A 57671-nucleotide genomic window follows, 5' to 3' on the forward strand; every position below is an offset into this window, starting at 1 on the left:
GGGCGTAATTGATGAAGCTCTTTGTAAAAAGGTTTTACCGAACCTTGTAATCCCTCGATCATCATGGCTCCGATGATATCAGAATGGGATAAACAATTGTGTAATTTGGCCACTAATTGTACAGCATGCGCAGCTATAAATTGTGTGCCATTGATCAAGGCTAATCCTTCTTTGGGGCCTAAAGCAATAGGATCCAGACTTAGACTGTCAAATAATTCTTGAGTGGCAATTACGTCACCCTTATAGTGTACTTTCCCTAATCCAAGTAAGGGTAAAAATAGGTGGGATAAAGGAGCTAAATCTCCAGAAGCACCTACAGAACCTTGACTAGGAACAACAGGAATAGCATCGTTGTCGATATGCCAAAGAATACGATCCAAAGTTTTTTCTGCGATTCCAGAATATCCTTTTGACAAAGATTGTGCTTTAAGAATGAGCATTAGCTTCGCAATTTCGGTATCAATAGGATCCCCAACACCAACACTGTGGCTTTGTAAAATATTGCTTTGTAATATATTGGTTTCTTCTTTTGATATTTTGGTAGTACAAAGTGGGCCAAATCCTGTGTTAATTCCATAAACGGGATCGCCTTTTTCTACTATGTTTTGAACGGTACGCTCGCTTTGTCGGATTTTCTCTCTGGCAGTATCCGAAATCGATGCTTTTCTTTCACCTCTAGCGATTTGCAAAGCAATCCCCGCGGTTAAAAAGTCTTCTCCAAATAAAAAATGGTGCGCTGTTGTTGACATTTATTGTTGTATGATTTGTTAGTACTAAATTAATGGTTACATTTAATAATTAGAAATACCATTTATATCAATTATTAATAACTATGAGTTATCAGTTAGAACTTAGACATTTTAGTTATTTTCTTGCCGTAGCCGAAGAATTACATTTTAGGAAAGCTGCCGATAGACTGTTTATTTCTCAACCTGGATTGAGCAGACAAATCAAGCAGATGGAAGAGATCATTGGAGCTAAATTATTTGTTAGAGATAAAAGAAATGTAGCGCTTACCGCAGCAGGAATATTTCTAAAAAAAGAATTGGAGTATATTTTTAATCATATTGATTTTACCGTAAAGCAAGCTCGATTAGTTGATCAAGGGAGTACAGGAGAGGTAAGGATAGGATTTTTGGGATCCGCCATTCAAACGGTGATACCAGATATCCTGGTACAGGCTAATCGGGAATACCCTAATATTCAATTTAGCTTGGAGGAAATGTCTAATTATATGCAGGTAGAAGCTATACAGAAAGATCAGTTGGATCTTGGTTTCGTTAGATTATCCAGGGTTCCTGATGGGCTAAAAATGAAGACTGTGCATACAGATTCGTTTTCATTGGTGTTGCCCAAAGAACATCATTTAAGTTTGAAAACGTTTAAAAATATTGCTCAGGTGGCAGAGGAAAATTTCATTCTGTTTTCTTCTGATTATAGCTCGTTGTACTATAATAAAATTATGAGTATCTGTGAGGATAAAGGATTTACTCCCAAAGTGACTCATAAATCTGTACATGCTCAAACTATTTTCAAATTGGTAGAAAGTGGTCTAGGAGTGGCCATCGTACCTACGTCATTACAGTATGGCTTTAATTTGGCAGTGAAGTTTCTTGAGATCCCAAAAATTCCTCAAAAAGCAGAGCTTTCGGTGATTTATAAAAAAGACAATCGTAACCCAGCTCTGTCAAAGATAAAAGCTATTATCGATGTTTGATTGTTTTATACAAGTATAATTATTTTTTTTATTTCTGGATCGGGTTGTTTACTTTTGAAAACGTAATTAAATTGTAGTTTCTTCGTTTATTACTGAGAATGAAGAAATTCTAACAACCAAATAATAATTGCTCCAAATTAGATTACTATGAATAAACGAATATTTTTCCTTGTTCTACTTGCTGGTTTTTTATCCCAAAAAATGACTAGCCAAGTTGAATCTTTTCAAATGGGATTAAAAGTTGGATTGAATGTGGCAGATGTAGTTGGTGACGGGACCGATGATCTTGATGTACGAACAAGTGTACACCTTGGATTGGTTGCTGAAATACCTATCATAGAGATCCTAGCTATACAACCAGAATTGTATTATTCTTTCCAGGGATATAAAGCAGATAGCCCAGAACCAAATTTTGAGGATGAAACCTTAAAGTTGGATTATATTTATCTTACTCCGACGATCAAGTATTATCCATTCTACACCGCTCCAGGTTTTAGTATTGAAGTAGGGCCTCAGGTAGGATATTTAACTTCTGCAATTCTTGAACGTAAAAATACTGCTAATGGAGGTACAGAAACTTCTGATGTAGATTTGAAAGAGTCTTTTTCCGAAATCGACTTTGGTGTGAATCTGGGATTAGGGTATCAATTTGAGTTCGGAACCTTTTTTCAAGCCAGATATAACTTCGGAATTGCTGATATCGATGATATTGAAGGATTGGAAGACGAAGCTTCAATTAGAAATGGAGTATTTCAAGTTTCTTTTGGATACAAGTTTTAGGAGACAATAACATACAGATATAAGAACTAAAAGCCTGATGATTATCAGGCTTTTTTAATTTTTAAGGAACACCTTGTGCTATTGTGGAGGCATAGTGTAGAAAAACTGTTCTTCGGTAATTTTACCATCGTTAACTTCGTAAACACAAAGCTCTTCTATTTGCATACGACCTTGCCCTTTAAAAGTACAATCCATTTTCATGGTAAGACTAAAATGATTATCGGCTACAAGAGGGTCAGAGATTTGGCCTCCGTGATACTCTTCTACGGTAGCATACCAGTCCTCACTTTTTTTGATCACGGCTTCTTTACCCGCGGTCACAGAGTTAGGGTATCCTGGCATTTCTTTGCTTACAACCTTGGTGTCATAAAGTTCGCTTATTGCCTGCATGTTTTCTCCCATACGACAAAGTTCTACTAAACGGTTGGCAACTTGTTCTGTAGTCATTAGAATTTGGATTTATTGATTATGCATATTGTTTTAAGTACTTCAAAATACGAAAAACATCAATCCCAAATATTAAATAAAATGTTATATTTTAATTAGTTAATCCAGTGCTTCCTTGTAGGTTTTTAAACAGCGTTCTCTCGCCATCTTGTGCTCTACCATAGGATGAGGGTAAGTGAGTTCATTAAGGTCTTGTACCCAAGTTTTAATGTACTCAAGATTTTTATCAAATTTGGTAATCTGCGTTGTGGGGTTAAATATTCTAAAATAAGGCGCTGCATCCACACCAGAACCCGACGCCCATTGCCAATTGCCTACATTGGCAGAAAGATCGTAATCCAATAGTTTTTCCGCAAAGTACGCTTCCCCCCATCTCCAGTCGATCAGTAAGTGTTTACAAAGAAAACTAGCTACAACCATGCGTACACGATTGTGCATGTAACCAGTTTGATTTAATTCCCGCATTCCTGCATCTACCAAAGGGTATCCAGTTTCTCCATTTTTCCACTTTTCAAAATCTGCTTCATCGTTTCGCCATTCTATGCGATCGTATTTAGGTTTGAATGCATGATCCTTGGTTTTGGGATAATGCCATAGAATTTGCATAAAAAACTCTCTCCAAATCAGCTCAGACCAAAAGACTTCATTGTTTTGTGAAATTGCTTTTTTTACAATTTTTCTAATACTTACTATTCCAAAGCGCAAATAAGGACCTAGTTTTGATGTTCCTTGTTCTTTGGCCGGGAAGTTCCTGGTATCTTCATAATTGTCAATTAAGGTAGGGGAGACGTCAAATACAGGAACTTTGATGCTTGAGGGTTCAAACCCCATTTCGGCTAAGGTAATTTCAGGAAAATGAATATCCTTTACCGTATTACCAAGATATTGTTCTGTAGCTACCGATTGTATCAGATCAATATGGAACAGTTCTTTCCATTTATTTTTGTATGGTGTATAGACTACATAAGGATTTCCATCCTTTTTTAGAATATCACCTTTTTCAAAAATGACTTGATCTTTGTATGTCTGAAATCGAATATTTTTTTGGGTAAGAAATTCCGCTATTTTTTGATCTCTTTCTCGGGCATAGGGTTCATAGTCATGATTCGTATATACCTCTTTAACATCAAAATTAGTAGTTAATTGATTGAGCACTTCTTCGGGAGTACCATAAAACTTGACCAAAGAGGATTTGTGTTTTTGATGCAGTTCTTGATTTATTCCTTCTAAGGTATTATAAATAAAGGAAACCCGTGCATCATTTTTTGGTAGGTGATCCAAAATCTTTTTATCAAAGATAAAGATAGGGAGGACAGGATATTCCGATTGTAGTGCGTTAAATAAACCAATATTATCATCTAGTCGTAGATCTCGTCTAAACCAGAATACAGAAATAGCTTTACCCATTATTAATTTACGTTTAGGGTCGACATTCCTCCGTCAACACCGATAACTTGTCCTGTAATCCAACTACTGTCGTCACTGAGTAGGAATCGTGCAATATTGGCAATATCTTCTGCTTGTCCTACTCGTTTCATTGGGTGTCGATTATTCATCAATTCTTTCTTTTTTTCGTTTCCTAATAGACGTTTAGCTAGTGGCGTTTCGGTTAAGGAAGGTGCAATAACATTAACCCTAAATTGCGGAGCATATTCTGCTGCCAGTGCTTTTGCAAAACCTTCTATTGCTCCTTTTGCGGCCGCGATACTGGTATGAAATGGCATTCCTACTTTTACGGCTACGGTACTGAAAAAGATTAAACTTGCTTGCTCAGAATTTTTCAGATTTGGTAAGATCGTATGAATAATTTTTACCAAAAACATGAAGTTGATTTGCATATCTTCCTCGAAAGCTTTGGGATCCAGCATTTTGAAAGGTTTCAGGTTAATACTCCCAGGACAATAAACAAAGCCATCAATTCTTTCTGGTAGGGCAGAAGGATCTATTTCATCCTTGGAAGCGTCATAAGGAATATGGGTTACTTCTAGATTTCCCAAATTTTCAGAGGTTCTGGACGCGATATATATATTGTGTTCGCTATATAGTTTTAAAGCAATTTCGAAACCAATACCATGGCTTCCTCCGATCAATAAAATATTTTTTCTTTTCATATTCCCAAGGGATTAAGTAAATAGGATTTGGTAGTTGTTATTAGACTCTAAGGTACCAAATAGTTCTTCTAATTTATGTTTTCTATAATTAAAAATCTCTGTTAGTTTGGGTTTAACCAATATAGGATGAACCATTTGTCCTAATAGTCCAAAAGGAACTTTATAATCAATGATATCTTCCATCTCTACACCGCCAGGGATTTCTTTAATAAAGTGTTTATGATGCCAAAGGGCGTATGGACCAAACCTTTGTTCGTCCACGAAGTATAATTTGTCCTGAACATGAGTAATTTCGGTAACCCATTTGTTTTTGATTCCCGCAATTGGAGTCACAATGTATTGAATGATTTGACCAGAATACATTTCTCGGTCTGCACCAGAGACGATTTCGAACCCCATATAATCAGGAGTAATCGTTTTTAAGTTTTTTGGGTCTGAAAGAAATTCCCAGGCTTGATCTACAGAAATAGGTAGGTTTTGTTTTGCTCTTAGGGTATAGATTTTCATACTTCAATAATTTGAAGTAAAAATACAATCATTTTGTTTAACTAAAAAGGTTAAATTGTTAAACAAAAATAAATTTTAACATTAGAAGTAAGCTTCTGCCCACGAGATTGCTTCGTCAACACAGCTAAAAAACACGAAAGATTTACCATATAACTCTTGTTCCATAATGGCTTTGTTTCTTACTTCATCATCTTTAGAAACTATAGCAAGGCCCTTCATGTTAGATAATTGGCCTTGTTTATAAATGTCGGTACTTACGTTGTGTTTAAATTTTCTATAACTGATCATTAAAAAATCCTGAGATTTATAATGCTCACGTAGCTTGTCTCTTATAATAGATGCTCTATCAAGGGTAAGATCTACATTTTCGTTTATAGTGAGGATAACAAATTGATCATGTAACTCCATCTGGCAAAATTCGTTCGAAAAATGCTTCATAAGGGGGAAATAGGTTAATTGTATGATAAATATATGTTAAAAATAAGGAGTTATGCAAATTACAGGGGCTAGAAAAAGCTAATAAATCTTAACAATCGTCACAGCAATTATCTGGTTTCACAATTCTGCAGGTTAAAACAGCCAGTAAAGCTCCAATTACCGGAGCGATAAAATATAGCCATTGATACTCCCAGTGCCCAGATAATAGTGCAGGTCCAAGGGATCTTACGGGGTTCATTGATGCTTTGGTTACTGGACCGGCAAACATAGCTTCTAACAGCACAACACCTCCAATAGCAATACCGGCCATTGTTCCTGTTTCTTTAGACCCTGTAGATACATTGATGATAACCACCATTAGAAAATAGGTGAGTAGTGTTTCGAGAACAAAAGCTTTATAAGGATCTATTGAAGGTATGGTGCCTCCGAGAAATTCACTCTCCGGAAATAGAAAAAGCAATACCGAACTTGCTAGGATAGCACCAATGCATTGTGCTAAAATATATTTGGGCACCTCTTTCCACTCAAACTTTTTTGCGTAAGCAAAAGCTATGGTAACCGCAGGGTTAAAATGAGCACCAGATATTTCACCAAAAGCATAGATCATGGCCATAACAATAAGTCCCCAGGTAATGGCTATTCCTACATGAGATACATCGCCTCCTGTAACTTCATTAATAGTCATGGCTCCAGTACCACAAAATATCAAACTAAAGGTTCCAATGGTTTCTGAAATGTATGTTCGCATAATTTTTATTAAAACGAGACAAATATACTATTCCTTATTTTAAGTTTTTGTTAACTCATTATGTATGTGTAATCCTTATTTTCGTTACCGTTATTATTGAAACAAATCACAAACTAAATTAACACACAATGAAAAAAATTGTCTTATTTCTTTCTGCTGCGCTCTTGTCATTTGGCATAGAAGCACAAGTAAAAACTCCTCAACCTAGTCCTTCTTCTAAGATTGAGCAGGTTATTGGATTGACTGATGTTGCTGTAGAATATTCTCGACCTAGTATGAAAGGAAGAACTATTTTTGGAAACCTAGTTCCTTATGATAAATTATGGAGAACAGGTGCAAACAAAAATACGCAAATCACATTTGGTGATGATGTAAAAGTAGAAGGTAAAGAGCTTAAAAAAGGTACTTACGCGATTTTTACTAAACCAGGAAAAGAGAACTGGGAAGTAATTTTTTATAGCGATGCAAATAACTGGGGTACTCCAAGAAAATGGGATGATTCTAAAGTGGCTGCTACTGCGACTGTAAAAGCAAATACATTACCTATGAATGTGGAAACTTTTACGATCATGTTCAGTGATTTTACCATGAGTGGTGCAACAATGAACATTATTTGGGCAAATACTGAGGCAGCGGTAAAAATTGAAGTGCCAAGTAAGAAAAAGGCATTGGCTAGTATCGAGCAAGTTATGGCTGGACCATCTGCAGGAGATCATTATCAAGCTGCAGTTTTCTATAAAGAAATCGAAAATTTTGATAAAGCTGCGGAACATATTGACAAAGCAATATCGATGAGAAAAGAACCTGCGTTCTGGTTTCACAGACAACAATCTTTGATCTATGCAAAAAAAGGAGACAAGGATGGGGCAATAAAAGCTGCTAAAACGTCGTTAGAATTAGCAGAGAAGGCAGGAAATGCCGATTACGTAAAATTGAATAAAGATTCCCTTGCAGAGTGGGGGGCTAAATAATCACTCTTTTTCACACACACAAATCAAAAAAGCGTTCCAAACCAACTGGAACGCTTTTTTCTTTCGTATTTTTTAATACTGAAGACCTACTTCATTTCTTACAGTATCCAATAATTTGATTAACTGTAGACTTTTTTCAAAAGTCATGATGTTGCTCTCAGTCCGCTTTTGAAGTAACATTTGGTGTACATGTTCGGCTTCAAAATTGTATCCATTAGTACTTACCGGAAATTCAAATAGTTCTGTTTTACCATCTTTTTCAATAGTTACCGAAGAAGGTTCATGAAAACGACTATTGATCATAATCGTACCGTATTGCAATTCGATCTTTGCTGTTGTTTCAGTTTGTTGTGTGATTGCACTAAATAAATTAGCCTCCACGTCATTTTGATATTTCAGTATCATTCTGCACTTATGATCAACACCAGTATCTCCAATTTCTGCTTCTGCTTTGATACTTTCTGGGTACCCTATAAGACTTAATGCAGCAAAAAGTGGATAAATACCTACATCCAATATGCTTCCTCCACCAAGGCTTTTGTTGAAAATTCTTCCGTTGGGATCAAATGGAGCAGAAAATCCAAAATCTGCTTCAAGATTTTTAATTTTACCAAGTTTCTTAGAGTGGATCAATTCCAATACATATCGATAGTGGGGTAGGAAATATGTCCAGAGTGCCTCCATCAGAAATACGTTATTAGATTTGGCAACTTCAATCATCTCGGTAACTTGCTTCAGATTCATTGCAAATGGCTTCTCGCACAATACTGCTTTTTTGTGATTGAGGCAAAGTATGGTGTTTTCATAATGAAACACATGAGGTGTTGCAATATAAATTACTTCAACATCAGGATCTTTAACCAATGCTTCGTAACTACCATAACTCATTGTACTTTTGAATTCATCTCCAAAGCGTTTTGCCTTTTCTTGATCTCTACTAGCTACTGCATAGAGTGAAGCATTTGGAACCGATTGTAAATCTTCTGCAAATTTTTGAGCGATTTTACCGCAACCAATAATTCCCCATTGTATAGATTGATTTGAAGACATAGAAGATATTTCGTTAATAGTGTTATCAAAAATAGTTAAAAAGGGCTTGTTTTCTTCTCATAAAAACAGGTAAATAGCTGTTCTTTTTTGTTTTTGTTATCGAATTGATACTACGAGTTTATTTTGTTGAAATATTCGTAATTATCAGATTTAAAACTACTTAAGTTTTGTGAGTTTATGTTAAATTCCTTATATTTAGGTAATTCTCACCTTAAAACCTTATTACCATGAATAAATCAGCCACTCTAGAAAACAAGTCCATTAGGCAACCTCATTTTATGAGATTGAATTTGATGAATCGAGAACTAACCAGAATGTTGGCTCGATTACATTCTTACCAATGTGAGCCTTGTACTTCTGAGATGTATGATAAGTTTTTAAGGTTAAATCATGATGGTCATAGTCTGCAGGATACCATAGAAAAAATAAGTAAAGTATTAGATAGTACTACAAAGTTTCCTAAAGCTATACTGGATGAAATAGATGCGGTAATGCAGCGATATCACGGGTATCAAAAATCACTTACTTCTTACCTTTCTGAAGCGATTATTCATCATTAATACCAATTAACTCACATTTTGTAATTCTTTCAAAGGATCATTATTTGATCCCATTATGGATTGTATCATAATGGCGATACCCATAACGAGGACACACCCAAATAGGTTTAACCATAAATAGGGCATCCAGTCATTGTACCATCCTATGATCACAATTACTTGAGTGATAATAGCTGCGATGAAGGTGGCATTGCTTTTTACATACTTTATAAAGAAAGCAAGTAGGAAGATACCGAGTACGTTTCCATAAAAAATAGAACCTATGATATTGACAAGCTGAATCAGGTTGTCGAATAAATTAGCAAAACAAGCCACCAAAATAGCGAGAATACCCCATAAAAGGGTAAAAAGCTTTGACGCATTAACAAAATGCTTATCGGTCTTATTGGTTTTGACATTACGTTTGTATAGATCGATTGCCGTAGTAGACGCCAGCGCGTTTAATTCTGAAGCGGTAGATGACATCGCAGCAGACAAAATTACCGCCAAAAGCAAACCAATTAATCCTCTTGGTAAGTTGTTTAATATAAAATGTATAAATACATAATCTTTGTCATTGGTCTCTACATTAGCATCGGCTTTTTCGATTAGAGTTTTGGCTGCTTCACGATTAGCAATATCTTCAGAATTCAATGTTTTAATTTGATTTTGCAAAGCTGTTGTACGTTCTATATTGTCAGTATCCCCTTCGTTTAGATGTTGTACATATTCACTTTGTACTTTCTTTTTTTCGGTATATACCTGCTGATTTTCTGCTTCTAAACTTTGATACGCCGATTGGTATTCCGAGCTTTCAATGACTTCTTTGGCCTTTGGGTTAAAATTAAGTGGAGAAGGGTTGAATTGATAAAAAACAAAAACCATAACTCCAACCAATAGAATAAAGAATTGCATGGGTACTTTTAGAAGTGCATTAAATAGCAAACCTAATTGACTCTCTTTAATCGATTTTCCCGACAAATAACGCTGCACCTGACTTTGGTCTGTTCCAAAGTAGGAGAGGGCCAGGAAACTTCCTCCTATAATTCCACTCCAAAACGTATAACGATTGTCCATATCAAAGGAAAAATCCAAAATATCCATCTTACCACTGGCACCCGCTATTTCCAATGCTTTGCCAAATGTCACTCCTTCTGGCAGATAACTTATGATTAAGAAAAAAGCAATGAACATCCCCGAAAAGATAATGGCCATTTGTTGTTTTTGAGTCACACTTACTGCTTTGGTACCTCCAGTAACTGTATAGATAATTACCAAAACTCCAATAATAATATTGAGCGTAGTGAGATTCCAACCCAGAACAGCAGATAAAATAATAGCAGGAGCAAAAATGGTAATCCCTGCAGATAATCCTCGTTGTACCAAAAATAGGATAGCCGTCAAACTTCTGGTTTTGAGATCAAACCTGCTTTCCAGATATTCGTAAGCTGTATATACATTAAGTTTATGGTATAAAGGAATGAATATCATACAGATCACCACCATGGCGATAGGAAGTCCAAAATAAAACTGAACGAATCCCATTCCGCTATGAAATGCTTGTCCTGGAGTAGATAAAAAGGTTATCGCACTGGCTTGAGTCGCCATTACAGATAAACCTACTGTCCACCATTTTGCTTCGTTGCCACCGCGGATATACTCTTGAACATTTTTACTTCCTTTGGTTTTCCAGGCTCCATAAAGCACAATAAACAATAAAGTGATGATGAGAACTATCCAGTCTATACTTTGCATAGTGTTTGATTAGGTGGGTTGAAAAATTTTAAACTAAAGCTATTTATGAAAACTTTGCAGTGATGAGATAGAACAAAAGAATATACACTGCATTTGCAATGAGTATCATCGAATACCATTTTTTCCAAACAAATTTCTCTTCGTTCTTCATGCTTTTAGATCTTTTATTTTCCTAAAGATAACATATTAGCAAATAAGCGGTAAGCACCGGATACTCCAGCAGGGAATTCTCTAAAGAAACTTAATCCAGTATACACGTAATATCCTTTACCATACTGAGCTACTAACAAAGGTCCTTTTTTTAGAGATTCTCCTTTATCATTTGCGGCCAAAATAGGTGTATATTCGCTAGACCATTCTTTGGGGAAATATAAACCTCTTTCTTGCACCCAACCTTGAAAATCCTGAGAGGAGATTTTATTAGGAGTATTGAGCACCTGATGGTCTGGGGCCAAAAATGTAATTTCTGCATTTTCGTCGGTAACGCGATCTCTAGAGAGCTGAATAGGGAAGGGACCTAAGTTGTCTTTTACCTTTAGTCGATGACTTGTATTGTATTGTATCACAAGATTCCCTCCATTTTTTACATAATCCAATAAGATTTGCTGTTTGAATTTGAGTTCTTCTACAGTATTATAAGCTCTAATACCCACAACAATGGCATCGTATGCAGATAAGGTTTCTGGTGAAATAGATTCGGGATGTACAGTCGTTACTTTGTATCCTATTTGCTCTAGACTTTCGGGAACGACATCTCCAGCACCTTCTATATATCCAATATTTTGTCCTTTTTTCTTGATGTCTAGACGAACCACTTTAGTTTGAGATGGCAATGTTACCGTTTGAAACGGAATATGATCATAATCTATAGTGATTAATTCTTTCGAATACGTTTTTCCATTCACCGTTATTTTAGGAGAAATATACCCCTCACTCTGTTGCTGTGGAGCAGTGAGTTTAAAAACAACCGTTTTTTCTTCTCCTTTTTGGGATAACTGAAAATCTATGTTTGATGGTTCAATACTCCAGCCTTGAGGATGGTCTAAAGTAATAGATCCTTTCAAATTAGCCTTACCAGACTTAATGGTAACTGGTACTTGTTTTGAAGGCCCATTAGCGTAAATAATTACTTTGTCTTTTATTCCTGCAGATACAACAGGGATGATTTCAAAGGGTTTGTAAACTTCACCTTTTACGGGATCATTAGTTTTATAAACCACATCTTTAGTAAAGGAAACAGGAGTTCCTTCGATATCAAGATTAAAAACAGCTTTTATTTTATGATCAGTTTCCGGTTTACCAATGAGGTTGCGATCGTCTACCTTGTACATCCCTAAGGTTCCTTTTTCATTTAACCAATAAGGATTTGTTGCTTCAAACGATGCTGGTATTTTTCCTTTTAGATCAATAGTCTGCTTTTCATTATTAGCTAATACTTTTTCAACATTTTGAGTACTTCCAATAGCATCAAGTGTGATTGATTTCAAAGTAATTGTACTTGCGCTTCGGTTGATGGCTTCAATCTTAATGCTTACATCATTACCTAAAGAGGAATTGGATTCTGATGAAACCGCTTCTAGATATAAACCTGAAACGGCAGCAATAATATCTTTAATTTCTTTGGACTTTACAGTTTTCCAATGCTCATCTTCTAATTGCTGAATTAAAGCGTATGCTTTGACCAATTGAGGTACACAAGCTGATGGGTTTCTGAAATCAAAATCCTTTTCGACTTGATATAAGATATCACCAATAGCTTTTCCTCCTTTAACTCTATTCCACGAAGTGTCAATACCATCAAAGACATTAGTTTTATCTTGTGGAAGATCTCCTTTTATAATTTCGACATATTCTTTTTGTTTTCCTCTAGAACCAGTACTCCCAAATCCTTGAGATTTATGTTGACTTCGACTAAGCGAAGCAATTTCGGTGTTGGATAAGCCTATCTCAGGGTAAAAAACACCTGTGTCAAAAGACATTAGCTTTGATTTGTCTGCTTTTTCGAAATTTTCTCTACTCCCGTAGAACCACCAAGAAGTATTAAAAAACAATCGCTTGGGTTGCCAGGTAGATACATATTTTAATTGATCTGGATAGACCGAGGCATCTGCGGTCAGATCAAAAGCTTCTTCGCTCAACATCGCCGAAGTGGTATGATGACCATGGGTGGTACCTGGAGTTCTATGGTCAAAACGATTGATAATTACATCTGGTTTAAATTTTCTGATTGCCCAAACGACATCACTCATTACTTGGTCTTTGTCCCAAATAGATAAGGTCTCATTCGGATGTTTTGAGAAACCAAAATCGTTTGCTCTTGTAAACATTTGTTCACCACCGTCGGTTCTTCTTGCTGCTAATAGTTCCTGTGTTCGAATCACACCAAGAAGTTCTCGAATTTCTGGTCCAATCAAATTTTGTCCACCATCACCTCTAGTTAGAGAAAGATATGCCGTTCTTGCTTTTACCTTATTGGCCATGTAGGAAATAAGTCTAGTATTCTCATCATCCGGATGAGCAGCTACATATAATACAGAACCGAGGAAGTTTAACTTTTTTATGGCTTCATGGATTTCTGCAGAGGTTGGTTTATTTGGCTTTTGAGCAATACTATTGATCGGAATTAAAAGACTAAAACCAATAACTAGGAGTAACTTTCGCATAATTCTTTAGTGCAATTTTGATTGTAATTGCACCAAATATATAAAGATAAAACGCGCAGAAAAGTGGTTTAAGTATACTTTAACAAGGGATAGTTACCAATATGGTGTCGGCTTTTATTTCTTTGATCGTTCTACAAACTCTAATTGATCCAGGGTAACATTTGTAGTAAAAATACCATAGTTTACAATCGCTTTTTCCTTTTCGATAGTATCAATCGTTCCTACTGATTTCCCATCGATCATGCGAACCCGATCTCCAACTTTTAGGGTAACTTTGGGTTTGTTTTGTATTATTTTTTCTTCTTTCTTTTTTTCTTCTTTTTTCTTTTCCCGAATTACTTTTACTTTTTCGGTAACTTCTTTTACAACCTTTTGTTCCTTGGTTTTCTTGATCTTGCGTTCTTTGACGGATTGCTTTTTTCGTTTCGAATTTTCTACTTCTACAATTTTTAGAAATTCATTAATCAATTCGCGCTTTCTTTTGTTATTGAAATACTTCTCGCTTAGATCATTTACTTTTTGACCAAGGTATATCATACGTTGATTCGCATCATAAAGTTCCTGATAGCTTTCAAGTTTTCGTTGTATACGATCGTTGATTTTCTCTAATTTTTCTTTTTGAGCTTCTGCTTTTTGCTCTTTGGTTTTTAAGGAAGAAGTTGTTTTTTGAAGCTTTGATCGTTCCTTTTGCAGGTTTGCGATACTTTTATCAAATCTAATTTTGCCTCGTTCTACTTTTTTCTTGGCTTTGTTGATTAAGCTATATGGGATACCATTTTTTTGAGCAACTTCAAAAGTAAATGAACTACCTGCTTCTCCTAGATGTAATTTGAAAAGAGGTAATAGCGTTCTTGAGTCAAAAAGCATATTGGCATTGGTCATGTTCGGAAGCTCATTAGCCAACATTTTTAGATTTGCGTAATGTGTCGTAATGATCCCAAAAGATTCTCTTTCGTAGAATACTTCGAGAAAAGCTTCAGCCAGGGCACCTCCTAGTTCTGGATCGGACCCGGTACCAAATTCATCAATCAGGAATAGTGTTTTGTCGTTACATTTGCGAAGAAAGTAATTCATATTCTTCAATCGATAACTATAGGTACTCAAATGATTTTCTATAGATTGATTGTCTCCAATATCCGTTAGAATTACATCAAACAAGCACATTCTGCTGTATTCGTGAACCGGAATTAAAATACCACTCTGTAGCATTACTTGTAATAAACCAATGGTCTTTAGCGTGATACTTTTTCCTCCAGCATTAGGTCCAGAAATCACTATTATTCTATTATTCTGGTCTAGAGATATGGTTTGCGGAAATGTCTTTTCTCCTTTTTCGATGTTACTCAGATATAAAAGGGGATGGTATGCATCTTTTAAGGATAGTTCTCTACTATCTGTAATTTTTGGAAGTACCGCATTTAACTGGTTGGCATATTTTGATTTTGCGGCTACAATATCGATATCACTCAAGTATTCCTGATACTCCTGTAATAATTCTATAAACGGACGTAGTTTGTTGGTGAGCAGCTTAAGAATTTTTACTACCTCTTCTCGTTCTTCATATTTCAGATTACTCAGTTCACGACTAAATTGTAAAGTAGTTTCAGGTTCTATGTATACAATACTTCCTGTTTTTGAATTTCCCATAATCGCTCCTTTTACTTTGCGGCGATACATGGATTTTACAGCCAAGACTCTTCGATTATCAACTACACTTTCCTTGATTTCATCCAAATATCCTAAGCTATTGTAATGGGTAAGATCTTTACCAAAACTTCCATTCAGTTTTCCTTGGATGATGTTTATTCGTTTTCTGAGTTGCAATAAAACGGCTGAAGCATTATCTTTTACTTCTCCAAACTTATCTATTACAGCATCAAAACAAAGAATAATTTCTTTGGTAAATGGTATTTCGGTCGATGTTTGATATAGAAAAGGGTAAAGCTCTCTATTAGACTTGAAAAAATGTAATAGGTCATTACAAGTGACACTTATAGATACTAATTTTTTCAAGTTTGACGCTTCCAAAAACGTATTTTCAATGTTGAGGAGTTGAATTTCCTTATTGATACTATCAAATCCATGATTTGGAATACGGGCATCGTTGAGATAAGATGATTTATATTCATTAACATGCTGTAAGGACGTCATTAAAAGTTCTTTGCTCTCATGTGGAGTGATTTGCAAAGCTTTTGATTTACCATAATCAGTAACACATAACTCGGCAACATGCACAAGAACTTTATCTAATTCTAGGTCCTTAAGGGTTTTTTCAGAAATACGAATCATACTTTTTTAAGCCGTTTTTTTGGCCTATATTTCTCAAGTTTTTTAAGAGAAGCAAAAGTACATAATTAGAATAATTTATCGCGTAGATGGATGTAAATATTGAACCTGGCTGGAAAGAACAGCTAAAAGAAGAATTTGACAAACCCTATTTTTCTGAGTTGGTTAACTTCGTAAAAACCGAATATAGAAGTAATACTTGTTATCCAGCAGGTTCTAGAATCTTTTCAGCTTTTGACTACTGTAGCTTTGACGAAGTAAAAGTAGTGATTATCGGTCAAGATCCGTATCATGGAGTAGGGCAAGCCAATGGGTTGTGTTTCTCAGTAAATGATGGTATAGCAATGCCACCATCATTAATCAATATATTTAAAGAGATAGAAACTGATCTAGAGATTCCTTTTCCAGAAACTGGAAATCTAGAACGATGGGCGAAACAAGGTGTATTGCTTTTGAACGCAACTTTAACGGTAAGAGCACATCAAGCAGGTTCTCATCAAAATAAAGGATGGGAGAAATTTACGGATGCTGTTATCAAATGTATTTCTGATAAAAAAGAAAAGGTGGTGTTTTTACTATGGGGTGGTTTTGCTAAAAAGAAAGGAGCAAAAATAAATAAGAATAAGCATTGCGTACTCACAAGTGGTCATCCTTCACCACTTAGTGCGAATAGAGGATACTGGTTTGGTAATAAGCATTTCAGTAAGGTAAATGAATACTTATTGCAAACCGATCAAACCAAAATACAATGGTAGCTATGCCGCAGTTTGTATTTCTGAGCTTTTTGCTTTGCCGGTATTGATGTGGTTGATTTTTCCTTTGGCCTTGGCCTTTTTCTTTCTGCCATCTACAGATTGCATGCTAAAGCGCAACAGCACAAAGTTAAAGGCGATCAAACCTATTAGTATTAGTAAAAAAGTAGTCATAGTGATTTGTTAGTTAATTATTAGATGCATTAAATACAAAATGGTTGCTTATGCGTTAATAATTAGTTCATTGGGGTAGGCTTGGCAAATGTACAAAAATATTTTATTTCTGTATGTATTTGAATTATAGATAATTAATTATTAACGGTTTGATAAATTTTGACTTGGATCTTCATGTATATTATAGTTTTACTCTTAATTTTTTAACATTCCTTTAGTATAAAACGTTTTAAACCTAAAACACCCTACCTCAGTTTAAAAAAATATTTTAAAATTTAATAAGATTAAAATCTATACATCAAATCTTCTGGAGAAATGGTTTCATCAATAATATTCAACGCGTGCAATTGTTCTTGAATATAAAGAAGTGTCTTTTGATCGATAATTGATTGACTCCATTGAGTTATGGTTAGCCATTTTTGGATATCCTCTAAACGCTGATCATATCTATGAGAAAGGGTTCGATCTATACTTGGGATGTTTTTGAAATCAGCCGTTGTTGTATTGATAATATTCAGGATTTTTTCTATTTGATCATGTTTTGTTTTTATAATTTCATCTCTTACTGCAATGACAAAACATGGCCATGGGGTTGGATAATCTGCAACTCTTCTAAAAGTTCCATTATCTACCAAAGGCTTGGTAGTAAAATGTTCCCACATAAAATAGTCGGCTTTTCCTGCAGTAAGTGCATCTATAGCTCCGTTCAAATTTTGAGTGACTTCAAAGCTTAATGAAGAAGTATCCCAATTCTGTGACTGTGCATTCATATAAGCCATTAGTTCAGAACCAGAACCATATCGACTTATTGCTATTTTGGTATTTTCTAGTTGAGATAATTCGGTGTAGTGCGAGTTAGATGCAACGTGTATCCCCCATATTAATGGTGTCTGAATATAGGTTTGTACAATTTTGGATGGATTACCGCCGATAATATCTTTAACAATGCCTTCGGTAAGAATGATTGCCATATCTATTTCCGAATTACGCAATGCTTCACACATAGCTCCAGTACCACCATAGTAATTTGTCCATTCTAGTTGTATACCTTCTTTTTCATAACTCTTATCTTCAATGGTTAAGTGCCATGGTAAGTTAAAATGTTCAGGAACTCCTCCAATTTTTATGGTATGCATGCGTAATAAATTAATAAATATGTGTATTTCATCGATTATTTATGTTTTTTAACGATGAAATTAAATTCTTTTTTCTATATTTGACCTATTATTCTTCCAGACAGAAGTATATTTGATAACAATTTAGAACCCAAAATAAAAACAATTGCTATGAAAAAGAATTTTCTTAAAACCAAAAGCGCTTATGTAAAAGTTGCCAAGTTAAAAAATAATCCTGTTGAAAATGGAATTGTAGTTTTTATCGGGGTTTTATTATTAACAAATTTACTGATAAGTCTCAAAATATTGTTTGGTTAATAGACAATCAAAATTGCCCTAATTATTTTCATAATATTTTAATGATTAAAAGATGAGTATTACTCATCTTTTTTTATTGGTCACTTGGTCATTCAGAAACTTGCAATTTTAGAAAGCGTATACTGAATAAGCTGATCTACAGTTTCTTTAGGTCGTTTGCTAAATGTTCCGTTGATTCTATTGGCTAAGATAGCATTCATAGAAACAGCTTTATGTCCCAAGAGTTTTGCCATTCCATAAATTCCTGCCGTCTCCATCTCCAAATTAGTTATTCTTTTGTTGTTGTAAACGAATGAGGTAATTTTATCATTCATTTTTTTATCAGGAATTGCAAGTCGTAATATCCTTCCTTGAGGTCCATAAAAACCAACATTGGTCGCTGTTACTCCTTTTTTAGTTCGTTCACTATGCATATGATTCCCTAAACTTTCATCATATCCAACTGTATAAGGAAGTGATCGATTTTTATTCCAATCCATATGCTTGATCAAAGATTCTGAAAATTCTTTTTGTAGTATAGTTTCGTTTTGATAGAAATGAAGAAGACTGTCAAATCCGATGGCCATCTCCGAAATAACAAAACTATCTACATCAATTTCTTTTTGTACAGAACCAGAGGTGCCTATTCTTATGATATTTAGAGAAGTAAGTTCTTGTTTAATTTCTCTTGTGTTCAAATCAATATTTACTAATGCGTCTAACTCATTTAAAACAATATCTATGTTGTCTGTGCCAATTCCTGTAGAAATCACTGTAATTCTATGACCTTTATAGGAGCCAGTTTGTGTATGAAATTCTCGTTTTCGAATTACAAACTCTACAGATTCGAAATATTTGGTTACATCGTTTACACGATCCGGATCCCCTACAGTAATAATAGTTTGTGCTAAATGTTCTGGCTTTAAATTAAGGTGATAGATACTACCGTCTGTATTGAGAATGAGTTCTGATTCGGCTATAGGCATATTATAGTTTTAATAGGGTATGTGTTTCTGTATTGTACAAATAATCGTATTTTTTTACTCCTCCGTAATGCCAATCTAACTTTTGAGTGTTGTAAAAATTCTTTTTACTATCCAGAGCTAGCTTACCTCTTTCGGACAAATTGAGTTGATCTTTGGTTTGATCCAAAAATTGAAAGAGTCTTGCAATTACTCTTTTCATTTGCATATCTCCATATCCATAATACCCTTGATATTCTAATGCATATCCCATAAGTTGACGAACATTTTTTATTTGATGTGTGTCAATCATTTCAAGGATGTTGTGTTCTAATATGTTCAATCCGGTGAGCATATTAGGGAAACGCTGTAAATGAGCTCTTAAACAAATGGATAGGTATTCAAAAGATGACTGCTTTTTGATCTGACCTGCAATCTTTTTTGGATTGGATTCGCAATATAATGTCCAGACATAATCTGCCAATTCTAGATCATCTAGTGAAAGCAATACTTTATTTTGATAGTGTATTTTTATTTGAGCAGTAGACAGCTCGCATAAACCCATTAATTTTTTATCACTCTCTGTTCTTCCACTACATACAAGATAGATTGGTATATCTTGTATTCCTTTTCTCAACAGGAGGCTTATAGCAGCAATCATATTGATATGACAAAACAGATCATATTCGAACCACAAGATAATTTCATCATAGTTTTGAAGATTATCTAGTAGTTGCAGCTGAGAAACAAATTTAGTTTCATAATCGTTAGACGGGATACGGTAGTATTTCTTTAAAAAATCTTTTCGTTTTTTTATGCCGTCATCGCTTTCAATTTTAACAGAGGTGGGGCCTTCGCACAACATTTCCCGCCATGTAAAAAAATCTCCCTCTACAAGTTGCTGCTCTTGTAATCGATCTGTTAGACTGTCTCCGTTAGTGATATGTAATATTCCTCCTGTTGCCAAAATAAAATACAGGTAATTATGTTAACCTCCTACTCGTTTTACTTTAAATCCTTTCTCTTTTAGGATGTTCATAATCTGATCACGATAATCTCCCTGTATAATGATAGCATCATTTTTAAAACTACCACCCACACTTAAACGTGTCTTCAACTCTTTGGCTAATTTTTTAAAATCTTCATCAGCACCGGTATATCCCTCTAGAATGGTAATAGGTTTTCCCTTTCGCTTTTCATACTTACAAATTATAGGATCATCTTGCATCCATAGTTTATCTTCCGGTGCTTCTGTACGGTTTTCCTCTTTGTTAAACTCGTGATCAGGAAAAAGGTTTTTCAATTGATCTTGTAAATCCATATTATCCTTAGCCTATTTTTTGATCAATCCTATCTCTACCAGCCGCTGATGCAAAAACTCTCCAGCAGTTATGTCATCATATTGCTTTGGATTTTCAGAAGTTACACACTCTTCCAAACAATTCAACTTCATATCACTTCTAGGGTGCATAAAGAAAGGTATAGAATATCTTGGTTTGCCCCATTGTTCTTTGGGTGGATTTACAACCCTGTGTATAGTAGATCTTAGCTTGTTATTAGTATGTCTTTCTAACATATCTCCCACATTGATTACCAATTCGTCATCTTGGGGTATTGCATCTATCCATTCCCCATCTTTACGCTGTACTTGTAAACCTCCTGTTGAAGCACCCATTAGCAGCGTGATCAAATTAATATCTCCATGTGCACCTGCGCGTACAGCACCTTTTGGTTCTTCGGTAATAGGAGGATAGTGAATCGGTCTTAGAATGCTATTCCCGTTACTTGCCCAATGATCAAAATAATTTTCGTCCAAACCAATGTATAAAGCTAATGCTCTTAATACATAAATTCCTGTTTTTTCCAGCATGCGATAGGCTTCCATACCTGTTGCATTAAAATCTTCAAGTTCATCTACTACTATATTTTCTGGGTATTCTTCGATAAGGTTAGCATCTTTATCAGGTTCTTGTCCAAAATGCCAAAACTCCTTCAGATCACCTTCTTTTTTCCCTTTAGCATGTTCTTTTCCAAAAGAAGTATATCCTCGTTGACCTCCTAGACCTTCAATTTCATACTTTTCCTTGGCTTCTACAGGTAAAGCAAAGAAATTTTTAACTTCTTTATATAGATTTTCTACTAACTGATCGCTTAAGAAATGATTTTTTAAAGCTACGAAACCTATTTCCTCATAGGCGCGCCCTATTTCATTTACAAATTTTTGCTTCTTAGCAGGGTCTTCAGATAAAAAATCTGCTAAATCAACGCTAGGTATATTATTCATTGGATATATGCTTAATTATTGAAGAACTAAAATAAGGTGTATTTTATATAAAAACCATGAATTGTCTTCAAAAAGTTTTCGAGTTTAATTTCTGATCAAATTAATTATTTTTAGAAATATTAATAAGAAACTAAGGTAAATTTAATTAATTCGTATGATTGTTTGGATTAAATTAACAACTACTTAATAATATTCCTTTTTTGCTGCGATTTCTGAAGTAAAAAATAATTACATTTATTCTTTTAATTCTCATGTATGGATTACATTTCTGATGAAAAATCACCCCTCCAATTTGATAGAAAGCAATTGGATAACGAGACCTTAATTTCCCTTTACGAAAAGATGGTCAAACCGAGATTGATTGAAGAAAAAATGTTGGTGTTACTAAGACAAGGTAAGATCTCAAAATGGTTTAGTGGTATTGGGCAGGAGGCGATTGCTGTTGGGGTAACTGCCGCGTTGAATCAAGATGAATATATTTTGCCAATGCATAGAAATCTTGGCGTGTTTACTTCAAGGAATATTCCATTATTCAGATTGTTTTCTCAGTGGCAAGGTAAATCGAATGGATTTACGAATGGTAGAGATCGTTCCTTTCATTTTGGAACGCAGGAATTTAAGATTGTAGGTATGATTTCTCATTTGGGCCCACAAATGGGGATAGCATGTGGGATTTCATTAGGTGATGTTTTAAAGAAAAGTAATAGGGTTACAGCGGTGTTTACCGGAGAAGGAGGAACTAGTGAAGGTGATTTTCATGAAGCACTGAATGTAGCCTCTGTGTGGAGTTTGCCTGTACTGTTTTGTATTGAAAATAATGGATATGGTCTATCAACACCGACCAGCGAACAATATAATTGCGTGGATCTTGCTGATAGAGGAAAAGGATACGGGATAGAATCTTATGTAATCGAAGGAAATAATGTTTTGGAAGTATACACCAAGGTTGCCGGGTTGGTTAAGAGTGTTCGGGAGCATCCTCGTCCTGTACTGTTGGAATTTAAAACGTTTAGGATGCGTGGACATGAAGAAGCTAGTGGAACCAAATATGTTCCTCAGGAGCTCATGGACTTTTGGCAAACAAAAGATCCGATAGACAATTATAGAAGTTATTTACAAGATTTAGGTCTTTTATCATCTGTTGAAGATGAAGCTTTACAAGTTGCTATTAAACAGGAAATAGATGAGCATTGGGAACGAACAAATGCGGAGGAGAATGTTGTCGTAGACCTAGAAAAAGAAATGAACGATGTGTATGCTCCACATGATTTTCGTAAAGTTGATCCAAATGAGACTTCCAAAGAATTGAGATTAATAGATGCAATCTCGCAAGGTTTGTATCAAGCGATGGAAAAGTATAAGGATCTTGTAATAATGGGACAAGATATTGCAGAGTATGGTGGAGTGTTTAAAATAACCGAAGGCTTCGTGGAGGCATTCGGTAAACAAAGAGTGAGAAATACTCCAATCTGTGAATCTGCTATTGTTTCTACAGGATATGGGTTGTCTGTAAATGATCATAAGGCTGTTGTAGAGATGCAATTTGCTGATTTCGTGTCTTCGGGATTCAATCCAATTGTCAATTTATTGGCAAAATCCAATTATAGATGGGGGCAAACTGCAGATGTAGTGATTCGTATGCCATGTGGAGCAGGAGTAGGAGCCGGCCCTTTTCATAGTCAAACCAATGAAGCTTGGTTTACTAAAGTTCCAGGACTTAAAGTGGTATATCCAGCGTTTCCAAAAGATGCAAAAGGTTTATTGATTAGTGCAATAGAAGATCCTAATCCAGTACTGTTTTTTGAACATAAGGCTTTATACCGTAGTATTCGACAAGAAGTACCTGAGGACTATTATAACCTGCCGATTGGTAAGGCATCGACTCTAAAAGAAGGGAATGACGTTACTATTATAAGTTATGGAACAGGAGTGCACTGGGTATTGGAAACTCTGAGTAAACATGAAACTATTTCTGCAGAGGTTATTGATTTACGAACATTACAACCTCTGGACACGACTACTATTTATGCCTCGGTTAAGAAAACAGGAAAGGTAATTGTGCTACAAGAAGATACTTTGTTCGGAGGGATTGCTTCAGAAATAGCGGCTCTTATCATGGAAGAGTGTTTTGAGTTTTTGGATGCACCTGTAAAAAGAGTAGGGAGTATAGAAACACCAATACCTTTTGATTCAGGATTAGAAAAACAGTTCTTAGCAAAAAATGTTTTTGAAGAAGAATTAATCCGATTATTACAGTACTAATTTTGTCTTTTTTATATTAAGAAAACGTTATTGTTAATAAAAAACGTTAAAAAATTAAATATCTGATTTTTAGTTTATTAAGTGGTTTTTGTTGGCTCAGTGGTTGTTTTTTTACGTTAACCGACACACCCAGAATTTAAATAGGGGTAAAATCCCCTTTAACATATGTTGTATGTTCTTTTGGTAAATGTTAATTTCGCGCTGGCTATGGAAATCATAGTTTTGGGATTAAAAAACAGGGGGTTAAAACATAATACATGGACACTAAACAGATAGAACAGTTGCGTTCTTCAAGGATACTCGTGACTGGTGCTGCGGGTTTTATTGGATCTAATCTTTGCGAAACCTTATTGGATCTAGGTAGCAATGTGGTAGGAATGGATAATTTTGCTACCGGACACAGAAAAAATATTTCTTCATTACTAGAACATCAGAACTTTACTTTTGTAGAAGGAGATATTAGAGATTTGGATGCTTGTCATAAAGCATGTGAAGGCGCAGATTTTGTATTACATCAGGCGGCACTTGGATCTGTTCCACGTTCTATAAATGATCCAATAACCAGTAATGATGTAAATGTTGGAGGATTTCTAAATATGTTGGTTGCTTCCAGAGATGCGGGAGTTAAACGTTTTGTGTATGCGGCCAGTTCTTCTACCTATGGAGATTCCAAGGCCTTACCTAAGATTGAAGAAAATATCGGTAAGCCGCTTTCTCCATATGCGATTACCAAATATGTTAACGAATTATATGCCGATAACTTCAAAAGAACTTATGATTTAGATACTGTTGGATTACGTTATTTTAATGTTTTTGGACGTAAACAAGATCCGGAGGGAGCTTATGCCGCAGTAATTCCTAAATTTGTAATGCAATTGATGAAACATGAATCACCCGTAATAAATGGTGATGGTAGTTTTTCTAGAGACTTTACCTATATCGATAATGTAATTCAGATGAATATTTGTGCAATCACAACAAATAATACAGAGGCACTGAATAATGTATATAATACGGCATTTGGTGAAAGAACATCGCTTAATGAATTGACAGTGTTATTAAAAGAATATTTATCAGAATATGATGCCGACATCGCTGATGTGGATATACAATATGGACCAGAGCGAAAAGGCGATGTTCCGCATTCGTTGGCTTCTATAGATAAGGCAAAAGCTCTTTTGGGGTATGACCCTAAGTTTGATATGAAAACTGGACTAAAAGAAGCTGTAAAGTGGTATTGGGATAATTTATAATCTTATTCACCAGCAAACACAATAAATAAACAACCATTATGCAAGATACTAAGATCGCAGTAATCGGATTGGGATATGTAGGACTTCCGTTAGCAAGATTATTCGCCACAAAATTCCCCGTAGTAGGATTCGATATTAATCAAAATAGGATATCAGAATTGCAATCAGGTACGGATTCTACTTTAGAAGTTGAAGATGATTTGTTGAAAGAGGTATTAAAAACGAATAATGATCTTACATCAAATGGTTTGTTTTGTACTAATAACATTGAAGAAATAAAGGATTGTAACTACTATGTAGTTACTGTGCCTACTCCGGTGGATAAAAATAACCGCCCGGATTTGACACCTTTGTATAAGTCTAGTGAGACTGTTGGATCTGTACTTAAAAAAGGAGACATAGTTATTTATGAATCTACAGTATACCCAGGAGTTACTGAAGAAGAATGTATACCTGTTCTTGAAAGAATAAGCGGATTAAAATTTAATGTAGATTTTTATGCAGGGTATTCTCCAGAACGAATAAACCCCGGAGATAAGAAACATACCGTTGAAAAAATCCTAAAGGTCACGGCAGGCTCTACTCCAGAAATAGGAAAAAAGGTAGATGCCTTATATGCCTCCGTAATTGAAGCAGGAACACACCTTGCTCCAACTATCAAAGTAGCTGAAGCGGCCAAAGTTATAGAAAATTCCCAACGAGATATTAATATTGCTTTTGTAAATGAACTGGCAAAAATCTTCAATTTAATGGATATCGACACTCACGATGTACTTGCCGCTGCAGGAACAAAGTGGAATTTTTTACCGTTCAAACCTGGTTTGGTAGGAGGGCATTGCATTGGAGTAGATCCTTATTATCTGGCTCAAAGAGCACAGGAGTTTGGATATCACCCCGAAATTATTTTGGCGGGTAGAAGATTAAATGATAGTATGGGGAATTATGTTGCTTCCGAAGTAATTAAGCTAATGGTAAAACATGATATTCATATCAAAGGGGCTAATGTTTTAGTATTGGGAGTGACCTTCAAGGAAAATTGCCCTGATGTTCGTAATACTAGAGCGGTTGATGTAATTGATCAATTAAAGGATTTTGGAACTAATGTAACGGTTTATGACCCTTGGGCAAATCCGGAAGAAGTAATGCATGAATACAATCTAGAAACGACTACTAATATTCCAAGTCAAAAATTTGATGCGATTGTTCTTACGGTAGCACATAAAGAATATTTGGATGTTGATCTTAACACTTTGCTGGTGCCCAATGGGGTTCTCTATGATGTAAAAGGAATTCTGGAAGGAGAAGTACAAGGAAGATTATAAGTATTACCGAGTTTTTAATTTTAGCAACTAAACAACTAATACATCTAAATTGAGCCAACTAAAGAAAGGAGCGTTACTTACGTACTTAAAAATTGTGCTTACCAATGTTATAGGAATAATGATGACACCGTTTATCGTTAGCAACATTGGAAAGGATGAATATGGTATATTTAATGCTGTTGGGGCACTAATAGGCACGATTGCTCTTTTGGACTTTGGCTTAACTAACACTGTAGTTCGTTTCGTTGCCAAATATAGGGCAGAAAAGGATAGAAAAGGTGAAGAGAATTTTCTGGCAACAGTGCGATTAATATACTTTGTTATCTCCATGCTGGTTATCTTGCTGGGTGTTATTTTTTATTTCTTTCTAGATACTTATTTTACCAAGTTCAATGCCGAGGAAATTAGAATTACCAAGATCATGTTTGTAATTCTGATTATAAATCTGGCGATATATCTTCCTGGTATGATTTTTACAGGAATCTGCAAAGGGTATGAAGCTTTTGTTTTTCCGGAATCTGTAGGTATTATTAGGTACCTTCTTAGATCGGCAACCATAGTAGCAGTTCTTTTGTTTGGTGGTAAGGCGATATCATTGGTGATAGTGGATTCATTGTTTAATTTGTTTACTATTACGGTTACAGGGTATTATGTTTTCAAAAAATTAAAAGTAAGGTTTAAACTTCATCAGCTTTCTAAACAATATATCCTTCATATTTTTAAGTATTCTGGTTGGATCTTTGTATTTTCATTAGTAGCAATGTTACAGTGGAAATCCGGAAGTTGGGTGTTGGGATCTATGAGTTTGCCCAAAGTACTTGGTATTTACGGTATCGGGATTGCTCTAGGATCATATTATGGAACTTTTTCAACTGCTATCTCTAGTGTTTTCTTGCCAAGAGCAACACAAATGTCTGTAAATAATGCATCTGGCGAGGAATTGACAAGTATGATGATTAAATTAGGTAGGTTGTCTTTTATCATATTAATGTATGTACTTGGAGCTTTTATATTGTACGGAGAGCAGTTCATAAATTTATGGGTTGGAGGAGGAGATGCTGAAAACTCTGGAAGATATACTCGAAGTGAATGTAAGGAAATCTATATTATTGCAGTTGCCATTATGGTTGGATATACTTTACCATTGTTACAAGCTTTTGGAAACTCGATTCTTGAAGCAAAGAATAAATTATCCTTCAAAGCAATACTATATTTTGTTTTTATGTTTTTGGGCGCATTATCAGGATGGCTATTGGCTTATGAGTATGGAGCTATAGGAATGATTTCTGGACTTGTAGGGGGATGGTTGATTGTGCAGAACGTAATGAATTTTTACTATCATAAAACCATTGGATTGAATATTTTTAGGTTTTTCAGAGAAATGTTACATAAGTCATCCCTGGTAATAATTTTAGTGATTTTCATAGGGTATTTTATCAATTATATTCCTGGAGAGGGTTGGCTTAATTTTGTGGTAAAAGGAGTTACCTATACGGCAGTATTTATTCCGCTAATGTACTTTTTGGGAATGCTGGACTATGAAAAACAATTATTTATCAAACCAATAGCATCAGTGCTGAAACGAAAATAAGAATGGATACAGTTAAGTTACAACATATTTCGTATTCTGATAATGGTCAAAAAATAAACTATGCATATACCGCCAATGGTAATGCGCAAAAGTACTTTGTTCAGGAAAAACCTTTGTATTTTAAATACTTGGTGGATGTAAGTACAGTCCCAGATAGTGTAGCAGTGATTCCTTTTTTGTCTAATTTACTTCCGATAGCTTGGTTTGCAGGGTTTACTATAGAAGTTGATGAGGTAGATGAGGATTTCTATCATTCTCAAGAGATCGTTAAGAAAGAATTTGAAAAGAGAGATACTTCCAGAACACTTTCAGGAGGATTAACTGCAAAAACTTTAATAAAGAATAATTGCAAAGGTGATAAAACAGCTATGCTGTTTAGCGGAGGCGTAGATGCTTATGCTACCTACATCCGGGCATATGAGCAAAAACCGGATTTAATCACGTTATTGGGAGCCGATATCGAGATTGAAGATCAAAAACAGTGGACAGAGTTTACCGACTTTATAGAAAATGAAGAGTTATTAAAAAATAACCATAAAGAATATATAGAAACCAATCTTAGGGATTTTTATACTTATCAGGTAGAGTTATTGCTTAATGATATAGGCTGGTGGGGAAAAGTACAACATGGTTTGGCTCTAATAGGAGCTCTAGCGCCACTTTCATTTTTATATAACTATGGATCGATTTACATCGCTTCTTCTTATACTGATAATATAGACATAGATTGGGGTTCTACTCCAGAAATGGATGAAAAAATCACATGGGGAGGCGGAATCAAAGTGTTGCATGATGGTTACGAACTAAAGCGTCAGGACAAAGTTGATCTCATTGCTGGTTTTGCTTCAAATACAAACACCAAATTCAGATTACGGGTATGCTATTCTGAAAGACGAACAGAATTTAACTGTAGCAGTTGCGAAAAGTGCTTCAGAACAATTTTGGGATTAATATTGAATGGCAAGGATCCTAATGATTATGGTTTCAATGTTGATGAAGGTATTTACGATAAGTTTTACACCGTGCTTGATATTGGAGGAGCGAGTAAAGGAGTACGATACTTTTGGTGGGAATTAATGGAAAAAGCAAAGTCGGTTGATGATTTCTTTGTTTTTAAAGATAAGGAAATTGAGACTCAGCTGATGAATGATATTCGAAAGGGAAAAATTGATCGGCTTTTGGAACACAAAATAAATAATCCTCATAAAGGAATTCACCGAATGAAATTTATTTTAAGAAATAAATTTCCATGGTTGATCAAATTATACAGAAAAATAAAATAGACAGATGAAATACGGGTTATTAACATACGATGAGAATAGACGTTTTTTTAACGTAGGAGACAATATTCAGAGTTTGGCGGCTAAGCAGTTTTTGCCTAAAGTAGATCAATTATTAAATCGCGAAAGGCTGGCAGAGTATTCTGGAGAACCAATCAAATTGATCATGAATGGTTGGTTTACGCACAATACTCATAATTGGGTGCCGTCGGAACCGATAGATCCGGTGTTTGTGTCTTTTCATATGAACAATACTGCGGCTCCTTTTATGCTTAGTGAAAAAGGAATAGCTTATCTAAAAAAGCATGAACCTATTGGGTGTAGAGATCAGTTTACAGCAGATACGTTGAAAGCAAAAGGTATTGATGCTTATTTTACAGGTTGTCTTACGTTAACTTTGGATTCGTACAAAGTTGACGATGCTGAGAGAGGAGATCAGATTTATATCGTAGATCCATTATATAGTTACCCAAGACCAGAAAAAGTATTTTATAATACGAAAAATACGGTGAGGAATATTCTGAATGGTTCAGCATTCCAGTTGGGTAAAAAGAACAAACATCTTAAGAATTTTATTAGCAAAGAGGTTTTAGAAACTGCAGAATTCATTAATCAGGAGCCACCTTCAAATAAATACACCGACGAGGAGAAGTTTGATATGGCTGAAAATCTACTCAAGAAATATGCAAGAGCAAGATTAGTAATCACTTCCAGAATTCATTGTGCTTTACCTTGTCTAGCACTAGGTACCCCAGTGATTTTTGTGAATGGGTTTGACAGTTTTGTAGATTCTTGTCGTTTTGATGGGATCTTAGAACTGTTTAACCGAATAGATGTGAATAGTAAAACAGGTGAGTTTACAGCTAATTTCCCTCTAGAGGGGCAAATTGGTCTGGATACGATGGTGAAAAATTTAGAGAAACACCATGATCTAGCCAATGCATTAAAAGAAAAAGTAACCAGTAAACTAAATTAGAAACTGCTGAGTGATGAGACTGGTTTATATTGTAAATAGAATCGATGGCCCTGGTGGATTAGAAAGAGTACTTTCTATAAAAGCCAGCCGGCTAGCTGATCATTACAATTACGATATACATGTGGTTACCTTAAACCAAAATACCAACGAACTTTTTTATCAATTTAGCCCAAAAATTAAATATCATAATATTAATGCAACGGGCAATCCTTTGGTTCATGCATACAAATATGCCAAAGGACTGAGAAAAGTGATTAAAAAGATAAAGCCCGATGTGATTGCAGTTTGTGATGACGGATTGAAAGGATTTCTGGTACCAAAAATTTTAAATAAGCCGTGTCCGATGATTTATGAACGGCATGTTTCTAGAAACGCCGTGATCAAACAAGGAGCTAAATCTTTGGTTTCAAAAATATCTGACCGTGTAAAATCGGCACTGATGAATTTTGGAGGGAGATCTTATGATCATTTTGTAGTACTTACCAAAGGTAATCTGGAAGAATGGACTTTTAAGAACTTAAAGGTAATTCCTAATCCATTGTCATTCTATCCAGAGGAAAAAAGTACACTTGATAACAAGAAAGTGCTTGCTGTTGGTAAGCAAAGCTATCAAAAAGGATATGATCGTTTACTGAAGAGTTGGAAGACAGTTGTAGATAGACATCCCCAGTGGGAGCTGGATGTGTATGGTACTATAGATAAGAATCAAAAGCTGGATGATTTAGCTCAGCAATTAGAGATAACAGATAAGGTGAATTTTTACCCGCCTGTGAGAAACATAGCCGAAAAATACCAACAAGCATCGTTATATACGATGTCTTCCAGATATGAAGGGTTCGGAATGGTGCTTACGGAAGCGATGGCGTATGGAGTTCCCTGTATTTCATTTGATTGCCCCTATGGACCTTCAGATATTATTTCGCATCAGGAAAATGGAATTTTGGTAGAGAACGGAGATGTAGATGGGTTTGCCCAAGCCATTCTCACGCTTATCGAAAATGAAGAGGAAAGAAAGTCCTTTGGAGCAAGTGCTAAAGAAGCGGTGAAAAAATACCTTCCAGAGAAAATAGGAGAGGAGTGGGATACTCTTTTTAGAAGTCTAACAAATACAACAGTATCTGCATGAAAATCCTTTTTATCATAGATCAGGTGTATTTGCATGGAGGTATAGAACGAGTACTTTCGATTAAGGCAAACTATTTTGCGAAGCAAGAAGGTAATCAAGTTTATGTGGTAACCAGTGAGCAAAAGAATAACAAGCCTTGCTATTTTTTTGATGAACGGATAAAGTTTCAGGATTTGGGAATTAATTACAATAGGTATAAATCCTATTTTCATCCCAAAAACCTGTTGAAATTACCAGGTCATATCGGGAAAACAAAATCGGTCATTAAAAAGTTGCAACCTGATGTGGTTGTAGTTTGTAGCCATAGTGCAGACACCTATTTTGTTCCGTTTTTGGTAAAACGCGTTCCTAAAGTAAAAGAGTTTCATTATTCAAAATTTATTGAAGAAGGAAAGCGTAAACGTCCCGGAGTTTTCAAGAAATGGTTTTTTAGGTTTGCAGATTATGTAGAGTCAAAATATGACAAGTTAGTCATCTTAAATAATGATGAGTCTAACTATTACAAGAGCAATAACACAGTGGTTATTCCTAATCCGTTGACGTTCTATCCTAATGAAGTTTCCAAAGGTACTGCCAAAAGAATTATTACGGCAGGTAGAATAGCACACGTAAAGGGATATGATATACTAATTGATATTTGGAAATTGGTTCAGAAAAATAAGACCGATTGGCAACTTCATATCTTTGGAGATGGAGATAAAGGATATACGAAAAAATTACAGGATAAAATAGATAAAGAAGAACTAGGCGACAGTTTACAACTCAAAGGATCTACGTCAAATATTCAAGGAGAGCTATTGGACTCTTCTATTTTTGTAATGAGTTCGCATAACGAATGTTTTCCTTTGGTACTATTAGAAGCGCAAGCCTGTGGTTTACCTATTGTATCATTTGATTGTCCATATGGTCCAAGAAATATTGTAGATACAAAAAACGGGATTTTAATACCTATTTATAATAATGAGACTTTTGCAGATCAATTATATCAACTGATGAATGATTCAGATCGGATCAAGGAAATGGGTAAAAATGCAAGAGATAATGCACAACAGTATCAATTAGAGCCCGTAATGGGGATGTGGAAAAATATGTTTAATCAATTAATTGATAAGTCATGAGATCGTTAATCATCAATTTCTATAAACTGTTTTTGTTTCCTCATGTACTTTTGTACTATAGAAGTAGAAACAAATCAGCCATAGATATGGATATTGATCGTTGGGCTTCTGCCAAAGGACTTACAGGAAGTCGAAGATCCTTATTATTAAGTTTTTTGGCGACTTCTCCTGATTTCAGAACAGTATTCTATCATAGAAACAGAGGTATGTTAGCTTCTTTATTGAATATCTATTGTAGAAAAGAAAAATATTTTAGAATCGATATCAGTACCAAACTAGGTGGAGGGATTCTTACCGGACATCCATACAGCACTATTTTGAATGCAGAGGAGATCGGAGAGAATTTTTACGTCAATCATCTGGTAACTCTTGGTGAAGTTGATGGTAAAAGACCAACCATAGGAAATAATGTTTCTGTATATACGGGAGCCATTATTATTGGAGATATAAAAATTGGGAACAACAGTATTGTAGGAGCTGGATCCGTTGTGGTAAAGGATGTTCCCGATAATTGTGTAGTAGTAGGAAACCCTGCTAAAATCATTAAAAAAGACGGAAATAAAGTATAATTAAATTCTAAATTGGGGGATTATGAATTTGATATTAGATATACAAAAGGCAATAGAAACCAACTATGAACGCAATGCCTTTTGCATTAAAGAACAGTATTATAGTTACCAACAGTTTGCACAGGTTATTTCGGGCATAAGAAGTGCCATCCAGCAATCGGTAAAAAAGGAAGAAATTAATATTGGTTTGGTTACCAATGATGATATCCAAACCTATGCTTCTATCATTGCACTTTGGATGGAAGGTAAAGCATATGTGCCATTAAATCCTGAGTTTCCAGAAAGCAGAAACCAAATGGTGGCAGATTTGGCTGATATTGTTACTGTTTTAGACTCTTCAGAAAAAGAAGTGTTTGTCGAAACCAAAACAATTCTAACCAGACATTTAGATACAACCAATATAGATCTAAAACCAAATGTGGTTGCTGCAACTGATCTTGCCTATATTTTCTTCACTTCGGGAACTACAGGTACACCAAAGGGAGTGCCGATTACTTTTAGTAACCTTTCTAGTTTTATGGATGCATTTTGGGCACTGGATTATCCCATTACCAAAGAAGATAGGTGTTTACAAATGTTTGAGTTGACCTTTGATCTTTCAGTAATGTCTTATCTGGCACCAATGCTCAAAGGTGCTTGTACGTATACCATACCCAAAGATAAAATAAAATATAGCTATATTTTTGAGTTGATGGAGGATTACGAGCTTACTTTTATGCTAATGGTTCCTTCGATTTTACATTATTTACGCCCGTATTTTGATGAAATCAACTGTCCGGCCATGAAGTACAGTTTGTTTTGTGGAGAAGCATTACCATTGGATGTTACTGAAGAGTGGAGTAACTGTGTTCCTAATGCCACAATTGCTAATGTATATGGCCCTACCGAATGTACCATATTTTGTACAGATTACACCTATGTTAGAAACGGAACAAACAAAACCCACAATGGGGTATTGACCATAGGGAAGGATATGAAAAATACAACTACAATTATTGTAGATGACGAGAATAATGAAGTTGCTGTAGGAGAAAGTGGAGAGTTATGTTTGAGTGGTGATCAACTTACCCCCGGGTATTGGAAAAATGAAACCAAGAATAAAAAAGTATTCTTTGATAAAGAATACAATGGGAAAAACACTAGGTTTTACAGAACAGGTGATTTGTGTAATGTGGATCACGAAGGTGATATTTTGTATTTGGGAAGAGTTGATTTTCAGGCTAAAATTCAAGGGTTTAGAGTAGAGTTATCCGAAATCGAGTTTCATGCCAAAGCAGGATTGGATAAGACCAATGCCGTAGCGATAGCTTTTACCAATAGGATTCATAACACAGAGATTGGGTTGGTAATAGAAGGCGAAGCTATGGATACGAATGATTTGGTAGTGTATATGAAAGGTAAATTGCCTGCTTATATGATACCAACACAAATAAAATTTATACAGAACTTTCCTTTAAACACCAACGGGAAAATAGATAGAAAGAAATTAAAAGAAATGTTTAGTTAAGAAAACAGAGTTCATATGGAAATTAGTACTATAAAAGAAAGAATAAGTAATGTGTTGACCTCTATTTTGGAACACAGTAACTTCGAAATGCACGACGAATTAACGGCCAAAGATGTAGATGGATGGGATTCATTATCACATATGATGATCATTACCAAAATTGAAGAAGAATTTGGTATTCGTTTTAAACTAAGAGAGTTAAATAAGCTTAAAAACATGGGAGCTTTGGTCTCCTTAGTACAAAGTAAGGCATAAGTCGACTCAGCATGGTATTCAATTCTTTCGATTTTCTGGCATTTATTATTCCCGTATTACTACTGTACTGGCTGGTTTTCAAGAAATCCGATGTGTCACAAAACATATTGTTGTTGGTTTCCAGTTTGGTATTCTATGCATGGGCAGATTGGCGGTTTTTGGTATTGTTGATTGCCAGTACGTTGATTAACTATGCGCTAGGAATTAAAATTGCACAAACCGAAGAGGATAAGAAAAGAAGTGTATTTCTGTACCTGGGATTGATCTTTAACGTAGGCTTGTTATTGTATTTTAAGTATGCCAACTTTTTCTATCAAGGATTTTACGACATACTTCAGGTTTTTGGATCCAGTGTAAGTCATAATACTTTGCAGATTATCCTACCGCTAGGGATTAGTTTCTTTACTTTTCAAACCCTTGGATATCTTATCGATGTATTCAATGAAGAAATAGAACCTAGTAAAGATCTACTGCGTTTTTCTGTTTTTGTCACATTTTTTCCTAAGATATTATCGGGACCAATCGAAAGAGCTGCAGGACTATTACCACAACTCGAGGAGAAGAGAACCTTCTCTTACCCAGTAATGGTAGACGGATTGCGTCAAATTTTATGGGGATTTTTTGCCAAAGTAGTTATTGCAGAAAATTGTGCAGCTATAGTGAATCCTATTTTTAATGACTATCAAGCACAGTCAGGAAGCACATTGCTGTTGGGTACGTTTTTCTATGCAATTCAGTTGTATGCAGATTTTTCTGGATATTCAAACATGGCGATTGGAGTAGGAAAACTATTCGGTATTCAATTAATGCGAAACTTTTCCACTCCGTTCTTTTCAACAAACATTGCTGATTTTTGGAGAAAATGGCATATTTCATTAACTACCTGGATGATGGATTATGTGTTTACTCCACTATCCTTTATTTTGAGAAGACATCAAAAAAGAGGATTAATGCTCTCTATCGTGGCTACTTTTATTCTGGTAGGTTTTTGGCATGGTGCCAATTGGACCTTTGTGGTGTATGGACTGTGTCACGGTCTTTATTTTATACCGCTGGTGTATTCAGGGAAGATGAATGCTTCTGAAGTTGTAGCCGAGGGTAAAGTACTTCCTTCTTTTAAAGAATTAGGTAAAATGATTTTGTTGTTTTTGCTGATTATGCTAACCGATGTTTTTTTTAGAGCAAACAATGTCGTAGAGGCATTTGATTATTTTGGGAAAATATTCTCAGGGTCTTTGTTTGATTTTCCTTCGATATTAATGGGAAGCAATTCGCTAATTACACTAGGATTGATTTCACTTTTTGTAGCCGTAGAGTGGATACATCGAGGGAAAAAGCATGATTTTGAGTTGAGTACATATCCGGTATGGATACGTTGGAGTTCTTATGTATTTATCTTTGTGTTATTGTTATTTTTCGGTAAAAGTGCAGAAACATTCATATATTTTCAATTTTAGACGATCATGAAAAAGTTCATTTTAAAACTTAGCTTATTTTCTACCATTTGTTTGGGTATCGTCACTTTTGTATTGATGAACTATGGAGGGAATATTGACTATTTCTACGAGAAATTTACTACCCCAAAGACAAAATCGATGATTGTAGGGGATTCCAGAAGTTTTCAAGGGATTCAACCAGCTGTAATCAATGAGTATTTTAAAGATACCGAATATAATGCCCCGATGCTGAATTATAGTTTTACGATTGCTCAGGCGATCATCGGACCTTTGTATAATGAAAGCATTTATAAGAAATTAGATGAGTCAGCAGATAATGGTATATTTATCATTTCGGTAACTCCAGAGATGTTAACGGTACACGAAGGGTATGACAATGCTGTAGGAGAGTATAGAGAAGAAGGGCAACCACCTCATAATATGAATTTTGTAAATACGAATCCTAATTATGAGTATTTGGTAAAAAACTTATCGTTTTTTCATTTTAGAGCCATGTTTCGTCAAAAGTCAAAAGTACATAAGGATGGATGGTTAGAAGAAACCAATTTGCCAACAGATGAGAAAGTGTTCGAAGATTGGAAAAAAAATCAAATAGCGATGTTTTTGAAGGATGCCAAGAAATCAAAGTTGTCAGAGGTGAGGATTCAAAGTTTATCAGATTTGATCAACAAATTGAAGCAACACGGGCATGTGTTTTTGGTAAGAATGCCAATTTCAAAAGAATTTTTGAGTTACGAAGAACAATATTTTCCAACATTTGGGAATGTTATTGATAAGGTTGCAAAATCAAATGATATATCTTATTTTGATTTTAATTTAGGGGAGATGAAATATAAGACTTATGATGGACATCATATAGATAAATTTTCGGGAAAAGAATTTACAAAAGTCTTATCAGATTCTATTTTTAATAGTAAAAAAAAACGAAAAAGAGTAGCTGAACATAGCGTAAACTAATATGAATACCTTTATTCCTATAGATTGGTATTATCCGTTGTATCTTAATCTGTGCTTCTTTTTAGTACTTTTTACGCTATTGCATACCCGAATTTTAAATATGAGCGAGCCTAAAAACTTGGCTTTTATCAATGTAACGGGATATGTACTATTGGCTTTTTTAATTTTTCATATTGGTCAAAGACCCGCCAGCCATAGGTTTGGAGATACGATCAATTACTATAGAACTTTTCAGCATTACAGTACGGGAGGAGAGATTCTTACGGTCAATGACTATGGATGGCATGTATTTATGAAGACTATGGCTAGCTTTTCCTCTATTCATACTTTTTTTACCCTTTGTGCTTTCTTTTACATTTTTCCGATGTATAAGATTTCCAAGGTGTATTTCAAGGACTATTGGTACTATGCGTTCATCATGTTCGTGGTTTCGTTTTCCTTTTGGACCTATGGAGTGAATGGGATGCGTAATGGTGCAGCTTGTTCTATTTTCCTTTGGGGATTCAGTTACCATAAAACCAACAAGGTAGTTATGGGGCTCTTATTTCTGGTAGCTTCATTTTTTCATAAAACCACCTTATTACCCATCTTGGCATTTTTAATGACCTACATCTACAACAATCCAAAATTCTATTTCAAAGGCTGGCTGGCTTGTATACCGCTGTCGCTAGCGATGGGTGGTTTTTGGATTTCATTATTTGCGGGGTTAGGATTTGGAGATGATGACCGGCTATCGGGGTATTTAACTAGTGAAGCTGCAGAGGGGACCTTCTCTAGTACAGGGTTTCGATGGGATTTTCTTTTTCATAGTGCCTTTGCCGTTTTTGCAGGATGGTATTTTGTATTTAAAAAGAAATTGGAAGATCCGGTTTACAATAGATTACTCAATACCTACCTTATCTGTAATGGCTTTTGGATTTTGGTGATTAATGCAAACTATTCCAACAGATTTGCCTACCTGTCTTGGTTTATGATGGCTATCGTAATCGCCTATCCATTTTTGACACAACGATTTTTTAAAAACCAACATTTTTTACTTGGGATGGTAATACTGGTATATTTTGCATTTACCTATTTTATGTATTACTTCTTTTGGGGATAACTCTTAAACTAACTAACAACTATGAAAACAATTACAGTATTCACACCAACTTATAATCGGGCCTACTGTTTGGATCAGTGTTATCAAAGTTTGATACGGCAGACGAATCAAGATTTTCTTTGGTTAATTATTGATGATGGATCTTCTGATAATACCGAAGAACTAGTGAATTCTTGGATTGCTGAAAATAAGATTGCGATACAATATCATTTTCAGGAAAACCTGGGAATGCATGGCGGACATAATGCAGCATATCGTTTGATTGAAACCGAACTTAATGTTTGTATTGATAGTGATGACTTTATGCCGGATGATGCTATCGAAAAAATCCTTGAGAATTGGGAAAAGATTAAAGGGAAGGACAATTTTGCAGGTTTAGTAGGTCTTGATGCTAATACCAAAGGAGATATTATTGGAACCAAAATTCCTGATCATCTTACAGAAACAAGACTCTATGATTTATACCATAAGCATGGTGTTTTGGGAGATAAAAAACTAGTATTCAGAACTGAAGTGGTTAAAAAATATCCACCGTATCCTATTTTTGAAGGTGAACGTTTTGTTCCTCTTGGGTACCTGTATCAACTTATAGATCAGGATTACAAACTACTGCCAGTAAATGAGGTGTTTTGTATTGTGGAGTACTTAACCGATGGGTCGAGTATGAACATGCTAAAACAATATCGTAGACACCCTAATGGTTTTGCTTTTTCTAGAAAGAGTAGAATGAAATTAGGAGAGAGCTTTAGAGAGCGTTTCAAAAATGCAATTCACTATGTTTCTTGTGCTTTGTTTACCAAGAATGGATCCTTTTTGACCGAGTCTCCAAGAAAACTAATCACCTTTTTGGCGATCCCGTTTGGAGTAGCATTAAACATGTATATCCGTTTTAAAACCAGAGGAGGAATATAATGGCACCAATAAGGGTATTGCAGGTTTTTACTATCATGAATCGGGGTGGGGCAGAATCAATGATCATGAATTATTATCGAAATATTGATCGCGATCAAGTTCAATTCGATTTTTTGGTGCATCGCAAAGAAAAAGCAGCATTTGATGAAGAAATAGAACGTTTAGGAGGTAAGATCTATAAACTAGATCCTATCAACCCTGTTTCTCCTGGGAAATACTATGAGGCACTAAGAATTTTTTTTAAAGAGCATAGTGACTACGCTATTGTACATTCTCATCTCAATACCTTTAGTAATTTTCCGCTCAAAATAGCCAAAGAATTCAATATCCCTTGTCGGATTGCTCATGCACATATCGCAATTTCCGAAATCAATCTATCCAGTATTCGTAAAGAAGGGCTAAAAGAAACAGCAAAGAAATGGATCAAGTTTCGATTAAGGCAAAAAGTAAAGGATAACACTACCCATCTTTTTTCTTGTGGTGAGAAGGCAGGAAAGTGGCTTTTTGGCAAAGAGAGCTCATTTCAATTGATGAATAATGCGATTGATAGTAAGAAGTTCGCATATAACGAGGATGTTGCAAGAACCTATATGAATACACTAAACATAAAAGAAGATACCCTGGTATTGGGGCATGTAGGACGCTATGCTAGCCAAAAGAATCATGCTTTTTTGATCGATATTTTTGCAGCTACACTCAAAAAAAATCAGAACTGCGTATTGATTTCGGTAGGAGATGGACCCCTAAGAGCTGGAATAGAACAAAAAGCTAAAGCGTTGGGGATAGAGGATAAGATACTATTTTTGGGAGTTAGAGAAGATATCCCAGCATTGTTTCAGGTGTTTGACATATTTGTTTTTCCATCATTTTATGAAGGTCTTCCAGTTACCTTGATCGAAGCTCAGGCGGCTGGTGTGAAAGTAGTGGCATCCGATACTATTACTTCTGAAGTACATGTTACCGATGAGATTGCTTTTTTATCACTGCAAAAAGAAGCCGATGTATGGGCCAAAACGATATTGAAGACAGATACCTCAAAAAAGGGGCAAAACACTGATAAAATTATCGATGCAAATTATGATATTGTTTCCAATACCTTAGCGATGGAGAAATTTTACTTAGAACAATCAGCGATATAGCTATGGCAGGGATAAAAGAGAAAATATATAATAACATGCCATATCCTTTTAAGTTTATATTGTTGAATATAAAAGGATACTTAAATAGCAAACAGCGCTATAACAAAGAGTTCGAAGGCTATTTGAAAGAGCATATCCAATTGTGGGATGCGGATATAGAAACGGTAACTCGTTTTCAGGACAAAAGATTAGCCATGTTGTTGTCGGAAGTCCTGGAACATTCGGAGTGGTATGGCGATATCATGAAAAAGTTGAATATTACTGAAGAGGATATTCAAAATTCACCCAAAGAAGTATTGTCCAAAATGCCGATACTTAAAAAATCTGAACGGAAAAATGAAGTAGAACGTTTGGTAAATAAAAAACGTGAAACTGCAATGGTGGGGCATACTAGTGGTACTTCTGGATCTCCTACTATAGATTATATAGATCGAGATTCGATCAATATATCTTTTGCACTATGGAAACGATTTCATCACGTGATTGGCATACAACCCAAAAGCAGACAAGTTCGGTTTTCTGGTCGATTAATCGTGGATACAACCACCAAAAAACCTCCGTTTTGGGTATATAATTATTTCGAGAGACAACTGTTAATGTCTACCTATCATCTTACCGATGCTAACTTGGAGCATTACATCAAAAAACTAAATTCCTTCAGGCCAGAATTACTGGATGGCTATCCTTCTGCAATTTATATCATTAGTAAATACATTAATCAGAATGGTATTCAATTAACGTTTACGCCAAAAGCAATAGCAGTAACCGCAGAGACCTTGTATGATTATCAGCGAGAAGAAATACAGAAGGCATTTGGTTGTCATGTGTATAACCAATACGCTTCTAGCGAAGGAAGCCCTTTTATTACCGAATGTGTTGAGGGGAATTTGCATCTTAATTTAGATTCTGGAGTTTTTGAATTTATTAATACCAAAGGAGAGCCTGCACAACCTGGAGAAATTGCAAAGCTGGTGGTAACTAGTTTTATTAATTACAAAACCCCGTTAATACGCTACGATATAGGGGACACAGTTCTGTTATCTCCTGCAGATAAAGAATGTCCGTGTGTGTGCAATATGCCCATTATAGAAAAGATTATAGGTAGGGAAGACGATATTCTGTGGACCGAAGAAAAAGGATACGTTGGCAGAATGGATACTGCGTACAAAGGATTGCATGGCATTGTTAAAAGTCAGATCATTCAGGAAAGTCCGGATAAAATTGTCGTCAATCTAATACCTGATCAAGGATATAACGAATCAATACAAGATCAATTGCTTAAGAATTTAAAAGATAGATTAGGAGAGCAAATCGAATATAAGATTTGTGTAGTAGAAGATATTCCTTTGGGACCTAATGGTAAGTTTGATGCAGTGAAAAGAAACTTTGAGTTACAACTTTAAAACCAATACAATACGTTGACAATTTTACATTTAATAACAGGTTTAAGTGGTGGTGGAGCCGAACATATGGTTTTGGAGCTTGCGGGTCAAACTGTGGGTACTGCAGATAAGACAATTGCAGTTTCTGTGTCTAACAGAAAACAAATCCAGCATAAATTTGAAGAAAAAGGTATTGAGTGTCACTTTTTGAACATTACTTCTCCAAAATCCATATTACCTGGACTCAAGAAATTAAAAGAAATATGTACTAAAGAAAAGGAGTTGGTTTTTCATTGTCATATGTTTCATGCTTTTGCCTTTGGATTGCTATTTAAGCTTTTCTTCAAAAATGTACCTATTGTTTTTACGCTACATACCAATAAAGTAAAACAGTCTTATCGTAGAGTTTTACTGTTTGTGACAAAAATCTTTAGAAAAAAGGATATTATTTTCAGTGTAAACTCCAAAAAATGGTATTTAAAGAATAGTGTAGCCATACCAAATGGAGTAGATACCAGTCGCTTTGATGATTCGGTAAAAAAAATTAATGATCCTTTTGTTTTTCTGTTTTTAGGAAGACTAACCGAACCCAAAAACCCTTTGTTTTTGATCGAATTGGTCAAAAGATTAAAAAATGCTGAAAAAGAGAACTTTGTGATTCATGTTGTTGGCGATGGGGGGTACAGAGAAGCACTGGAACAAGCGATAACTAAAGAACATTTTTCAGAATACATACAGTTGTTTGGTCACCAAAATGATGTGCCAAAATACCTTAAAGATGCCAATTGTTTAATCATTACTTCTTTGTGGGAAGGAATGCCAGTTTCTATTATAGAAGCAGGAGCATCGCGATTACCAGTAATTTCAACGCCAGTGGGAAGTATTCCCGATTTTTTGAATGCCGAAAACGCTTACCTTACTCATTTGGATGGTTTTCATGAAGCAGCTATTTCGGTAATGACCAATTATGATGCAGCTTTACAAAAAGCAGAGGTTTTGTATGCGTTAGTCAAGAAACAGTATGATATCAATGAAGTGTATAATTTACATCTAGAATTGTATAGAAGCGCTATAAAAGGATAATAAACAGAATAACTATGCTATTTAACTCTTTTGATTTTTTTGTCTTTCTACCGATAGTATTGGTATGCTATTGGTTGTTGGCTAAAAGTATCAAATGGCAGAATGTGTTGCTGTTGATCGCTAGTTATGTGTTCTATGGCTGGTGGGATTGGCGTTTTCTATCACTGATAGCATTAAGTACGATTGTGGATTATTTTGTAGGCTTCAAGGTGTATAGATCTGATGATAAAATAATAAAAAAGAGATGGCTTTGGGTAAGTGTGTTTTTTAATATTGGGTTGTTGGGCTTTTTTAAATACTTCAATTTTTTTGTGGGTTCCTGGATAGAGCTATTTGCATCTTTGGGGTACACCTATCAAGATGTTTGGACGCTCAGTATCGTATTGCCTGTAGGGATTTCTTTTTATACGTTTCAAACCATGTCGTATTCCATCGATATTTATCGAGGGAAACTAGAACCTACAAAAGACTTTGTTGCTTTTGCAGCGTTCGTTAGTTTCTTTCCACAATTGGTGGCAGGACCTATCGAAAGAGCCACCAATTTGGTTCCTCAGTTTTTGAAACCACGAACGTTTACCTATGATGCGCTTTCAAAAGGAGGGAAGCTGATGATCTGGGGATTCTTTTTGAAGTTAGTTGTAGCCGATAGAGCAGCCATATATGTAAATGCAGTATATAACAATATTGAAAGCCATGATGGATTGAGTTTTATCGCAGCTACCATACTTTTTGCATTTCAGATCTATGGAGATTTTGCAGGGTATTCTTTGATTGCGATTGGTACAGCCAAATTGTTTGGTTTTGACTTGATGACTAATTTTAGAAGACCCTATTTTGCGGCTTCTGTAAGTGAGTTTTGGACTCGTTGGCATATATCCTTGTCTACCTGGTTTAGAGATTATTTGTACATCCCATTAGGAGGAAATAGAGTTTCAAAACCAAGATGGTTGTATAATCTATTTATTACGTTCTTGATTAGTGGTTTATGGCATGGTGCTAACTGGACCTTTGTAGCCTGGGGAGCATTAAATGGGGTGTATTTGATCGCAGAAGCATTACTGTTTAAAAAAGGCCGTAAAGGACTGCATAACGTGTTGTTGACTTTTGTCTTGATCAATTTATCCTGGGTCTTTTTTAGAGCGAATAGTATCAATAATGCTTTATCCATGATCAGTGAAATGCTTACCAATCCAGGTAGGCTATATATAGGTAGTGGAGACGATATCGCAGCTTCGCTGTATGCTACTTTGGCGATAGCGATGTTGGTGCTGGTAGAAACCAAAAAAGAATATTTTAATTCGTTGTTTACCATTTCCAATAATAGGTTGGAGCTTATCCGATTGGTTGGATATGCTATTGTCGTATTTATGATATTGTATTTTGGGGTGTTTGGAGAGAGTCAATTTATTTATTTTCAGTTTTAGAATCGGATGAAAAAAGAATTTACATCGTCACTCATAAAGATCATGAAGTTTGTCATCATTTTATTGATGATTGATTTTTTGTTGGGTACGATTGCAAAACAGATATTCTTTAGTCAGGACACTGGAAAGTTTGCAAGAGCGACACATGTGATCGAGGATAGTGAAGCCAAAGTCATGGTATTTGGTAGTTCGCATGCACATCGTCATTATGTACCCAAGGTATTCGAACAAGAATTACAAACTACTTGTTATAATGCGGGAGCAGAAGGTCAACAATTGTTGTTTCACACAGCCCTACAACAAATGGTATTAAAAAGATCAAAGCCGGATTTGTTACTTCTCAATATAGACGAAGATTTTCTGTATAGTTCAAGAGAAGCATATGATCGATTGGCAGATTTACATCCTTATTATTCGGATCATCGTGATGTGTTGAAACCAATTTTGGAGATGGGGTCGCCAGGAATCGATTTTAAATTGTTTTTCAAATCCTTCCAGGCAAATTCAACTTTGATACATGCGTTACGCTATTATGCTTCTCCTCAATTAGATCAAAAAGGATATAGGCCTCTATATGGTAAAGTAAAGCCTTCCAAAAACTTAAAAAGGTTTGAAAATCTGGAAGCGGGAGATGATATTGATCCCAATTTCGTTATCACGCTAGAGCGTTTTATTGCAGAAGCGAAAGATTATGGAGTACCATTGGTTTTTGTGACCTCGCCCAATCTGTTAGTTACTGATTATACCAACAACGAGTCTTTATCCAAAATAAGAGAAATTGCCAGGAAAGAACAGGTGTTGTTGTTGGATTTTTTTAATTCTGAAACATTTTTGGAACAATACCAGTTGTTTCATGATACATCGCACCTCAATAATGATGGAGCAGAATTGTTTACCAAGTTGGTTGCAGATAGGATTAAAGAATTGCAACACTCCAAATGATTATAAGAAAACAAATAGAAGTTGAATTAGATATGAATTTTAGAATTACCAGATATGCTTTTTAACTCTTTAGAATTTTTTGTCTTTTTACCAGTAGTTTTTCTATTGTACTGGTTCGTAGTACATAAAAATTTGAAACTTCAGAATTTTCTGGTACTTGTAGCTAGTTACGTGTTTTACGGATGGTGGGATTACAGGTTTTTATCATTGATAGCACTAAGTACGGTTGTGGATTATTTTATCGGTATTAGTATTCATGAATCAGATAACAAAAAAATCCGTAAGCGATTATTGTTCTTGAGTGCATTATTCAATTTAGGGTTATTAGGATTTTTCAAATATTACAATTTCTTTGTGGATTCTTGGATCGATTTGTTAGCTTCTATTGGATATACAGTAGAAAGCACATGGACACTAAAGGTAATATTGCCCGTAGGAATATCCTTTTATACCTTCCAAACCATGTCGTATTCTATTGATATTTATAGAAAACAAATGAAACCCACCAGAGATTTTGTTGCTTTTGCGGCATTCGTATCCTTTTTCCCGCAGTTGGTGGCCGGACCTATAGAACGAGCTTCTAATCTACTACCGCAAATGTTGGCCAAAAGAAAGTTTGATAAAACCAAGGCATTAAAAGGTATAGAGTTAATAGTCTGGGGATTGTTTAAAAAGGTGGTGATTGCAGATTCGTTTGCTCCTATTGTGAACGATATTTTTGCGAATTATACCGATTACTCCGGAGGTACATTAATAATGGGAGCAGTGCTCTTTGCCTTCCAGATTTATGGAGATTTTAGTGGATATTCGGATATCGCGATTGGTACGGCCAGACTTTTTGGTTTTGATTTGATGACCAATTTCAATTTTCCTTATTTTTCAAGAAGTATAGGTGAGTTTTGGAGAAAGTGGCACATTTCCTTATCCACATGGTTTAGAGACTACTTATATATCCCTTTAGGAGGTTCCAAAGTAGGGAAGTGGAAAGGAATTAGAAATGTATTTGCTATATTTTTAGTAAGTGGGTTTTGGCATGGGGCTAACTGGACTTTTATTGTCTGGGGAGGGATTCATGCGCTACTTTTTATTCCATCTTTCGTTTTAGGAACCAACCGAAGGCATTTGGAGGATAAGGTTGCCACCACAAGCATTTTGACATATCTAAAAACAACAGCTCAAGTACTCTATACTTTTTTTGTGGTTACCGTAGCATGGGTCTTTTTTAGAGCAGATTCTATTCGAGATGCTTTTCAATATTTGGGAGGCATACAATCACTGAAAGTGGATGCTACTAGTTTTATTATGTATTCTGACATATTATTGATCTTGGTGTTGTTGGTTTTGGATTTTATGCGATACAAAAAGAAGAAAATACACTTTATTTTATGGGTGCTTATGGCTATTGCTATCGTAGGGTCACTCAATAGAGAAATACAAGCAGAGTTTATTTATTTTCAATTTTAGGAGATGAAGTATATTAAAAATATTATCGTTGCTATCGTTATTCTGGAAATACTAAATCTGGGATATGCTGTGATTACCAAAGGATCAGATGCTTTTTTACCGATGACTGGTTTTAATGATCCTCCGTTGTATTATGATATGAACGAATTGTATGGGGTAACCCGGCAAAAGAATAGTAAGCAAATGATTAACTATCCTTGGGGAGGAGTAGTTAACGAAATCAATTCTTTTGGGTTTCGGGATGATGAATTCGATCAGGGAGGAACTCTGGTGGTAGGTAATTCATTTGTAGAAGGGTTTGGAATGGATAATCAGGATCGTTTTTCTGAACTATTAGAGGAGAAGTTGAAAACAAAAGTAAACAATGCTGGGTCAGGAGGGGTTTGGACTCCTGTGCAAGGTATCGTTTTAGTAAAACATCTGTTGAAGGAGAAGGGGCTGAAGTTTGATAAAGTGGTATTTGTGATGACTCCGGGAGAAGTGGTTAATATTGGGCACAGGAATCCAAAAAATGACCCTAATAGGAGCTATCCTTACAGAAACGAAGATAAGATTGAATTCTATGCAGCTAGTAGTAATAGTTTTGGCAATCACCTTTCTTTAACCAGTAAAGTAAAACGATTCAGCAAAAGCTTATTGATGTTTAAATTTTTCAATGTTTTCAAATACTACGGTACTGCCAAAACAAAGAACAAGGACGTTGATTTTGAAAAAGAAAACCTGGATTGGGTTATCAATCAGTTGGAAGCTCAAGATTTGGGGATCACCATTGATATGGTAGTCATTAATAATCTGGGAAGAATTAATATTAAAAATATTCACGATTATAAAAGTAATACTCAACAAGTACGATATCACGTCGTTGATTATCCAGACGGGCTAAGTAACTATTTTGTGGCTAATGGCCATTTAAATGAGAAAGGAAATGAGGTACTTGCCGATCTGCTATTGCCGATCTTTCAATAAATAAAAATCCCGGGTACTACCCGGGATTTTTTATATAATAGTTGTTAGTTTTCTAGTTTGTACAAGTATTCGTATTAGCGATTACGATATTAGTACCTGCCGCTTTCTGATCGATACAGTCTAAATTGGTACCGATTACCGTAATGTTATTATTACCAATATTCAGATTACTACATCCTTGTTGGATTGTAATTCCATCTTGTCCGGTAGATTCGATAGTATTACCTGTAATATCGATATTTTTTGCATTTACTAGGATAATACCTTTCTTGGTTCTATTTTCCATAAAATCTACACCACTTGTTCTACTTATGGTGGTAGATCCTGTAAAATCATTATCGCTAAAGGTAGTCTTGAAACTTTCCTGACCAGCATTTTCGTTTACTGCTACCATCTTAACACTTTCTCTCGCAACACGAACAACATTGTTGTTTCTAAAGGTAACGTTGTCCATAGTGGTAAGGTTACCGAATATGGCGATACTAGCATCTCTATCACTGGTTAATGTATTGTCGTAGATTTCAAAGTTTCTGATATCCTTTGGTTGTATTCCTACACCAAAATCTTCAATAACATTACCGTAAATTTTCATATCTCTTTGATATGCCGCGATACCAATGTTATGACCAATAATTCTATTGTTAGCGATTACGTTGTCGTAAGTATCCGTAGAATTAGGGTGTCCTGTAGTAATTCCTGCACCAATATTATCATCTGCTGCAGCAATAAGGGTATTGCCGATAATCTTTATTCCGTGTCCTGCACCGATAGCAATTCCATCTTCGGTGGTGTTGTTTTCTATAGTAACATCTTCACCAATAGCGACTACAAAAGAACCGAATTTACTTCCTTTTTCAAAGTTGTTTCTAAAAGTAAGATCGTACGCTCTTTCATAAAGAATAAAGTTACCTGCATCATCTTTGCCTCTAAACGCTTCAACATCCATAGCTACACCTGGAGCCATTCCTGGAGAACCTGGCATGTCTATACCGGCATTTAAGAATTGACAACCATCAACTACAATGTTGAACCCATCAGTAATAGACATATTGTTTCGTCTATTGCTATCCATTATACAATTAGTAATTCTAATGTTATTAGATGGAATGTACCCTGCTTCAAAAGTAAACCCGATACTATTCACATCTATCCCGTCTCCAGTACCTAGTATGGTTCTTACACCTACTAAATCTACATTACTTCCTCCGTGAATCATTAATACAAAACCGAAAGCGTGTGGTCCAGGTTGTGAATTATCATCGTGTTCTAAACGATCACCGATAAGATTACCTCCTTCAACTCTTACATTGGAAGCATCCCTAACAGCTAATAACACATAGTTTTTACGACTATTTGGCTGCACTCTTAAATTGGTGTTGTCGGTCATGCGTAGTGTAAAATCCGAAGGTACATTTATCGCTTCTCTAGAAGGGTAAAAGTTCTGATTTGTAGTTGTGCTGGTTACCGTAGCCACTTCAAAGTACGCATCAAATTGATCTACTTCAAAAGTAGTGGCACCCAATGCCTTGGTTTGATTGATAAGACCTTCAAAATTGGCATTGTTAGAAAGCGCTACATCAGTACTTACTCTTCCTTGAACAATATTCTTCCATCGAGAAGGAATAAATTTAAAGATAGGATCTTTTAATTGAACATCTCCTTTTAGTTCTAGGTCAGAATTCATTATTCTTCCATCGATATATCCTCCAGAGAAATTCAAAGTTCCGTTGATAATTAATCCTCCGTCAAAATCAAAATTAACATTGGCAGGTAAGTCAACAGATTTTCCTTGTAAGTCTAATTGACAGTTAATTACAGTTGTAGTATTAGCTTTGATAGAAGAAATATCAAAATCACATGGATCCGTAACTAGATCTGGATCTGGTTCTGGGTCGGGATCAGGATCTGGGTCCGGATCAGGGTTTTCTACTGCATCGGGTACGATTTCCTCAAATGATTCGTTGCTACATGCAACAAAAAGAATAGTTAGGCAAATAACTAGAATGTGGGGGGTCATTCTTTTCATAGCAAAATAAATTTGGTTATGTAATATTTAGTTTCTAAGTAATTATTTCGCCATATATATTTTTAAGGGTTTAGTACAAATAAACGTAATTTCATCGAGAGTATTGTGCATCACGTCGATAAAAAATGTTAAAAATTGCACAAAAAAACTATTTTTATAACAATTGCTTAACACTATTACGGGAACACCGCACAATAAAGTTGCAAAATGGGGCTTTTCCCCCAGACTTCTTAACTTTTTTGCAATTATTTTTGCAATCGCATAATTCTTAAATTTTCTGTGTGAGAAAAATATGATTTCTGCAGTAAAAGAAAGAGTATTATCTATATTTGCATTCGAAATAAATAAACCAGGATTATAATTTTCATGTAAAGGGGGAATATGAATAAAATTATCCGTGTTACAACCATACCAAAGTCTTTAGGAGGATTACTCAAAGGCCAGCTAAAATTTATGTCTCAATACTATGAGGTTATCGGTATCTCAGGTAAAGGCGAAGGCAGGCTAGATCGAGTCGCAAAAGAAGAGGGCATTGCTGTGGTACCGGTAGAAATGACTCGAAAGATCACACCAATAAAAGATCTTCTGGCAGTTTATACATTATATAGGATCTTCAGAAAAGAAAAACCAGATATTGTTCATAGCCATACACCAAAGGCAGGAACATTGGCAATGCTAGCGGCCAAATTAGCCAGAGTACCACACCGATTGCATACTATTGCTGGACTACCACTACTTGAAGCTACTGGGTCTAAAAGAACCTTACTTGATACAGTAGAAAAGATCACCTATGCCTGTGCTACAATGATTTACCCTAACTCTTTTGGATTGAAGGATATTATTATTCAAAATAAATATACAAAACCTAAAAAGCTAAAGGTAATTGCCAATGGGAGTTCTAATGGGATAGACACTTCCTTTTTTGATCCCACTCTATATACACCAGAAGATAATCAGAAGCTTAGAGACGAATTGAAAATTAAATCATCTGATAAGGTGATTATTTATGTAGGTAGGTTGGTGAAGGATAAAGGAATTAATGAATTGGTCCAAGCTTTTAAAAGAATCAGTACAGATCATCCAGAAGCTAAATTACTTTTGGTGGGTATCTATGAAAAAGACCTGGATCCTTTATCTCCAGAAATTGAAAGCGAGATTGAAACAAATCCAAATATTATTTTTGTTGGGTGGCAGAATGATGTAAGGCCCTTTTTTGCAATTTCTGATATCTTAGCTTTTCCTAGTTATCGAGAAGGTTTTCCAAATGTGGTGATGCAAGCCGCGTCTATGGGAGTAGCAAGTGTAGTAACTGATATTAATGGATGTAATGAAATAATTACTGAAGGAGAAAACGGATTAATCATACCGGTAAAAGACACTGAAGCTGTATATCAAAAGGTATCAGAACTCGTAAAGAATGACGATGTAAGAAATACATTAGCCGCAAACTCAAGAACGTCTATTACTACCCGATACGAATGTCAGGTGGTATGGGAGAGCTTATTAGAAGAATACCGATCTTTGATGAACTAACCAAATCTACAATCAATGAAAAGGAAGTTTAAGTTATTGAAAAAAAGACTTGATGTTTTTTTCAAGGACCCTGAGCGGAAAAGTTTTTTTCGAATTTTTAGAGAAGCTATTGGGTTTTGGATGGCCAAAAAAGAATTTCCTTATTTCTATTTTGGTAAGTTTTTATATCGTAAAGATGTAAAAAACTACAAAGATTACCTGAGCAGTAAAGAAGTGGATAACATTACCTTATCCAAGAAACTACATCGCCCGCAATACGCAACACTGCTAAGAAACAAATTGGCTTTTGCATTATTCATGGAGAAGAATAATTTGCCTGTTCCTCCTATGATCGCCTATAATCTTAAGAATCGATTTTTTTACAATTCTAATTTCACCTTAGTAAATAGTAAAGAAGAACTAGCAACATATTTTAATAGCCTTTTTGAAAAAGAAGGAGTTACTAGAATCTTTGTAAAAGCGATTACCGAAATGGGAGGTGTTGGGGCCTATTTGGTTACCAAAGATAATGTCGATCAAACGGTAGAAGAAGACGGTGAATATATCATGAATAATGATTGTATTCATCAAGAAGTGATCATTCAACACGAAAAAATCAATGAATTGTATCCCCATAGCGTAAACACCATAAGGTTTGATACGTATCTGGATAACAAAGGAGAAGTACATATTCTATCAGGATATATGCGATTTGGTAGAGGAGGTAGCGTTTTGGATAATAGCAGTGGTGGTGGCTTTTGGGTATCTATCGACATGGAGAAAGGAGTGCTGGTAGAAAAAAGTTATCAATTGATGAAATACGGTGGTAAACGTTTTAAAAGCCATCCGGATACAGGAACAGTTTTTTTAAACCATGAGCTTCCTTATTTCAAAGAAGCTTGTGATCTGGTAAAACAATGTGTTAACCATATTCCAGATAGAATTATAGGGTGGGATATTGCGGTTAGCCAAAATGGACCAGTTATTATAGAAGGGAATGATAATAACTCCTTGTTAGGCCCTGATTTGGTGTTTGGAGGGTTTTGTAAACATCCATTGTATCAGGAAATCATTAGTAACATTTAGTAAAAAAACAATAAATCGGGGAATGAAACTTTTTGAAACAGCTAGGAATAAAGCTTTTTGGATCGTAGATGGATTAAAAGGCGGGCCTAAAAAACGTCATTACGATGAGATCAAATTTATCAATGAAAATCCTTTGGACCAAAAGGCGATAGCATACAAAGAAGAACATCTAAAAAAAGTGCTGGATCACGCCGTAGCTACTTCACCTTTTTACAAGAAACAAAACGGATATGGATCTATCGAAGATTTTCCGGTCATCAATAAAAATGTAATTCGAGAGAGTTTTGAGGATTTTCAATCCACAGCATTTAAGGATCAATCAAAATTTACGGTAAGTACCAGTGGTTCCACAGGTACACCTTTCAAAACGTTTCAGGATAAGAACAAGCGACTCAGAAACATGGCGGATACCATATTTTTTTCTGAAAATGCAGGTTTTAAAATAGGTAACCGATTGACTTATTTCAGAATGTGGAATGCCTTTGAAAAAAAGAGTTTTACAACACGAGTATTACAAAATATAGTGCCAATTGATGTATTTGAGTTTAGAGATGAAAAACTAATACAACAAGTAATCGATGATTTACCAAATAGTAAATCTTCAGATAGCTGGCTGGGATATGCTTCTGCCTACGAAGAGATTTGTAAATACTTAGACAGGAATGATTACTCGGTTGTGCCCAATAACCTCAAGTCAATCATCGCCATGTCTGAGCGATTGAATGACTATACCAAACAAAGTGTTCTCAAATATTTTGATACCGAAGTGGTTTCCAGGTATTCTAATGTAGAGAACGGAATTTTGGCGCAGCAACCTCTCGGAAATAAAAAACACTTTGATATTAATGAGGCGAGTTATCTGGTAGAAATTCTAGAGATCGACTCCAATAAAAGAGTACCCGATGGTGAGTCGGGAAGAATAGTGATTACGGATCTGTTTAATTATGCAGTACCGATGATTCGATATGACACTGGTGATATTGGAAGAAAGGATACTGTAGATGGAAAAGCCATTCTTTTGGAGGTAAACGGAAGAAAGATCGATCAGATTTATGATACCAAAGGAGAGCACATTTCTACAAATCTTGTGTTATTGGTAAACAACTATCCAGAATTGAAACAGTGTCAGTTGATCCAAAAAGCAAAAGGAACGTATCATTTTAAGATCAATAGCGAAGGTGATTTTTTAAGAGAAAATGAGTTTGTTAACGACTTTAAAGGGTATTTGGGCGAAGATGCCAAAATCACTGTAGAATATGTTGATGAAATTCCGTTACTTGCATCTGGAAAAAGAAGAGTGATGGTTAATGAAATGAACAATTAATTGACATCAAGCCGCTAGATAATGTATAAATCTTTTTTCAAACGTGTTCTTGATTTTTGTATCTCCTTCACAGTGTTGGTTTTGATTTCTCCACTGTTCTTGATGTTGATTGTTTTCTTGGCTATTGCGAATCAGGGAAAGCCTTTCTTTGTGCAAAGAAGACCGGGAAAAAATGAAAAGATATTCAGCATCGTTAAGTTCAAAACGATGAATGATAAGAAGGATGATCAAGGTAACTTGTTACCTGATAAAGATAGAATCACAAAAGTAGGAGCATTTGTTAGGAAAACCTCTCTCGATGAGATTCCGCAATTGCTCAATGTGTTAAAAGGTGAAATGTCACTAATTGGTCCTAGACCATTAATTATAGAGTATCTCCCCATCTATAATAGTACACAAAAAAAACGTCATAATGTTAGGCCTGGTATTACAGGTTGGGCTCAGGTTAATGGAAGAAATTCTATCACCTGGAAAAAAAAGTTTGAGTATGATGTCTGGTATGTAGAGCATCTTAGCTTTCTGGTCGATTTGAAAATCATTGGATTGACATTGCAGAAAGTGATTCAGAAAAAAGATGTAAATCTATCCGAAGAACTGACGTCAGAATATTTTAATGGAAACAATTAGGGTTTAGAAACAGTACTATGAGCAAAAATCTTGAGGTAATTGGGATCACCAAAAAAATGCTGAGAGAAGCAATTGATCAAAATACATTTTGGCAGGATAAGCTAGCTCCAATGCCAAGAGCTAAGGCGATTTGGTTGGTTGCAAATTCCAGAATAGCCGAAGATGATTATTGCGGGGTGATCGGTTATGAAGACCAAAAAATGATCTCCTTTATTTTTATGTTTCCGGATCTTGCGAATTCTCATAACCAAGAACCGCAAAAGGTGTATTGGATGATTTCCTGGTGGGTACATCCAATCTACAAGGATACGGTTTTGGGTACCTATATCTATAACGAAGCAGTAAATCTAACCGGGAAACGCGTGTTGATTAAGTCCTATGCAGAAAATGTGAATACTTTCTATGAGAAACAACCATTTACGGTAATCGCTTCCAGGTTAAGACATACAATATTCTTCAGTTTGGATCCATCGATGTTGATCGGAAGGTTTAAATTTTTGAAACCAGTACAATTTCTTTTAGAAGCAGTGGATTCGGTGATATACAGTTTCATCAAGTGGATCAATGGGTTCAAGTTTAAGAAAAACACAAAATCGTTGCACTACGATTATATAAATCAAATAGACGAACCTACCTGGAAATTTATCGAACCACTTAGCAAGAATGATCTAATATACAAAACCAAAGAATATATCAATTGGCAAATTGATCCCAGTCAGTACATGCAAACCCCGATTTCCAAAAAGTTTCCGCGAAAGGCTTTACAAACGGGTATAAGTAATAATATTCATATTCATAATTTGAAAGTAATTAAGGATAAGGAGATTATTGGATTTATGTCTTATGTGATTAATTTTAACGAGCTGAATGTGAAATATTTCCTGGCAAAAGATGAAGTGCATTATGAGCTATGTGTAGATGCACTTATTGATAATTTTGCAAAATCAGGTAGAAGATTCATTTTTACGGATGATACCCAACTTTCTGATACCATTACCAAAAGGTATAAGACCATATTTACCCATAAGGTGACCAAGAAAGGACTGGCACATAATGAAACCAATTTGAATCTTGAACATATAGAATTATTGAATAGAGACGGACATTTTTATTAGACCAAAAATACGATTAACCAACTATGAATTTTATACATCAACTTCAGGAATCGATACAAAGCCATGCACAACACAATGTGTTATGCATCAAAGGAGTGTTTTATTCGTATCAGGATTTTGCTAATGAAATATCCAAAATAAGACAAGCCATTGCTTCTAAGATTGAGGATTCTGAAAAGTTGATAGGGTTGGTGACCAATGATGATCTATACACTTATGCCAGTATCGTCGCGCTTTGGTTTGAAGGAAAAGCTTATGTGCCGGTTAATCCTTTATCTCCGATAGAACGGAACACGCAGGTTTTTGAAATGACAAAGACCAAATATGTGCTGGATTCTTCAGAGGAATCGTTGTATAAATCACTTTCGGTAATACAAACACATACATTACCAGATGCTGCACCTAATCTTGTTCCAATAGAAGCAAATGGAGAGGATCTGGCGTATATATTGTTTACATCAGGAACCACTGGCTTGCCTAAGGGTGTTCCTATTACATTCAATAATGTTCAAGGACTCGTAAATGCAATAGAGGCAGAACCAGATTTTAATTTGGTGCCTTCTGATCGTTGTTTGCAAATGTTTGAGCTTACCTTCGATTTTTCGGTGGTTACTTATTTGTTTCCTCTGCTGGCGGGATCTTGTATGTATACAATTCCGAAAGGGGCGATCAAATATTTTTATGTATTCAAGTTGATCAAAGAAGAAAAGCTAACCGTACTTACTATGGTGCCTTCCATTATTAATTACTTACGACCTTATTTTTCAGAAATCAATGCTCCGGATGTTCGATACTGTAGTTTTGGAGGAGGAGCTTTGCATTATGACATCGCCAAAGAGTGGAGTGACTGTTTACCAAATTGTAAGATATTTAACTATTATGGTCCAACAGAGTTTACGGTTTACAGTGGTTTTTACCCATATCATAAGGAAACACATACCAAAAACCATAATGGGATTATTGCCATAGGTACTCCTCAAAAAGATACACAATACCTGGTGGTAGATCAGGAAAATAAAGAAGTTCCTGTTGGAGTTACCGGAGAATTATGTTTAGCAGGACCGCAAATAACCCCGGGATACTGGAAGAATGAAGAGAAAAATGCAGTCAGTTTTTTTACAAGAGAAGAGGAAGGGGAATCGATACGTTATTATAAAACTGGAGATTTGTGCTTTAAAGATGAAGAAGATGATTTTCTCTATGTAGGAAGAGCAGATTTTCAAGTAAAAATAAGAGGGTATAGAGTAGAACTTGCTGAAATTGAGTTTCATGCTAAAGCCAAATCCGAGAAAAAGGTGAACATGGTTGCTCTGGATATTACCAATAGCTTGGGGAATGCAGAATTAGGTTTGGCGATAGAATCTGAAGAATTTGATACAGAGGCTATGTTTGATTATATGAAAACTCAAATGCCTGACTATATGATTCCTATGCATATTATATTTGTAAAAGAGTTTCCGCATAGTATCAACGGAAAAATCAATAGAAAAGAACTTAGAACGTATTTTGATATCAAATAATTAATCAATAATGACTCAAGAAGAAATAGTATCCAAAGTTAAAGAAGCCTTTGTAGCGGTATTAGAACATGATAAATTTGAACTTACTGACGAAACCACTGCCAATGATGTAGACGGTTGGGAGTCGGTAACTCACATGATGATTATTACAGAGGTAGAAAAAACTTTTGGAATCAAATTTAAACTCATGGATTTGATGAACATGAACAATGTAGGAGATTTGATGAAAACCATTAAATCCGAGCTAGGTATATAAATCATTACTCTCCTGATTTTTGTCATAGTATAATGAAAAAGGGATTCATTCCTTTATCAAATATCATTGTACAAATGCAAAATCATGGAAAGAATAGTAGTAATAGGAGCATCAGGACATGCCAAGGTGATTATAGAGGCTATTGAAAGTATTGGAAAATATAAAGTTTACGGACTTATTGATTCTTTCAAGCCTATTGGACAAAAAGTATTAGGCTATGAAATTCTGGGAACAGAGGATATCATTCCTACCCTTGCGAAACAGGGAATCTGTAAAGGTGTTGTAGCTATAGGAGATAATTGGACAAGGTATGTAATGCATACTAGAATTAAAGAGATTGAGCCAGATTTTGAATTTATCACGGTAGTGCACCCCTCTGCTGTAATAAGTAAAAGCGTTAGGATAGGAAAAGGGACAGTAATAATGGCATCGGTTACAATCAACGCACTAGCAGAGATAGGTGATGGATGCATTGTAAACACCAATGCAAGTTTTGGACATGATGGAGTGCTTAATGATTTT

The 57671-nt window shown here is 35.3% G+C and carries 54 protein-coding genes (2 of these 54 cut by a window edge); 36 read left to right on the forward strand and 18 right to left on the reverse strand.

Annotated features, from left to right (window positions below):
• Positions 1-749 carry the 5' end (the start) of a histidine ammonia-lyase gene (gene hutH / locus BUE24_RS01205; RefSeq protein ID WP_073312771.1) on the reverse strand. It extends 832 nt beyond the left edge of the window, so only the first 749 of its 1581 coding nucleotides appear in the window; it begins with the start codon at positions 747-749; its stop codon lies off the left edge, out of view.
• Between the two features lie 83 nt (positions 750-832).
• Between hutH and BUE24_RS01210 the strand changes: the two genes are divergently transcribed.
• A complete protein-coding gene (locus BUE24_RS01210; RefSeq protein ID WP_073312773.1) occupies positions 833-1717 on the forward strand; it encodes a LysR family transcriptional regulator in 885 nt (294 codons plus the stop codon).
• A gap of 147 nt (positions 1718-1864) precedes the next feature.
• On the forward strand, positions 1865-2497 hold the full coding sequence (locus tag BUE24_RS01215) for a porin family protein (RefSeq protein WP_073312775.1): 633 nt from the start codon (positions 1865-1867) through the stop codon (positions 2495-2497).
• A gap of 78 nt (positions 2498-2575) precedes the next feature.
• Here BUE24_RS01215 and BUE24_RS01220 read toward each other — a convergent pair whose 3' ends face one another.
• The 6 genes from BUE24_RS01220 to BUE24_RS01245 all read right to left on the reverse strand — a co-directional run bounded on the left by BUE24_RS01220 (position 2576) and on the right by BUE24_RS01245 (position 6748).
• Positions 2576-2944 (reverse strand): SnoaL-like domain-containing protein, encoded by a 369-nt coding sequence (locus BUE24_RS01220; RefSeq protein ID WP_073312790.1) that lies wholly within the window; start codon positions 2942-2944, stop codon positions 2576-2578.
• A gap of 99 nt (positions 2945-3043) precedes the next feature.
• Positions 3044-4351, reverse strand: a complete 1308-nt coding sequence (locus tag BUE24_RS01225) for a cryptochrome/photolyase family protein (RefSeq protein ID WP_073312792.1) — start codon at positions 4349-4351, stop codon at positions 3044-3046.
• Positions 4352-4353: 2 nt separating this feature from the next.
• Entirely contained in the window at positions 4354-5055 is a 702-nt protein-coding gene (locus tag BUE24_RS01230; RefSeq protein ID WP_073312794.1) for an SDR family NAD(P)-dependent oxidoreductase, read from the reverse strand.
• 12 nt (positions 5056-5067) lie between these two features.
• Positions 5068-5562 carry an SRPBCC family protein gene (locus BUE24_RS01235; RefSeq protein ID WP_073312796.1) on the reverse strand — a complete coding sequence of 165 codons (495 nt, stop codon included), beginning with the start codon at positions 5560-5562 and terminating at the stop codon, positions 5068-5070.
• An 81-nt stretch (positions 5563-5643) separates the two neighbouring features.
• Positions 5644-6000: a hypothetical protein gene (locus tag BUE24_RS01240; RefSeq protein ID WP_073312798.1), complete on the reverse strand. Its 357-nt coding sequence runs from the start codon at positions 5998-6000 to the stop codon at positions 5644-5646.
• An 88-nt stretch (positions 6001-6088) separates the two neighbouring features.
• The gene (locus tag BUE24_RS01245; RefSeq protein WP_073312800.1) at positions 6089-6748 is read right to left on the reverse strand and encodes an MIP/aquaporin family protein; all 660 of its coding nucleotides are present in this window, start codon (positions 6746-6748) and stop codon (positions 6089-6091) included.
• A 128-nt stretch (positions 6749-6876) separates the two neighbouring features.
• Between BUE24_RS01245 and BUE24_RS01250 the strand changes: the two genes are divergently transcribed.
• Positions 6877-7719, forward strand: a complete 843-nt coding sequence (locus BUE24_RS01250; RefSeq protein WP_073312802.1) for a DUF2911 domain-containing protein — start codon at positions 6877-6879, stop codon at positions 7717-7719.
• 72 nt (positions 7720-7791) lie between these two features.
• Here BUE24_RS01250 and BUE24_RS01255 read toward each other — a convergent pair whose 3' ends face one another.
• Positions 7792-8769 (reverse strand): Gfo/Idh/MocA family protein, encoded by a 978-nt coding sequence (locus BUE24_RS01255; protein ID WP_073312804.1) that lies wholly within the window; start codon positions 8767-8769, stop codon positions 7792-7794.
• A gap of 227 nt (positions 8770-8996) precedes the next feature.
• Between BUE24_RS01255 and BUE24_RS01260 the strand changes: the two genes are divergently transcribed.
• On the forward strand, positions 8997-9329 hold the full coding sequence (locus BUE24_RS01260) for a hypothetical protein (RefSeq protein ID WP_073312806.1): 333 nt from the start codon (positions 8997-8999) through the stop codon (positions 9327-9329).
• 6 nt (positions 9330-9335) lie between these two features.
• Here the strand turns inward: BUE24_RS01260 and BUE24_RS01265 are convergent, their stop codons facing one another.
• From BUE24_RS01265 to BUE24_RS01275, 3 genes are all read right to left on the reverse strand, one after another.
• Positions 9336-11063 carry a sodium:solute symporter family protein gene (locus BUE24_RS01265; protein ID WP_073312808.1) on the reverse strand — a complete coding sequence of 576 codons (1728 nt, stop codon included), beginning with the start codon at positions 11061-11063 and terminating at the stop codon, positions 9336-9338.
• 164 nt (positions 11064-11227) lie between these two features.
• Positions 11228-13726 (reverse strand): PIG-L family deacetylase, encoded by a 2499-nt coding sequence (locus tag BUE24_RS01270; RefSeq protein WP_073312810.1) that lies wholly within the window; start codon positions 13724-13726, stop codon positions 11228-11230.
• 114 nt (positions 13727-13840) lie between these two features.
• Positions 13841-16015 (reverse strand): endonuclease MutS2, encoded by a 2175-nt coding sequence (locus BUE24_RS01275; protein ID WP_073312812.1) that lies wholly within the window; start codon positions 16013-16015, stop codon positions 13841-13843.
• An 86-nt stretch (positions 16016-16101) separates the two neighbouring features.
• Between BUE24_RS01275 and BUE24_RS01280 the strand changes: the two genes are divergently transcribed.
• Positions 16102-16767 (forward strand): uracil-DNA glycosylase, encoded by a 666-nt coding sequence (locus tag BUE24_RS01280; RefSeq protein ID WP_073312814.1) that lies wholly within the window; start codon positions 16102-16104, stop codon positions 16765-16767.
• On the opposite strand, the gene BUE24_RS23790 is transcribed toward BUE24_RS01280, so the two are convergent.
• Positions 16768-16938, reverse strand: a complete 171-nt coding sequence (locus tag BUE24_RS23790) for a hypothetical protein (protein ID WP_170864525.1) — start codon at positions 16936-16938, stop codon at positions 16768-16770.
• A 284-nt stretch (positions 16939-17222) separates the two neighbouring features.
• Positions 17223-18074 carry a substrate-binding domain-containing protein gene (locus BUE24_RS01285; protein WP_073312816.1) on the reverse strand — a complete coding sequence of 284 codons (852 nt, stop codon included), beginning with the start codon at positions 18072-18074 and terminating at the stop codon, positions 17223-17225.
• 150 nt (positions 18075-18224) lie between these two features.
• Between BUE24_RS01285 and BUE24_RS23795 the strand changes: the two genes are divergently transcribed.
• Positions 18225-18371, forward strand: coding sequence for a hypothetical protein (locus tag BUE24_RS23795; RefSeq protein WP_170864526.1), 147 nt, complete (start codon positions 18225-18227; stop codon positions 18369-18371).
• A gap of 92 nt (positions 18372-18463) precedes the next feature.
• Here the strand turns inward: BUE24_RS23795 and BUE24_RS01290 are convergent, their stop codons facing one another.
• From BUE24_RS01290 to BUE24_RS01305, 4 genes are read right to left on the reverse strand one after another with little or no spacing between them, the layout of a single operon-like run.
• The gene (locus BUE24_RS01290) at positions 18464-19336 is read right to left on the reverse strand and encodes a nucleoside phosphorylase (RefSeq protein WP_073312819.1); all 873 of its coding nucleotides are present in this window, start codon (positions 19334-19336) and stop codon (positions 18464-18466) included.
• A 1-nt stretch (position 19337) separates the two neighbouring features.
• Positions 19338-20279 (reverse strand): DUF1835 domain-containing protein, encoded by a 942-nt coding sequence (locus tag BUE24_RS01295; protein ID WP_244548101.1) that lies wholly within the window; start codon positions 20277-20279, stop codon positions 19338-19340.
• 21 nt (positions 20280-20300) lie between these two features.
• The gene (locus BUE24_RS01300) at positions 20301-20633 is read right to left on the reverse strand and encodes a translation initiation factor (protein WP_073312821.1); all 333 of its coding nucleotides are present in this window, start codon (positions 20631-20633) and stop codon (positions 20301-20303) included.
• A 12-nt stretch (positions 20634-20645) separates the two neighbouring features.
• Entirely contained in the window at positions 20646-21596 is a 951-nt protein-coding gene (locus tag BUE24_RS01305) for an isopenicillin N synthase family dioxygenase (RefSeq protein ID WP_073312823.1), read from the reverse strand.
• Between the two features lie 255 nt (positions 21597-21851).
• On the opposite strand from BUE24_RS01305, the gene BUE24_RS01310 reads away from it, so the two are divergent.
• The 22 genes from BUE24_RS01310 to BUE24_RS01415 all read left to right on the forward strand — a co-directional run bounded on the left by BUE24_RS01310 (position 21852) and on the right by BUE24_RS01415 (position 47683).
• On the forward strand, positions 21852-23858 hold the full coding sequence (locus BUE24_RS01310; protein WP_073312824.1) for an alpha-ketoacid dehydrogenase subunit alpha/beta: 2007 nt from the start codon (positions 21852-21854) through the stop codon (positions 23856-23858).
• 257 nt (positions 23859-24115) lie between these two features.
• Positions 24116-25111: an SDR family oxidoreductase gene (locus BUE24_RS01315; RefSeq protein ID WP_073312825.1), complete on the forward strand. Its 996-nt coding sequence runs from the start codon at positions 24116-24118 to the stop codon at positions 25109-25111.
• A 38-nt stretch (positions 25112-25149) separates the two neighbouring features.
• A complete protein-coding gene (locus BUE24_RS01320; RefSeq protein ID WP_073312827.1) occupies positions 25150-26433 on the forward strand; it encodes a nucleotide sugar dehydrogenase in 1284 nt (427 codons plus the stop codon).
• 49 nt (positions 26434-26482) lie between these two features.
• Complete coding sequence (locus BUE24_RS01325) at positions 26483-28024, forward strand: lipopolysaccharide biosynthesis protein (RefSeq protein WP_073312829.1); 1542 nt, start codon at positions 26483-26485, stop codon at positions 28022-28024.
• Positions 28025-28026: 2 nt separating this feature from the next.
• Positions 28027-29307, forward strand: coding sequence for a hypothetical protein (locus BUE24_RS01330; RefSeq protein WP_073312831.1), 1281 nt, complete (start codon positions 28027-28029; stop codon positions 29305-29307).
• A 4-nt stretch (positions 29308-29311) separates the two neighbouring features.
• A complete protein-coding gene (locus BUE24_RS01335; RefSeq protein ID WP_073312833.1) occupies positions 29312-30280 on the forward strand; it encodes a polysaccharide pyruvyl transferase family protein in 969 nt (322 codons plus the stop codon).
• A 13-nt stretch (positions 30281-30293) separates the two neighbouring features.
• Positions 30294-31406 carry a glycosyltransferase family 4 protein gene (locus tag BUE24_RS01340; RefSeq protein WP_073312835.1) on the forward strand — a complete coding sequence of 371 codons (1113 nt, stop codon included), beginning with the start codon at positions 30294-30296 and terminating at the stop codon, positions 31404-31406.
• The gene (locus tag BUE24_RS01345) at positions 31403-32524 is read left to right on the forward strand and encodes a glycosyltransferase family 4 protein (protein WP_073312837.1); all 1122 of its coding nucleotides are present in this window, start codon (positions 31403-31405) and stop codon (positions 32522-32524) included. Before BUE24_RS01340 ends, BUE24_RS01345 begins: the two co-directional genes overlap by 4 nt.
• Entirely contained in the window at positions 32521-33093 is a 573-nt protein-coding gene (locus tag BUE24_RS24330; RefSeq protein ID WP_073312839.1) for a serine O-acetyltransferase, read from the forward strand. Before BUE24_RS01345 ends, BUE24_RS24330 begins: the two co-directional genes overlap by 4 nt.
• A gap of 22 nt (positions 33094-33115) precedes the next feature.
• Positions 33116-34600, forward strand: a complete 1485-nt coding sequence (locus BUE24_RS01355; protein WP_073312841.1) for an AMP-binding protein — start codon at positions 33116-33118, stop codon at positions 34598-34600.
• Positions 34601-34615: 15 nt separating this feature from the next.
• Complete coding sequence (locus BUE24_RS01360; protein WP_073312843.1) at positions 34616-34855, forward strand: acyl carrier protein; 240 nt, start codon at positions 34616-34618, stop codon at positions 34853-34855.
• An 11-nt stretch (positions 34856-34866) separates the two neighbouring features.
• The gene (locus BUE24_RS01365) at positions 34867-36312 is read left to right on the forward strand and encodes an MBOAT family O-acyltransferase (protein ID WP_073312845.1); all 1446 of its coding nucleotides are present in this window, start codon (positions 34867-34869) and stop codon (positions 36310-36312) included.
• Between the two features lie 6 nt (positions 36313-36318).
• Positions 36319-37269: a hypothetical protein gene (locus BUE24_RS01370; RefSeq protein WP_073312847.1), complete on the forward strand. Its 951-nt coding sequence runs from the start codon at positions 36319-36321 to the stop codon at positions 37267-37269.
• A 1-nt stretch (position 37270) separates the two neighbouring features.
• Positions 37271-38371 (forward strand): EpsG family protein, encoded by a 1101-nt coding sequence (locus BUE24_RS01375; RefSeq protein WP_073312849.1) that lies wholly within the window; start codon positions 37271-37273, stop codon positions 38369-38371.
• A gap of 21 nt (positions 38372-38392) precedes the next feature.
• Positions 38393-39283, forward strand: coding sequence for a glycosyltransferase family 2 protein (locus BUE24_RS01380; protein ID WP_073312851.1), 891 nt, complete (start codon positions 38393-38395; stop codon positions 39281-39283).
• Positions 39283-40422: a glycosyltransferase family 1 protein gene (locus BUE24_RS01385; RefSeq protein ID WP_073312853.1), complete on the forward strand. Its 1140-nt coding sequence runs from the start codon at positions 39283-39285 to the stop codon at positions 40420-40422. The genes BUE24_RS01380 and BUE24_RS01385 overlap by 1 nt, the downstream gene beginning before the upstream one ends.
• A 2-nt stretch (positions 40423-40424) precedes the next feature.
• Positions 40425-41825, forward strand: a complete 1401-nt coding sequence (locus BUE24_RS01390; protein WP_073312855.1) for a phenylacetate--CoA ligase family protein — start codon at positions 40425-40427, stop codon at positions 41823-41825.
• Positions 41826-41840: 15 nt separating this feature from the next.
• A complete protein-coding gene (locus BUE24_RS01395) occupies positions 41841-42887 on the forward strand; it encodes a glycosyltransferase (RefSeq protein WP_073312857.1) in 1047 nt (348 codons plus the stop codon).
• Positions 42888-42901: 14 nt separating this feature from the next.
• On the forward strand, positions 42902-44311 hold the full coding sequence (locus BUE24_RS01400; protein ID WP_073312859.1) for an MBOAT family O-acyltransferase: 1410 nt from the start codon (positions 42902-42904) through the stop codon (positions 44309-44311).
• A 6-nt stretch (positions 44312-44317) separates the two neighbouring features.
• A complete protein-coding gene (locus BUE24_RS01405; protein ID WP_139241890.1) occupies positions 44318-45253 on the forward strand; it encodes an SGNH/GDSL hydrolase family protein in 936 nt (311 codons plus the stop codon).
• A 132-nt stretch (positions 45254-45385) separates the two neighbouring features.
• Entirely contained in the window at positions 45386-46717 is a 1332-nt protein-coding gene (locus BUE24_RS01410; RefSeq protein ID WP_342039409.1) for an MBOAT family O-acyltransferase, read from the forward strand.
• A gap of 3 nt (positions 46718-46720) precedes the next feature.
• A complete protein-coding gene (locus tag BUE24_RS01415) occupies positions 46721-47683 on the forward strand; it encodes an SGNH/GDSL hydrolase family protein (protein ID WP_073312864.1) in 963 nt (320 codons plus the stop codon).
• Positions 47684-47735: 52 nt separating this feature from the next.
• On the opposite strand, the gene BUE24_RS01420 is transcribed toward BUE24_RS01415, so the two are convergent.
• Positions 47736-49709 carry a right-handed parallel beta-helix repeat-containing protein gene (locus tag BUE24_RS01420; protein WP_170864527.1) on the reverse strand — a complete coding sequence of 658 codons (1974 nt, stop codon included), beginning with the start codon at positions 49707-49709 and terminating at the stop codon, positions 47736-47738.
• Between the two features lie 381 nt (positions 49710-50090).
• Between BUE24_RS01420 and BUE24_RS01425 the strand changes: the two genes are divergently transcribed.
• The 8 genes from BUE24_RS01425 to BUE24_RS01460 all read left to right on the forward strand — a co-directional run.
• Positions 50091-51242, forward strand: coding sequence for a glycosyltransferase family 4 protein (locus tag BUE24_RS01425; RefSeq protein ID WP_073312867.1), 1152 nt, complete (start codon positions 50091-50093; stop codon positions 51240-51242).
• A 15-nt stretch (positions 51243-51257) separates the two neighbouring features.
• Positions 51258-52307: a sugar-transfer associated ATP-grasp domain-containing protein gene (locus tag BUE24_RS01430; protein ID WP_073312868.1), complete on the forward strand. Its 1050-nt coding sequence runs from the start codon at positions 51258-51260 to the stop codon at positions 52305-52307.
• Positions 52308-52329: 22 nt separating this feature from the next.
• Complete coding sequence (locus BUE24_RS01435) at positions 52330-53631, forward strand: phenylacetate--CoA ligase family protein (RefSeq protein ID WP_073312870.1); 1302 nt, start codon at positions 52330-52332, stop codon at positions 53629-53631.
• Between the two features lie 21 nt (positions 53632-53652).
• Positions 53653-54258 (forward strand): sugar transferase, encoded by a 606-nt coding sequence (locus tag BUE24_RS01440; RefSeq protein WP_073312872.1) that lies wholly within the window; start codon positions 53653-53655, stop codon positions 54256-54258.
• A gap of 17 nt (positions 54259-54275) precedes the next feature.
• The gene (locus BUE24_RS01445; protein ID WP_073312874.1) at positions 54276-55373 is read left to right on the forward strand and encodes a hypothetical protein; all 1098 of its coding nucleotides are present in this window, start codon (positions 54276-54278) and stop codon (positions 55371-55373) included.
• Positions 55374-55396: 23 nt separating this feature from the next.
• Positions 55397-56893 (forward strand): AMP-binding protein, encoded by a 1497-nt coding sequence (locus tag BUE24_RS01450; RefSeq protein WP_073312876.1) that lies wholly within the window; start codon positions 55397-55399, stop codon positions 56891-56893.
• A 10-nt stretch (positions 56894-56903) separates the two neighbouring features.
• Complete coding sequence (locus BUE24_RS01455; protein WP_073312878.1) at positions 56904-57149, forward strand: acyl carrier protein; 246 nt, start codon at positions 56904-56906, stop codon at positions 57147-57149.
• Between the two features lie 84 nt (positions 57150-57233).
• Positions 57234-57671 carry the 5' portion of an acetyltransferase gene (locus tag BUE24_RS01460; protein WP_073312880.1) on the forward strand. Its footprint extends 231 nt past the window's final position, so 438 of the gene's 669 nt are visible here — the first part of the coding sequence; the start codon lies at positions 57234-57236; its stop codon lies off the right edge, out of view.

The sequence above is a fragment of the Aquimarina spongiae genome (assembly GCF_900141785.1).
Lineage (GTDB): Bacteria > Bacteroidota > Bacteroidia > Flavobacteriales > Flavobacteriaceae > Aquimarina > Aquimarina spongiae.

What these genes read in the sequence shown, in the direction of transcription:
- BUE24_RS01210 (WP_073312773.1), top strand. Translation starts at nt 833, where the DNA reads ATGAGTTATCAGTTAGAACTTAGACATTTTAGTTATTTTCTTGCCGTA.
- BUE24_RS01215 (WP_073312775.1), top strand. Translation starts at nt 1,865, where the DNA reads ATGAATAAACGAATATTTTTCCTTGTTCTACTTGCTGGTTTTTTATCC.
- BUE24_RS01220 (WP_073312790.1), bottom strand. Translation starts at nt 2,944, where the DNA reads ATGACTACAGAACAAGTTGCCAACCGTTTAGTAGAACTTTGTCGTATG.
- BUE24_RS01225 (WP_073312792.1), bottom strand. Translation starts at nt 4,351, where the DNA reads ATGGGTAAAGCTATTTCTGTATTCTGGTTTAGACGAGATCTACGACTA.
- BUE24_RS01230 (WP_073312794.1), bottom strand. Translation starts at nt 5,055, where the DNA reads ATGAAAAGAAAAAATATTTTATTGATCGGAGGAAGCCATGGTATTGGT.
- BUE24_RS01235 (WP_073312796.1), bottom strand. Translation starts at nt 5,562, where the DNA reads ATGAAAATCTATACCCTAAGAGCAAAACAAAACCTACCTATTTCTGTA.
- BUE24_RS01240 (WP_073312798.1), bottom strand. Translation starts at nt 6,000, where the DNA reads ATGAAGCATTTTTCGAACGAATTTTGCCAGATGGAGTTACATGATCAA.
- BUE24_RS01245 (WP_073312800.1), bottom strand. Translation starts at nt 6,748, where the DNA reads ATGCGAACATACATTTCAGAAACCATTGGAACCTTTAGTTTGATATTT.
- BUE24_RS01250 (WP_073312802.1), top strand. Translation starts at nt 6,877, where the DNA reads ATGAAAAAAATTGTCTTATTTCTTTCTGCTGCGCTCTTGTCATTTGGC.
- BUE24_RS01255 (WP_073312804.1), bottom strand. Translation starts at nt 8,769, where the DNA reads ATGTCTTCAAATCAATCTATACAATGGGGAATTATTGGTTGCGGTAAA.
- BUE24_RS01260 (WP_073312806.1), top strand. Translation starts at nt 8,997, where the DNA reads ATGAATAAATCAGCCACTCTAGAAAACAAGTCCATTAGGCAACCTCAT.
- BUE24_RS01265 (WP_073312808.1), bottom strand. Translation starts at nt 11,063, where the DNA reads ATGCAAAGTATAGACTGGATAGTTCTCATCATCACTTTATTGTTTATT.
- BUE24_RS01270 (WP_073312810.1), bottom strand. Translation starts at nt 13,726, where the DNA reads ATGCGAAAGTTACTCCTAGTTATTGGTTTTAGTCTTTTAATTCCGATC.
- BUE24_RS01275 (WP_073312812.1), bottom strand. Translation starts at nt 16,015, where the DNA reads ATGATTCGTATTTCTGAAAAAACCCTTAAGGACCTAGAATTAGATAAA.
- BUE24_RS01280 (WP_073312814.1), top strand. Translation starts at nt 16,102, where the DNA reads ATGGATGTAAATATTGAACCTGGCTGGAAAGAACAGCTAAAAGAAGAA.
- BUE24_RS23790 (WP_170864525.1), bottom strand. Translation starts at nt 16,938, where the DNA reads ATGACTACTTTTTTACTAATACTAATAGGTTTGATCGCCTTTAACTTT.
- BUE24_RS01285 (WP_073312816.1), bottom strand. Translation starts at nt 18,074, where the DNA reads ATGCATACCATAAAAATTGGAGGAGTTCCTGAACATTTTAACTTACCA.
- BUE24_RS23795 (WP_170864526.1), top strand. Translation starts at nt 18,225, where the DNA reads ATGAAAAAGAATTTTCTTAAAACCAAAAGCGCTTATGTAAAAGTTGCC.
- BUE24_RS01290 (WP_073312819.1), bottom strand. Translation starts at nt 19,336, where the DNA reads ATGCCTATAGCCGAATCAGAACTCATTCTCAATACAGACGGTAGTATC.
- BUE24_RS01300 (WP_073312821.1), bottom strand. Translation starts at nt 20,633, where the DNA reads ATGGATTTACAAGATCAATTGAAAAACCTTTTTCCTGATCACGAGTTT.
- BUE24_RS01305 (WP_073312823.1), bottom strand. Translation starts at nt 21,596, where the DNA reads ATGAATAATATACCTAGCGTTGATTTAGCAGATTTTTTATCTGAAGAC.
- BUE24_RS01310 (WP_073312824.1), top strand. Translation starts at nt 21,852, where the DNA reads ATGGATTACATTTCTGATGAAAAATCACCCCTCCAATTTGATAGAAAG.
- BUE24_RS01315 (WP_073312825.1), top strand. Translation starts at nt 24,116, where the DNA reads ATGGACACTAAACAGATAGAACAGTTGCGTTCTTCAAGGATACTCGTG.
- BUE24_RS01320 (WP_073312827.1), top strand. Translation starts at nt 25,150, where the DNA reads ATGCAAGATACTAAGATCGCAGTAATCGGATTGGGATATGTAGGACTT.
- BUE24_RS01330 (WP_073312831.1), top strand. Translation starts at nt 28,027, where the DNA reads ATGGATACAGTTAAGTTACAACATATTTCGTATTCTGATAATGGTCAA.
- BUE24_RS01335 (WP_073312833.1), top strand. Translation starts at nt 29,312, where the DNA reads ATGAAATACGGGTTATTAACATACGATGAGAATAGACGTTTTTTTAAC.
- BUE24_RS01340 (WP_073312835.1), top strand. Translation starts at nt 30,294, where the DNA reads ATGAGACTGGTTTATATTGTAAATAGAATCGATGGCCCTGGTGGATTA.
- BUE24_RS01345 (WP_073312837.1), top strand. Translation starts at nt 31,403, where the DNA reads ATGAAAATCCTTTTTATCATAGATCAGGTGTATTTGCATGGAGGTATA.
- BUE24_RS24330 (WP_073312839.1), top strand. Translation starts at nt 32,521, where the DNA reads ATGAGATCGTTAATCATCAATTTCTATAAACTGTTTTTGTTTCCTCAT.
- BUE24_RS01355 (WP_073312841.1), top strand. Translation starts at nt 33,116, where the DNA reads ATGAATTTGATATTAGATATACAAAAGGCAATAGAAACCAACTATGAA.
- BUE24_RS01360 (WP_073312843.1), top strand. Translation starts at nt 34,616, where the DNA reads ATGGAAATTAGTACTATAAAAGAAAGAATAAGTAATGTGTTGACCTCT.
- BUE24_RS01365 (WP_073312845.1), top strand. Translation starts at nt 34,867, where the DNA reads ATGGTATTCAATTCTTTCGATTTTCTGGCATTTATTATTCCCGTATTA.
- BUE24_RS01370 (WP_073312847.1), top strand. Translation starts at nt 36,319, where the DNA reads ATGAAAAAGTTCATTTTAAAACTTAGCTTATTTTCTACCATTTGTTTG.
- BUE24_RS01375 (WP_073312849.1), top strand. Translation starts at nt 37,271, where the DNA reads ATGAATACCTTTATTCCTATAGATTGGTATTATCCGTTGTATCTTAAT.
- BUE24_RS01380 (WP_073312851.1), top strand. Translation starts at nt 38,393, where the DNA reads ATGAAAACAATTACAGTATTCACACCAACTTATAATCGGGCCTACTGT.
- BUE24_RS01385 (WP_073312853.1), top strand. Translation starts at nt 39,283, where the DNA reads ATGGCACCAATAAGGGTATTGCAGGTTTTTACTATCATGAATCGGGGT.
- BUE24_RS01390 (WP_073312855.1), top strand. Translation starts at nt 40,425, where the DNA reads ATGGCAGGGATAAAAGAGAAAATATATAATAACATGCCATATCCTTTT.
- BUE24_RS01400 (WP_073312859.1), top strand. Translation starts at nt 42,902, where the DNA reads ATGCTATTTAACTCTTTTGATTTTTTTGTCTTTCTACCGATAGTATTG.
- BUE24_RS01405 (WP_139241890.1), top strand. Translation starts at nt 44,318, where the DNA reads ATGAAAAAAGAATTTACATCGTCACTCATAAAGATCATGAAGTTTGTC.
- BUE24_RS01415 (WP_073312864.1), top strand. Translation starts at nt 46,721, where the DNA reads ATGAAGTATATTAAAAATATTATCGTTGCTATCGTTATTCTGGAAATA.
- BUE24_RS01420 (WP_170864527.1), bottom strand. Translation starts at nt 49,709, where the DNA reads ATGAAAAGAATGACCCCCCACATTCTAGTTATTTGCCTAACTATTCTT.
- BUE24_RS01425 (WP_073312867.1), top strand. Translation starts at nt 50,091, where the DNA reads ATGAATAAAATTATCCGTGTTACAACCATACCAAAGTCTTTAGGAGGA.
- BUE24_RS01430 (WP_073312868.1), top strand. Translation starts at nt 51,258, where the DNA reads ATGAAAAGGAAGTTTAAGTTATTGAAAAAAAGACTTGATGTTTTTTTC.
- BUE24_RS01435 (WP_073312870.1), top strand. Translation starts at nt 52,330, where the DNA reads ATGAAACTTTTTGAAACAGCTAGGAATAAAGCTTTTTGGATCGTAGAT.
- BUE24_RS01440 (WP_073312872.1), top strand. Translation starts at nt 53,653, where the DNA reads ATGTATAAATCTTTTTTCAAACGTGTTCTTGATTTTTGTATCTCCTTC.
- BUE24_RS01445 (WP_073312874.1), top strand. Translation starts at nt 54,276, where the DNA reads ATGAGCAAAAATCTTGAGGTAATTGGGATCACCAAAAAAATGCTGAGA.
- BUE24_RS01450 (WP_073312876.1), top strand. Translation starts at nt 55,397, where the DNA reads ATGAATTTTATACATCAACTTCAGGAATCGATACAAAGCCATGCACAA.
- BUE24_RS01455 (WP_073312878.1), top strand. Translation starts at nt 56,904, where the DNA reads ATGACTCAAGAAGAAATAGTATCCAAAGTTAAAGAAGCCTTTGTAGCG.